Origin of the sequence: Aminobacter niigataensis, assembly GCF_014200015.1 — a bacterium.
Lineage (GTDB): Bacteria > Pseudomonadota > Alphaproteobacteria > Rhizobiales > Rhizobiaceae > Aminobacter > Aminobacter niigataensis.
Genome location: NZ_JACHOT010000001.1, coordinates 1 through 54429 on the forward strand (window position 1 = coordinate 1; position 54429 = coordinate 54429).

The 54429-nt window shown below is 64.0% G+C and carries 59 protein-coding genes; 21 read left to right on the forward strand and 38 right to left on the reverse strand.

Features of this window, described 5'->3' with window-relative positions; translation table 11 throughout:
- The 8 genes from GGQ99_RS00005 to GGQ99_RS00040 form a co-directional block, all read right to left on the reverse strand.
- Window positions 1–140 (reverse strand): formate--tetrahydrofolate ligase (locus GGQ99_RS00005; RefSeq protein ID WP_183259813.1); only part of this gene is annotated, 140 nt, incomplete at its 3' end.
- Between the two features lie 241 nt (window positions 141–381).
- Entirely contained in the window at window positions 382–1506 is a 1125-nt protein-coding gene (locus tag GGQ99_RS00010; protein ID WP_183259816.1) for a DUF2333 family protein, read from the reverse strand.
- An 11-nt stretch (window positions 1507–1517) separates the two neighbouring features.
- Window positions 1518–2804: a DUF6638 family protein gene (locus GGQ99_RS00015; RefSeq protein WP_183259817.1), complete on the reverse strand. Its 1287-nt coding sequence runs from the start codon at window positions 2802–2804 to the stop codon at window positions 1518–1520.
- A 124-nt stretch (window positions 2805–2928) separates the two neighbouring features.
- A complete protein-coding gene (locus GGQ99_RS00020; RefSeq protein ID WP_183259819.1) occupies window positions 2929–3342 on the reverse strand; it encodes an endonuclease domain-containing protein in 414 nt (137 codons plus the stop codon).
- 96 nt (window positions 3343–3438) lie between these two features.
- Window positions 3439–5349: an AAA family ATPase gene (locus GGQ99_RS00025; protein WP_183259820.1), complete on the reverse strand. Its 1911-nt coding sequence runs from the start codon at window positions 5347–5349 to the stop codon at window positions 3439–3441.
- A gap of 174 nt (window positions 5350–5523) precedes the next feature.
- Complete coding sequence (locus GGQ99_RS00030; protein ID WP_183259822.1) at window positions 5524–6669, reverse strand: hypothetical protein; 1146 nt, start codon at window positions 6667–6669, stop codon at window positions 5524–5526.
- 223 nt (window positions 6670–6892) lie between these two features.
- A complete protein-coding gene (locus tag GGQ99_RS00035) occupies window positions 6893–7981 on the reverse strand; it encodes a hypothetical protein (RefSeq protein ID WP_108607266.1) in 1089 nt (362 codons plus the stop codon).
- Window positions 7982–8086: 105 nt separating this feature from the next.
- Window positions 8087–8701 carry a thymidine kinase gene (locus GGQ99_RS00040; protein ID WP_183259824.1) on the reverse strand — a complete coding sequence of 205 codons (615 nt, stop codon included), beginning with the start codon at window positions 8699–8701 and terminating at the stop codon, window positions 8087–8089.
- A 215-nt stretch (window positions 8702–8916) separates the two neighbouring features.
- Between GGQ99_RS00040 and choX the strand changes: the two genes are divergently transcribed.
- From choX to choV, 3 genes are all read left to right on the forward strand, one after another.
- Window positions 8917–9852, forward strand: coding sequence for a choline ABC transporter substrate-binding protein (gene choX, locus GGQ99_RS00045; protein WP_108607268.1), 936 nt, complete (start codon window positions 8917–8919; stop codon window positions 9850–9852).
- Window positions 9853–9981: 129 nt separating this feature from the next.
- On the forward strand, window positions 9982–10836 hold the full coding sequence (choW, locus tag GGQ99_RS00050) for a choline ABC transporter permease subunit (protein ID WP_108607269.1): 855 nt from the start codon (window positions 9982–9984) through the stop codon (window positions 10834–10836).
- Window positions 10833–12014, forward strand: a complete 1182-nt coding sequence (choV, locus tag GGQ99_RS00055; protein ID WP_108607270.1) for a choline ABC transporter ATP-binding protein — start codon at window positions 10833–10835, stop codon at window positions 12012–12014. The genes choW and choV overlap by 4 nt, the downstream gene beginning before the upstream one ends.
- Before the next feature lie 189 nt (window positions 12015–12203).
- On the opposite strand, the gene GGQ99_RS00060 is transcribed toward choV, so the two are convergent.
- The 4 genes from GGQ99_RS00060 to GGQ99_RS00075 all read right to left on the reverse strand — a co-directional run bounded on the left by GGQ99_RS00060 (window position 12204) and on the right by GGQ99_RS00075 (window position 14767).
- Window positions 12204–12716, reverse strand: coding sequence for a hypothetical protein (locus GGQ99_RS00060; RefSeq protein WP_183259826.1), 513 nt, complete (start codon window positions 12714–12716; stop codon window positions 12204–12206).
- Window positions 12713–13072: a hypothetical protein gene (locus GGQ99_RS00065; RefSeq protein ID WP_183259828.1), complete on the reverse strand. Its 360-nt coding sequence runs from the start codon at window positions 13070–13072 to the stop codon at window positions 12713–12715. The genes GGQ99_RS00060 and GGQ99_RS00065 overlap by 4 nt, the downstream gene beginning before the upstream one ends.
- 234 nt (window positions 13073–13306) lie before the next feature.
- A complete protein-coding gene (locus GGQ99_RS00070; RefSeq protein WP_183259829.1) occupies window positions 13307–14260 on the reverse strand; it encodes a helix-turn-helix transcriptional regulator in 954 nt (317 codons plus the stop codon).
- 153 nt (window positions 14261–14413) lie between these two features.
- Entirely contained in the window at window positions 14414–14767 is a 354-nt protein-coding gene (locus GGQ99_RS00075; RefSeq protein ID WP_108607274.1) for a DUF1428 domain-containing protein, read from the reverse strand.
- 199 nt (window positions 14768–14966) lie between these two features.
- Here GGQ99_RS00075 and clpS point away from each other — a divergent pair, with 199 nt between their 5' ends.
- Window positions 14967–15272, forward strand: a complete 306-nt coding sequence (gene clpS / locus GGQ99_RS00080; protein ID WP_108607275.1) for an ATP-dependent Clp protease adapter ClpS — start codon at window positions 14967–14969, stop codon at window positions 15270–15272.
- Between the two features lie 117 nt (window positions 15273–15389).
- Here the strand turns inward: clpS and GGQ99_RS00085 are convergent, their stop codons facing one another.
- The 5 genes from GGQ99_RS00085 to GGQ99_RS00105 form a co-directional block, all read right to left on the reverse strand.
- Window positions 15390–15620: a hypothetical protein gene (locus GGQ99_RS00085; protein ID WP_183259831.1), complete on the reverse strand. Its 231-nt coding sequence runs from the start codon at window positions 15618–15620 to the stop codon at window positions 15390–15392.
- A gap of 55 nt (window positions 15621–15675) precedes the next feature.
- Entirely contained in the window at window positions 15676–15822 is a 147-nt protein-coding gene (locus tag GGQ99_RS00090) for a hypothetical protein (protein ID WP_159091624.1), read from the reverse strand.
- 27 nt (window positions 15823–15849) lie between these two features.
- Window positions 15850–16104, reverse strand: coding sequence for a hypothetical protein (locus tag GGQ99_RS00095; protein WP_183259833.1), 255 nt, complete (start codon window positions 16102–16104; stop codon window positions 15850–15852).
- The gene (locus tag GGQ99_RS00100) at window positions 16101–16367 is read right to left on the reverse strand and encodes a hypothetical protein (RefSeq protein ID WP_183259836.1); all 267 of its coding nucleotides are present in this window, start codon (window positions 16365–16367) and stop codon (window positions 16101–16103) included. Before GGQ99_RS00100 ends, GGQ99_RS00095 begins: the two co-directional genes overlap by 4 nt.
- 128 nt (window positions 16368–16495) lie before the next feature.
- Window positions 16496–16702, reverse strand: coding sequence for a cold-shock protein (locus GGQ99_RS00105; protein WP_108607279.1), 207 nt, complete (start codon window positions 16700–16702; stop codon window positions 16496–16498).
- Window positions 16703–17046: 344 nt separating this feature from the next.
- On the opposite strand from GGQ99_RS00105, the gene GGQ99_RS00110 reads away from it, so the two are divergent.
- Window positions 17047–17226 (forward strand): hypothetical protein, encoded by a 180-nt coding sequence (locus tag GGQ99_RS00110; protein ID WP_183259838.1) that lies wholly within the window; start codon window positions 17047–17049, stop codon window positions 17224–17226.
- Window positions 17227–17247: 21 nt separating this feature from the next.
- On the opposite strand, the gene GGQ99_RS00115 is transcribed toward GGQ99_RS00110, so the two are convergent.
- The 4 genes from GGQ99_RS00115 to GGQ99_RS00130 are packed head-to-tail and all read right to left on the reverse strand — an operon-like array spanning window position 17248 to window position 24071.
- On the reverse strand, window positions 17248–19329 hold the full coding sequence (locus GGQ99_RS00115) for a hypothetical protein (RefSeq protein WP_183259840.1): 2082 nt from the start codon (window positions 19327–19329) through the stop codon (window positions 17248–17250).
- A gap of 1 nt (window position 19330) precedes the next feature.
- A complete protein-coding gene (locus GGQ99_RS00120; RefSeq protein ID WP_183259842.1) occupies window positions 19331–22156 on the reverse strand; it encodes a DUF4159 domain-containing protein in 2826 nt (941 codons plus the stop codon).
- Window positions 22153–23067: a DUF58 domain-containing protein gene (locus tag GGQ99_RS00125; RefSeq protein ID WP_108607282.1), complete on the reverse strand. Its 915-nt coding sequence runs from the start codon at window positions 23065–23067 to the stop codon at window positions 22153–22155. The genes GGQ99_RS00120 and GGQ99_RS00125 overlap by 4 nt, the downstream gene beginning before the upstream one ends.
- The gene (locus tag GGQ99_RS00130) at window positions 23067–24071 is read right to left on the reverse strand and encodes an AAA family ATPase (RefSeq protein WP_108609792.1); all 1005 of its coding nucleotides are present in this window, start codon (window positions 24069–24071) and stop codon (window positions 23067–23069) included. The genes GGQ99_RS00125 and GGQ99_RS00130 overlap by 1 nt, the downstream gene beginning before the upstream one ends.
- A 318-nt stretch (window positions 24072–24389) precedes the next feature.
- Here GGQ99_RS00130 and GGQ99_RS00135 point away from each other — a divergent pair, with 318 nt between their 5' ends.
- The 3 genes from GGQ99_RS00135 to GGQ99_RS00145 are packed head-to-tail and all read left to right on the forward strand — an operon-like array spanning window position 24390 to window position 26919.
- Window positions 24390–25034, forward strand: coding sequence for a DUF1285 domain-containing protein (locus GGQ99_RS00135; protein WP_108609793.1), 645 nt, complete (start codon window positions 24390–24392; stop codon window positions 25032–25034).
- Window positions 25034–25666 carry a CoA pyrophosphatase gene (locus tag GGQ99_RS00140; RefSeq protein ID WP_108607283.1) on the forward strand — a complete coding sequence of 211 codons (633 nt, stop codon included), beginning with the start codon at window positions 25034–25036 and terminating at the stop codon, window positions 25664–25666. Before GGQ99_RS00135 ends, GGQ99_RS00140 begins: the two co-directional genes overlap by 1 nt.
- Window positions 25663–26919: a CCA tRNA nucleotidyltransferase gene (locus tag GGQ99_RS00145; protein ID WP_183259844.1), complete on the forward strand. Its 1257-nt coding sequence runs from the start codon at window positions 25663–25665 to the stop codon at window positions 26917–26919. The genes GGQ99_RS00140 and GGQ99_RS00145 overlap by 4 nt, the downstream gene beginning before the upstream one ends.
- Before the next feature lie 20 nt (window positions 26920–26939).
- On the opposite strand, the gene GGQ99_RS00150 is transcribed toward GGQ99_RS00145, so the two are convergent.
- From GGQ99_RS00150 to hemF, 6 genes are all read right to left on the reverse strand, one after another.
- Complete coding sequence (locus GGQ99_RS00150) at window positions 26940–27125, reverse strand: DUF1059 domain-containing protein (protein ID WP_055970520.1); 186 nt, start codon at window positions 27123–27125, stop codon at window positions 26940–26942.
- A gap of 245 nt (window positions 27126–27370) precedes the next feature.
- Window positions 27371–27631: a DUF1344 domain-containing protein gene (locus GGQ99_RS00155; protein WP_108607285.1), complete on the reverse strand. Its 261-nt coding sequence runs from the start codon at window positions 27629–27631 to the stop codon at window positions 27371–27373.
- Between the two features lie 261 nt (window positions 27632–27892).
- Window positions 27893–29728, reverse strand: a complete 1836-nt coding sequence (locus GGQ99_RS00160; protein WP_108607286.1) for a DEAD/DEAH box helicase — start codon at window positions 29726–29728, stop codon at window positions 27893–27895.
- 122 nt (window positions 29729–29850) lie between these two features.
- A complete protein-coding gene (locus GGQ99_RS00165) occupies window positions 29851–30114 on the reverse strand; it encodes a helix-turn-helix domain-containing protein (RefSeq protein WP_159091626.1) in 264 nt (87 codons plus the stop codon).
- A 79-nt stretch (window positions 30115–30193) separates the two neighbouring features.
- The gene (locus tag GGQ99_RS00170; RefSeq protein WP_210307716.1) at window positions 30194–30367 is read right to left on the reverse strand and encodes a BrnT family toxin; all 174 of its coding nucleotides are present in this window, start codon (window positions 30365–30367) and stop codon (window positions 30194–30196) included.
- A gap of 55 nt (window positions 30368–30422) precedes the next feature.
- On the reverse strand, window positions 30423–31334 hold the full coding sequence (gene hemF / locus GGQ99_RS00175) for an oxygen-dependent coproporphyrinogen oxidase (RefSeq protein ID WP_183259845.1): 912 nt from the start codon (window positions 31332–31334) through the stop codon (window positions 30423–30425).
- Window positions 31335–31412: 78 nt separating this feature from the next.
- Here hemF and GGQ99_RS00180 point away from each other — a divergent pair, with 78 nt between their 5' ends.
- Both GGQ99_RS00180 and GGQ99_RS00185 read left to right on the forward strand, forming a co-directional pair.
- A complete protein-coding gene (locus GGQ99_RS00180) occupies window positions 31413–31670 on the forward strand; it encodes a hypothetical protein (protein ID WP_108607290.1) in 258 nt (85 codons plus the stop codon).
- A 21-nt stretch (window positions 31671–31691) separates the two neighbouring features.
- On the forward strand, window positions 31692–32276 hold the full coding sequence (locus GGQ99_RS00185; RefSeq protein ID WP_183259847.1) for a carboxymuconolactone decarboxylase family protein: 585 nt from the start codon (window positions 31692–31694) through the stop codon (window positions 32274–32276).
- 31 nt (window positions 32277–32307) lie between these two features.
- Here the strand turns inward: GGQ99_RS00185 and soxR are convergent, their stop codons facing one another.
- On the reverse strand, window positions 32308–32751 hold the full coding sequence (gene soxR / locus GGQ99_RS00190) for a redox-sensitive transcriptional activator SoxR (protein WP_183259849.1): 444 nt from the start codon (window positions 32749–32751) through the stop codon (window positions 32308–32310).
- 163 nt (window positions 32752–32914) lie between these two features.
- Complete coding sequence (locus tag GGQ99_RS00195; RefSeq protein ID WP_183259851.1) at window positions 32915–33373, reverse strand: tRNA (cytidine(34)-2'-O)-methyltransferase; 459 nt, start codon at window positions 33371–33373, stop codon at window positions 32915–32917.
- Between the two features lie 345 nt (window positions 33374–33718).
- Here GGQ99_RS00195 and GGQ99_RS00200 point away from each other — a divergent pair, with 345 nt between their 5' ends.
- From GGQ99_RS00200 to GGQ99_RS00245, 10 genes are all read left to right on the forward strand, one after another.
- Entirely contained in the window at window positions 33719–33964 is a 246-nt protein-coding gene (locus tag GGQ99_RS00200) for a hypothetical protein (RefSeq protein ID WP_183259853.1), read from the forward strand.
- Window positions 33965–34114: 150 nt separating this feature from the next.
- Window positions 34115–35995 (forward strand): ABC transporter ATP-binding protein, encoded by a 1881-nt coding sequence (locus tag GGQ99_RS00205; protein ID WP_183259855.1) that lies wholly within the window; start codon window positions 34115–34117, stop codon window positions 35993–35995.
- Between the two features lie 321 nt (window positions 35996–36316).
- The gene (locus tag GGQ99_RS00210; RefSeq protein ID WP_183259858.1) at window positions 36317–38194 is read left to right on the forward strand and encodes an ABC transporter ATP-binding protein; all 1878 of its coding nucleotides are present in this window, start codon (window positions 36317–36319) and stop codon (window positions 38192–38194) included.
- 172 nt (window positions 38195–38366) lie between these two features.
- Window positions 38367–40235, forward strand: a complete 1869-nt coding sequence (locus GGQ99_RS00215; protein ID WP_183259860.1) for an ABC transporter ATP-binding protein — start codon at window positions 38367–38369, stop codon at window positions 40233–40235.
- Window positions 40236–40244: 9 nt separating this feature from the next.
- Entirely contained in the window at window positions 40245–40556 is a 312-nt protein-coding gene (locus GGQ99_RS00220; protein ID WP_183259862.1) for a DUF6665 family protein, read from the forward strand.
- Between the two features lie 321 nt (window positions 40557–40877).
- Entirely contained in the window at window positions 40878–41441 is a 564-nt protein-coding gene (gene petA, locus GGQ99_RS00225) for a ubiquinol-cytochrome c reductase iron-sulfur subunit (RefSeq protein ID WP_183259864.1), read from the forward strand.
- A 19-nt stretch (window positions 41442–41460) separates the two neighbouring features.
- The gene (locus GGQ99_RS00230; protein ID WP_183259865.1) at window positions 41461–42762 is read left to right on the forward strand and encodes a cytochrome b; all 1302 of its coding nucleotides are present in this window, start codon (window positions 41461–41463) and stop codon (window positions 42760–42762) included.
- A 29-nt stretch (window positions 42763–42791) separates the two neighbouring features.
- The gene (locus GGQ99_RS00235) at window positions 42792–43649 is read left to right on the forward strand and encodes a cytochrome c1 (RefSeq protein ID WP_183259867.1); all 858 of its coding nucleotides are present in this window, start codon (window positions 42792–42794) and stop codon (window positions 43647–43649) included.
- A gap of 98 nt (window positions 43650–43747) precedes the next feature.
- A complete protein-coding gene (locus GGQ99_RS00240) occupies window positions 43748–44293 on the forward strand; it encodes an adenine phosphoribosyltransferase (protein ID WP_183259869.1) in 546 nt (181 codons plus the stop codon).
- Between the two features lie 394 nt (window positions 44294–44687).
- Window positions 44688–46070: an FAD-binding oxidoreductase gene (locus tag GGQ99_RS00245; protein WP_183259871.1), complete on the forward strand. Its 1383-nt coding sequence runs from the start codon at window positions 44688–44690 to the stop codon at window positions 46068–46070.
- 198 nt (window positions 46071–46268) lie between these two features.
- On the opposite strand, the gene GGQ99_RS00250 is transcribed toward GGQ99_RS00245, so the two are convergent.
- The 3 genes from GGQ99_RS00250 to corA all read right to left on the reverse strand — a co-directional run bounded on the left by GGQ99_RS00250 (window position 46269) and on the right by corA (window position 48245).
- Complete coding sequence (locus GGQ99_RS00250; RefSeq protein ID WP_108607304.1) at window positions 46269–46727, reverse strand: MaoC family dehydratase; 459 nt, start codon at window positions 46725–46727, stop codon at window positions 46269–46271.
- Complete coding sequence (locus GGQ99_RS00255; protein ID WP_183259873.1) at window positions 46724–47188, reverse strand: MaoC family dehydratase; 465 nt, start codon at window positions 47186–47188, stop codon at window positions 46724–46726. The genes GGQ99_RS00250 and GGQ99_RS00255 overlap by 4 nt, the downstream gene beginning before the upstream one ends.
- 82 nt (window positions 47189–47270) lie before the next feature.
- Window positions 47271–48245, reverse strand: coding sequence for a magnesium/cobalt transporter CorA (gene corA / locus GGQ99_RS00260; RefSeq protein WP_108607306.1), 975 nt, complete (start codon window positions 48243–48245; stop codon window positions 47271–47273).
- Window positions 48246–48566: 321 nt separating this feature from the next.
- Between corA and GGQ99_RS00265 the strand changes: the two genes are divergently transcribed.
- Complete coding sequence (locus GGQ99_RS00265) at window positions 48567–49322, forward strand: outer membrane protein (RefSeq protein ID WP_108607307.1); 756 nt, start codon at window positions 48567–48569, stop codon at window positions 49320–49322.
- Window positions 49323–49397: 75 nt separating this feature from the next.
- Here the strand turns inward: GGQ99_RS00265 and GGQ99_RS00270 are convergent, their stop codons facing one another.
- The 6 genes from GGQ99_RS00270 to GGQ99_RS00295 form a co-directional block, all read right to left on the reverse strand.
- Window positions 49398–50192 (reverse strand): APH(3')-II family aminoglycoside O-phosphotransferase, encoded by a 795-nt coding sequence (locus GGQ99_RS00270; protein ID WP_183262305.1) that lies wholly within the window; start codon window positions 50190–50192, stop codon window positions 49398–49400.
- A gap of 363 nt (window positions 50193–50555) precedes the next feature.
- Window positions 50556–51659 carry a redox-regulated ATPase YchF gene (gene ychF, locus GGQ99_RS00275; RefSeq protein WP_108607308.1) on the reverse strand — a complete coding sequence of 368 codons (1104 nt, stop codon included), beginning with the start codon at window positions 51657–51659 and terminating at the stop codon, window positions 50556–50558.
- Window positions 51660–51733: 74 nt separating this feature from the next.
- The gene (locus tag GGQ99_RS00280; protein WP_183259874.1) at window positions 51734–52276 is read right to left on the reverse strand and encodes a dihydrofolate reductase family protein; all 543 of its coding nucleotides are present in this window, start codon (window positions 52274–52276) and stop codon (window positions 51734–51736) included.
- Between the two features lie 92 nt (window positions 52277–52368).
- On the reverse strand, window positions 52369–52776 hold the full coding sequence (locus tag GGQ99_RS00285) for a GFA family protein (protein ID WP_108607310.1): 408 nt from the start codon (window positions 52774–52776) through the stop codon (window positions 52369–52371).
- Window positions 52777–52864: 88 nt separating this feature from the next.
- Window positions 52865–53602 (reverse strand): aminoacyl-tRNA hydrolase, encoded by a 738-nt coding sequence (pth, locus tag GGQ99_RS00290; RefSeq protein ID WP_183259876.1) that lies wholly within the window; start codon window positions 53600–53602, stop codon window positions 52865–52867.
- A gap of 24 nt (window positions 53603–53626) precedes the next feature.
- Complete coding sequence (locus GGQ99_RS00295) at window positions 53627–54241, reverse strand: 50S ribosomal protein L25/general stress protein Ctc (RefSeq protein ID WP_108607312.1); 615 nt, start codon at window positions 54239–54241, stop codon at window positions 53627–53629.
- Window positions 54242–54429 lie beyond the last annotated feature (188 nt).

Below are 54429 nucleotides of genomic sequence, written 5' to 3' on the forward strand. Positions count from 1 at the left end.
AACTCGGCCGAGATCTTGGCCTTGTCGTGGCCGTAAGGCAGCAGATGCTCGGTCGGAATGCCGATCTTGGCGCCGATCTCCTGGATCTGTTTCTTGTTTGCCGCGCGGGCAATTTGGATGTCGGTCTTGTGCTCGGCCATGACGGCTCCTCCGGAATTCAGACTTTGCGTGAGCGGGCAGCAGCACCCATGCTCGTGGGCGCATAGAAACGCGACACTACTCCGTGCTGCCGTCTCAAAACAGCCGCCCAATGCACGGATTGCGACAGGGCAAGAGAGCGAATAGGGAGTAGGGAATAGCGAGCAGGGAAGGTGGCGGGCGCGCAGAGCGTGTTGCGTTACCGTACTACTCCCTATTCGCTACTCACTGTTCGCCATTCGCTTATCTGCTCAGCACGTTGCTGATCTCGACGAGGTTCGAACGCACGCGCAGGATGTAGAAGCCCATCGTGATCAGGTGCGAGGGCATGAACCAGCCATCCTCGGCGCCGTTGGAAATGATGAACGGCTGGATGTTGAGCGCCGAACGTGTCTGCTGCTCCATCGTGTCCCACAGATTGTCGAGGTTGCGGGTGCGCAGCACGTCCTCGAAATCGGCATGCGTCGCCTTCAGCAGGCCGTAATAGCCGTAGAGCTGGCCATAGGCGAACCAGAAGCGGTCGTCGGCGCGAGGATCGAACCAGCCGTTGTTGAAGTTCTCGGCCCGGTCCTTAAGGATTGCCGAGGTCGCACCGATGTCGTTGGAAATGCGGTCGATGAACTGGATCAGGTTGTCGGCGCGGGCGTCGAACACCGCTTCGCATTTCTCGAGGCGGCCGTTGAAATTGTTGAGGCTCTTGATCGCCGAACGGTAGTAGCTCGGGGTCGGCGTCTTCGGACCGAACGGGGTCAGGCCGAAATACCAGGTGTATTCGTCGAACTGCATGTTGCCGCGGGCGTCCTGCAGGTCGGAATCGACCTGGCTGGTACCGCGCACGCGGCCGAGATTGTCGGCCAGCTCCGTCGTCGTGCGCCGGATTGCCTGGTTGATGCCGCGCTGGAACGAGGCCTTGTTGTCGAGAAACGGCGTCTTGTCCCAGGACAGGCCGAACAAGCCTGTCTTGTAGAGGATCATCGACGAGATCCAGGCATTCTCGTTGACGTTGAAATTGGTCAGTTCGGCCGAGATGTCGGCGATGGCCGAACGGCCGCAGGTGCGCGCGGTGTCGGTGCCGCCGCCGGCGACGACCTGCTCGCCGGCCGAAACGTTGCGGTTCTCGAAATTATGCGCCGCGACATAGTCGGGGTTGAAGTTGGTCCAGACCTGCGTGTTCCAGACGAAGTAACCGTAGAGCGCCACCAGGCCGAGGATGGCCGCGCCGAGGCCGCTCTTGAGGATCCAGCCGCGCTGGACGTACCAGCGACCGAGCCAGATGAACGGCAAGAGCAGGATGCCGATGACGAAGCCGAGGCCGCGGCCGATCAACTGGAATATCCGGGTGAAGAAACTCACGATCGGATCAAGCATATGGAACCCCCTCAGTCGGTCAGGCCGTAAAGCTGTGCGCGGAACGCTGCCTTGTCTTTCAGATATGAGCTTTTCAACGTGTCCACAACATTGGATCGCCAGGTCTCGCTGAGCTCTTCATAGTCCTTGTAGAAGCCTTGCTTGTTGAAGACATAGCGCGACACGAAGTCGGACGGCACGAATTCCGAGATCAGCCGGTTGGTCAGCCAGGCGTCGGGATGATCGGGCTTGGCGCGCACCACCAGGAAGCGATGCAGCGGAAATACGTCTTCGAGCCTGAGCTGTCCGAGCTGGGAGATCTCGCGCTTGGCGCCGTTGAGGAAGGGGAAGGTGCCGTCGCTGTTGATCGCGTCGGCATGGCTGTGGATCCAGGTCTGCAGCCAGACTTTGTCGACCTTGCCCAGGTCGCGCTTCGGCTCGGCGGCGCGGATCAGCGCCCTGACCGCCATCTCGGCCCGGTGCTCGAGATAGCCGGAGCTTTCGATCCACGAAGCGCGCGGCAGGTCGAGGCGCCCGGTAGAGGCCAGGAACTTGAACACCTTGTCGGCGTCGCGGATCGACAGGTAGCTCACCTGCCATGGCCGCGAGCGGCGGAAGCCAGGTGCCGATGGATCGGAGATCACCGTCGTCACGTCGCGGTCGACGAAGACGTAGAGCCCGCCGAAATGGCTGGTCCAGAAGGCGTTGTGGCGGAAGATCACCTGGTCGGGCACCAGCGCGTTCTCGCGGATGTCGCCGCAGACCTTGGCGAGCTCGACCATGCGCGTGAGCATTTCGTCGTCGCGCCAGGCCTCGGGCTCCTGCTTCAGCTTGTCGACCAGCTTGCCGAGCTCGGCGGCCTTGCCGAGCACGTCCTCGGCCGACAGCACGCGGAACTCGACCTGGTTGATCGATAGAAGGTCCTCGATGTCTTCGACCTTGGACACCGAGTCCTCGATCTCGCCGTAGATCACGTCCTTGATCGTCAGCGCGTCGATGGCGCGCTGGTTCTTGGTCATGAACTCGAAGACCAGCTGCGAGGTGTTGGAAAACGCCGTGTGCACGACCGGCAGGTCGATCTGCGACGGCGTCAGGATGATGAAGCGGCGGTTGACCTCGTTGGGGTCGAGATACTGGTAGTCGCCCAGTTCCTCGGCGATCTCGGGCGAAAAGCCGGTGCGGTCGATCTCGAAGCTCTTGAGCTTGGTCGGTTTCAGCCCGAAGGCGGTCAGCGCCTTGTTGTAGCGGTCGATCAGATGCGGTTCGTCGACCGGCAACAGCCGGCCGTAGATGAGTTCGTTGTCGCGCAGGAGGTCCATTAGGATTGCCCCTCACCCTTACCCTCTCCCCGTGAAGGACGGGGAGAGGGGGGCGTGAACGTTGACGACTCCCTCTCCCCGTCCTTCACGGGGAGAGGGTAAGGGTGAGGGGCGGCTGCGGCCTTCAAGATACGGTCTCCCGATAGTCCGCTGCGGGCATGAAGCGCAACTCCCACGTCTCAGTGGCGTCGAGCCGTTGTTCCAGGGCCGCAAGTATAGTGTCGACCACCTTGTCTACTTCACGCAGCGCATCAACGTTCCAAAAACGCAGGACTGACCAGCCGTGCTCCAGCATGAATTGATCACGGCTGCGATCATAGACGCTTTCCGCATGGTGGCTGCCGTCTAGTTCAACAACAAGATGTTCTTCCCGGCACGCGAAGTCGGCAAAGTAAGAGCCAATTGGCAGCTGCCGGGTGAACTTCGCGCCACCGAGTTGCCGATTCTTGATAGCCAGCCAGAGTGCCTTCTCGGCATCGTTGTCGGCCTTACGAAGCGAACGCGCTCTGTTGGTTCTGGCAGGTTGTGGGCCACGCATCAGATCGCCCCTCACCCTTACCCTCTCCCCGTGAAGAACGGGGAGAGGGGGGCGTCAGCGTTGCGCACCGACTCCGTGAACGGGGAGAAGGAAAGATCACGCATTCCACAGCCCCTTCGCCTTCAGCTCTTCCATCTCCTTCGCCGCGCGTTCGCGCAGCCGCGCATCGCGGAGCAGCTTGGATACCGCCGCATCGTCCGACTTGTCGGAGTAGCGGAATTCCGAGTCGGCGTAGCGGTTGATCTCCTGCATCACCATGTCCATCGAGAACGGTCCGCGCAGCTCCTCGATCATCGCCTTCTTCTCGTCGTAGCCCTTGTGCATGAAGGCTTCCGGCTTTTCGAACCAGTCCTCCGGCAGCTCGATGTCCATGGCGCGCATTTTGATCGCGTCGGTGACGTTCTTGATGGCGCGGCCAGTGAAGCGCGGTTCGGCTTCCTTGATCATGTGCAAGTAGGTGCCGACGTCAGCTAGCGACTTGGGCGCGCCATTGTCCTTCATGAAGCGGTCGTAGACCTTTTCCAGCCCATCTTCCTGCGGCCTGGCATGCTCTTCATAGGCCTCGGTCACGGCGCGCTGGATCTGCTGCGCGGCATAGAGCTCGTGCTCGCCGAGCGGGATCTTGTGGTTCTTGCCGGCGAGCAGCACGAAGATGTCGATGTAGTCGTCGCGGGTCTGCGGGCCGTCGACCAGCCAGCGGGCGCCGGCGCGCTGGCGCAGCGCGTCATCGACATTTTCGGGATAGTTGGAGAACATGCCGAAGGAGCAGTTGCCGCGCACGACGGTGCCGGCGCCTGCGAAGGCGTCCATCAGAACGCCGGTGATTTCCTGCTGGCCGGCAGACGCCCGATCATCGGAGCGCTTGGCCGCCACCTGGTCGATGTCGTCGATGGTGCCAAAGCCGATGGCGCGCGGGTTGAGCACGTTGTTGATGAACTGGCGGCAGTTCTGGCCCGACTTGCCCTGGTAAGACGAGATCTGGTCGACGCCGAAATTCTCGTAGGCGAAGGGGTAGCCGGCGACCTGGCAGTAGTTGTTGACCAGGCCGGCGATCATCTGGATCAGCGTCGTCTTGCCGGTGCCGGGCGCGCCGTCGCCGATGAAGGTGAACAGGAAACCGCCAAGCTCGACGAACGGGTTCAGCTCGCGGTCGAAATCATAGGCCATCAGCATCTTGGCCAGCCTGACCGACTGGAACTTGGCGATGTGGTTGCCGACGACCTCCTGCGGCTTCTTGAAGGTCATCACCAGCGGCTTCGACTTCTTGCCCGGTGCGACGTCGAAGCCGTCGAGGGTGAAGTCGTCGGCGTCGATGCGGATATGGGCGTTCTCGAAGGCGCCGAGCCCGTCGAAGCGGCCCTTGCGCTGCAAAAGGCCCTCGATCGCGACACGAGCGAAGGCGCGGCCGCGCGTCAGAAGATCGGCATCGTCCTTGGCGCCCGAAAGCGCGCGGTCGAGGCCCGAGACGATCGATTTCACCGCATCCTGCGGCGTGTCGAACAGGAAGTCAGGTTCGGTGACATCGTTGGGCGCTTCGCCGTCGCTGTCGATCAGCTGGGCGAGATAGGAGGCAAGTGTGAAGGCTGCGACATAGGCCGAGGCCGACAGCAGCTTCTTGAAATGGCTGGCTTCGTCGCCTTCCAGCGGCGTCCGCGCATTCTTGGCCTGCAGCGCCTCGAGATCGGTCGAGCGCGAGAACACGTCGGAGACGGCCAGCGCCACCGCAATGCCGCGGCGGGCGCGGAACAGCAGGGTGTGCTGGGGGATCGACATCAGCTGGTCGTCGGGGCGGATGGCTGCGACGGTCTTCTGCAGCTCGACCTCGCGCGTCTTGCGGATCGAGCCGGTCGACACAGTGGAGACAAAGCGCCGGTTGGTGCCGGCCAGTGCCGTACCCGACTGGCCGGAGGAATCCTCCAGCACGACGATGCGGGTGATGAAGCTCTGCGCGGTGGCGCGGTGCTTTTCGATGTCGGCTTCCGAAATCGCAGTCAGGCCGGTGTCCATTGAACCCTCGCTCGTTCAGGGGAGCGTTGGCGCTGCCCCTCATCCCCTGCCGGACCTTCTCCCCGTGAGGACGGGGAGAAGGAGGCTGACCGCGCCGTCGACGCCTCCCTCTCCCCGTTCTTCACGGGGAGAGGGTAAGGGTGAGGGGCCGAGCCAACCCAAGCCGGTCGCGCGCTACACATCGCTAATCACCTGTCCCTTCGACAGGATGTGCACCTTGTACCCGCCAAAGATCTTCTCGGCTTCGCCGGCGGCATAGAGCGCCTGGTAGGCCTCGTGCGGGATTAGCGCGTGCTTCTCGTAGCTCGACACCCCCTGGCGCGCGGCTTCGAGATCGTCGGTGTTGATGAAGAATTCCTCGCTCGCCGGCTCGCTCGACCACAGGCCCTTGCGCCCCGGCTTCTCGGCCTTGGAATAGACCTCCTGGATGGTCCAGGTCAGCAGCCAGGCGTTTTCGGCCTTGCGCACCTTGGACAGCACTTCGGCCACCGCCGAATTGTGCTCGGTGATGCCGGCCGAATAGAACGGGCCGAGCACCAGCCGCCTGAGCTGCTTGGGGTGCAGTTCGGGGAAATCCTTGTCGAGATTGGTAGCAATCGTCAGCGGCGACAGCGAGTAGGCCGAGTTCTTCTCGGTGAAGTCGTCGAAACGGTGGGCCAGGTCGGGATTGAGCAGGCCGTCGACGGGCAGGGGAATGTCGATCTTCTCGTTGAGCTTGCCGTTGTTGTCGACCAGTTGCTCGACCATCGCCTCGGATGAATCCTCGACCGTGGCCATATAGATCATCGGCAGGTTGGCGCTGCCGTCGAAGCTGCCCCAATGGACGAGATAATAGGGCCGCATCGACTTCGGGTTGACCGACACCTTGGCCGTCTGCGCCAGGATGAACGGGCTGAAGGTCACGCCGTCCTTGACGTCCTCGAGATACAGCCGCTCGGCCATCGAGCGTTGCAGCGCCTCGGGGAATTCCTTGTGGCGCAGGATGAAGTCGGCCATCTCCTCGCGCAGCTCGCCGGGCGGGGGGATGCTGGCCAGACGCTGCGCCGCCGTCTTGCGGTCGTTTTCCAGTTCCAGCACGTTCTGGAACACCGGAAAACCGCTTTCGGCGCGCGAAATCTTGAAGGTCTCCATGAAGCCCAGCCGGTTGCGCCAGCAAGCGAACGACCGCTCCAGCCGCGAGATGTACTCGGCCGCGATCTTCGCCACGATGCCGTGCCTGTAGAGCGGCGAGCGGTCGTCGCGCATGAAGATTTCCAGCCCGCTCAGCGCCGCCTTGATCGCATCGAAATAGCGGACGGCCGGGTCGTCGGTGGGGGTCATGGGTGAAATCTCGAATGCATGGGCTCGACGTTGCCCCCCTCTGTCCTGCCGGACATCTCCACCACAAGGGGGGAGATCAGCCGCCATCTGCGCCTTTGCCCCACTTTCAACGCCGAAGATTGGCGAAGTCTGAGCTGCTGCCTGATCTCCCCCCTTGTGGGGGAGATGGCCGGCAGGCCAGAGGGGGGCGCGACGGAGCGCAGGGCTCTCATCTGAATAGTCGTTACGACTGCACGTAGTCCGAAGCGTTGTGCTTCTTCAGCACGTCGTCGAAGCGGCGGGCAAAGGCGTCGTCGGCCAGCTTCTTGCGGCGCTGGATGTCGGCAGTCGCTACCATGTTCTTCTCGTGCATTTCGAGCAGGTCGCCGATGTGCTTCTGGGCGGCCGCACCGATGCCGGCCATCGTCTCCTCGGCGGTGTTGTCGACCTTGGAACCCAGCGTGTTGATCTTGTGGGCGACGTCCTGCTGGGCCGCGGTCTTCAGCGAGTCCTCCAGCGCCTTGTAGAGCACGATGCGCTGTTCGGTATCGATGGTCAGCTTGTTGATCAGCGTGTTCTGCGCCGCGATCTGGTTGTTCAGCGAATCGACGAAGGTCTGGAACATCGAGGTATAGCGCTCGAGCGTCTGGCTCTCGGCCAGAAGTTCCTGCTCCTTGGCCTGCTTCTCGTTGTATTCGGTGGCGAGCTTGGAGCGTTCGGATTCGAGGTCGGTGCGCTCCTTCTGGCTGGTCGACGCCGCGATCTTGTTTTCGATGTCGAGGAGAAGCGGATTCAACTCCTCGATGCGCTTCTGGACCGCCTCAAGATTGGACATCGTCGACTTGCGGCGCTCGATCACCTGGGACAGGCTGGTCTCCGAGGTCTTGTAGCGCGCGTCGAGCACGTCCTTCTGCGCCTTCAGGATGCCGACGATGGTGTCGGACTTGACCAGGAGCTCCTGCAGGTTGCCGGCCAGCGACATGTTGCGCACACGGTCGGTGCGCATGCGCTGCTTGCTCGAATCGGAGAAGATGCCGACGAAGGTTTCCCAGCCGGTGAAGCTCTTCATACTCTCGAATTCGGAGCCGAACACGTTGGTGGCGTCTTCAAGGCCGATGATCAGGTCGGCGATGTTGCCTTCCATCACCTTCTGCTGCTTGAGAACGTCCTGGATGCGCGCATTCTCGATGTCGAAATCGCTGGCGCCGATCTTCTCGTCAGTCTTGGCGATGGTGTCGAGCACGGTGCCCGATTTTTCGATCTTGGTCCGCATTTCTTCCACGACCTGCTTGGTCTTGGCGATTTCGGCATCGAAATTCTGCAGCGTTGCCATACGTTCCTCCGGTGTCGAATGCGGGACAGTGGCGCCGAATATATGTGCCGCATCTATCGATTGAAAGACGCAAGCGCCCGGCGAAAACATTTAAGGCGAAGCTACTTAGCTCCGCGATGCAAATCCGATGAAATCATCTGGCTGGGCGCGGCCCATCTCTTCTTCCCAGTGGCGCCGGCACAAGGAGACATAGACATCCTTGCCGATTGCCACCTGCTCGCCCTGGCGCGCCACCTTGCCGTCGGGGCCGAGGCGGACCACCATAGTCGCCTTGCGGCCGCAACGGCAGATGGTGCGCACCTCGCGTAAATCGTCGGCGATGGCGAGCAAAGCGCGCGAACCGCTGAACAAATTGCCCTGGAAATCGGTGCGCAGGCCGTAGCACATGACCGGGATATTCAGCCGGTCGGCAACCCGCGCCAGTTGCCAGACCTGTTCTTCTTCAAGGAACTGCGCCTCGTCGACGAAGATGCAATGCACTGTCGTATGATCGTGGTGCTCGGCGATACGGGCGAGCAGGTCGTCGCCGTGGCGGAACATTTCGGCGCCGGCCTCGAGGCCGATGCGCGACGAGATGTAGCCGGTGTCGCCCTTGCTGTAGTGGCCGGCGACGAACAGCATCGTCGTCATGCCGCGCTCGCGGTAGTTGTAGGACGCCTGCAGAAGCATGGTCGTCTTGCCGGCGTTCATCGTGGCATAGTGGAAGTAGAGCTTGGCCATGTGCTTCCTTAAGCCCAAGCTGGCGGGCGCGGGGAGAGGGCAGCTTCGCCATCCACCGCAAAAAACCTTCGCGATGTCGCTGATGGATCAGCCCGCGGCGTGTGTCGCTGCGTCATGTCACTTGAATCCAAAGGAAAATGGTGTTTGGCTCGCGACAAAGACGAACAACAACACTATCGCGTTGCCGTTAAAAATACGAATGGGAGAATCTACATATGTCGCGCATGATAACACTCGCCGCCGCCATCGGCGTGTCGGCGGTCATGACTGCCGGTGCCGCTTACGCGGGGGACGCCGAGAGCTGCAAGAAAGTGCGCCTGTCCGATGTCGGCTGGACCGACATCCAGGCCACCACCGGCGTTGCCTCGGTGCTGCTGACCGCAATGGGCTATGAGCCGGAGGTCATCCAGCTTTCGGTGCCGGTTACCTACGCCTCGCTCAAGAACAACGACCTCGACGTCTTCCTCGGCAACTGGATGCCGTCGATGACCAGCGACATCAAGGATTACACCGCCGAAGGTTCGGTAGAGACCGTCAGCAAGAACCTCGACGGCGCCGGCTACGGCCTTGTCGTCCCAACCTATGTCGCTGAAGGCGGCGTCAAGACGCTGACCGACCTCGGCAAGTTCAAGGACAAGTTCGGCGGCAAGATCTACGGCATCGAAGCGGGCAATGACGGCAACCGCATCATCCTCGAAATGCTGGGCAAGGCGGAGAACAATCTCGCCGGCTTCGAGCTGGTCGAATCGTCCGAAGCCGGCATGCTGACGCAGGCCGAGCAGGCGATGAAGGACAATCAGTGGATCGTCTTCCTCGGCTGGACGCCGCATCCTGTCATGGGCGAGATGAAGATCGCCTATCTCGACGGCATGGGCGACTCGGGCTTCGGCGCTGCCACCGTGCACACCAACGTGCGCAAGGGCTACGTCGCCGAGTGCCCGAATGTCGGCAAGTTCATCACCAACCTGTCGTTCGACCTGTCGATGGAAAACACCATGATGGACGCGATCCTGAAAGGCGGCAATGCCAATGACGTCGCCAAGGAGTGGCTCAAGGCAAATCCCGACGCGGCCACCAAGTGGCTCGACGGCGTCACCACCTTCGATGGCGGCGATGCTTCGGCTGCGGTGAAGGCGGCGCTGGCAAGCTAAGCCTGCGTCCTTGCCGACAAAATGACATGATGAAGGGCAGCGAAGCGAGACAGCTGCCCTTTTTCGTATCAAGTTAAGCGAGAAGCGCCGGCGCGACCGGTGCCTGCGAAAGCAATAGAGAGGGGACAGATGGATCCGGTATCGAGCTTGCTGGCCGCCTACAAGATTCCGATCGGCCTTTGGGGTAAGGCATTCTTCACTTTCCTCACCGACAACTTCAACGCCATCTTCCGCGGCTTTTCCAACGGCCTCAACCTGCTGCTCGATGGGCTGGTCGATGCGCTGCTGCTGTTGCCGCCGGTCGCGCTGGTCGCGCTCATCGCGCTGCTGGCCTGGTATCTCCAGCGCTCGCGGGCGCTGGCGATCGGCGTCGCACTGGGGCTGTTGTTCATCATCAACCAGGGCCTCTGGAAGCAAACGGTGGAAACGCTGGTGCTGGTCGTCGCCGCAGCCGCAGCCTCGATGCTGATCGGCGTGCCGCTCGGCATCTGGGCCGCGCACAAGCCCAAGGTCTACCGCGTCATGCTGCCGGTGCTCGACCTGATGCAGACGCTGCCGACCTTCGTCTACCTGATCCCGGTGCTCACTTTGTTCGGCCTCGGCAACGCGCCCGGCCTGATCGTCACCATCATCTTCGTCATCCCGACGGCGGTGCGTCTCACCCACCTCGGCGTCGTTTCGGTGCCAAAGGCCATCATCGAGGCCGGCGAGGCGTTCGGCGCCACCAAGCGGCAGCTGTTGTGGAAGGTCGAGTTGCCGGCGGCGCTGCCCACCATCATGGCGGGGCTGACGCAGTGCATCATGCTGTCGCTGTCGATGGTGGTGTTCGCCGCCCTCATCGGCGCCGGAGGCCTCGGAACGGAAATCAACCGCGCGCTCGGCTCACGCAAGATCGACCTCGGGCTTGAGGCGGGGCTGGCAATCGTGGTTCTCGCCATCGTGCTCGACCGGATGACGCGTATCGGCGTGGGAGGCAAGAAATGAACATTGCCGTCGATTTCAAGAATGTCGACATCGTCTTCGGTAACGACACCAAAGGCTCGCTCAATCTGATCGACAGCGGCGCCAGCCGCGCCGAGATCCTCGAAAAGACCGGCAACGTGCTCGGCTGCGCGGGTGCCAATCTCACCGTCAACGAGGGCGAGATCTCGGTGCTGATGGGCTTGTCCGGTTCGGGCAAGTCGACGCTGCTGCGTGCCGTCAACCGCCTCAACATCGTCTCGCGCGGCCAGGTCATGGTCAAAGACGGCGACAAGATGGTCGACGTCGTCTCCTGCGACGAGGCCACGCTGCGGCGGCTGCGCCAGCATCAGGTCGCCATGGTGTTCCAGCAGTTCGGCCTGCTGCCCTGGCGCACGGTCGAGGAGAATGTCGGCCTCGGCCTCGAACTTGCCGGCATGCCGGAAGCCGAGCGCAAGCAGAAGGTCGGCAAGCAGCTCGACCTCGTCAACCTGACGCCCTGGGCGAAGAAATACGCCCATGAGCTTTCGGGCGGCATGCAGCAGCGCGTCGGCCTAGCGCGTGCCTTCGCCACCGAGGCGCCGATCCTTCTGATGGACGAGCCGTTTTCGGCGCTCGATCCGCTGATCCGCACCAAGCTGCAGGACGAGCTGCTGCAGCTGCAGAAGACGCTGAAGAAGACGATCATCTTCGTCAGCCACGATCTCGAGGAAGCGCTGAAGATCGGCAACACCATCACCATCATGGAAGGCGGGCGCATCGTCCAGTCCGGACCGCCCGAGGACATCGTGCTGCGTCCGGCCAACGACTATGTCCGCGACTTCATCGCCAATGTGAACCCGCTGTCGGTGCTGACGGCATGGAACGTCATGCGCGACCGCCGCGATCTCGAAGATGCGGGGAAGGGCTGGGTCTGGCTCGACCGGCGCAAGACGACACGCTTCAAGATCGACGCGCAGGGTCTTGTCGCCGCCGCCGAGCGCAACGGCCAGCCGGCCGTATGGGTGTCCGTCGACGACATCGAAAAATCGTCCGACGAGGCCTCGCACGTGTTCTGGGCCAAGCCCGGAACCTCGCTCAAGTTGGTGATGCTCGCCATGCACCGCTCGCAGACGTCGCCTGTGGCGCTGTTCGACGACCAGTCGCGCTTCGTCGGCGCCATCGGTATCCGCGATGTGCTATCGGCGGTGCTCAGGCGGTAGCGATCTTTTCCTTCTCCCCTTGTGGGAGAAGGTGGATCGGCGCGCAGCGCCGAGACGGATGAGGGGTGTTGGCCGGAGTGCTACCACCCCTCAGCGCGGGGTGTCATGCGTCGCGCTTCGTCCAACACCCCTCATCCGCCTTCACTCCGTTCAGGCACCTTCTCCCACAGGGGGAGAAGGTAAGAAGCCTCACTCTTCCTGGTCGCCCAACAACTCGTTCAGCCTGGCCGCATAAGGCTGCACGGCGTCGACATATTTCTCGCCTTCGGCGCGCAGTGCCCGTGTCTCGGCGATCTTGGTCTCGACGAAGCTGCGCATCTCGGCCTTCTGCTCGTCATTCAGATCGCTGGCATCGACTCTTTCCGTCAGGCCCGAGAATGTGGCTTCGAACCTTTCGGTGGCGATTGTCGCGAGATAACCCCGGAAGGTGGCGTCGAGCGCCTGCTTCCAGGTTTCGCGGCTGAAACCGGCCTTGGCGATGCGGCCCTCGAGGCCGGCATCGTCGTCGAACCATTGGTCGGCCTCCTCTTCGTCATAGGCGAGGCGGCCGAGTTCCGGCTCCAACTCGGTGAGCAGCTGCACCACCTTGCCGACCTCATCGAACGTCAATGCCCGAGCCGGCAGCACGAACGCGCCGAGGGCTAGGCTTGCCGCCAGCAGACTGCCGGCGAGATGGCGCTTGAGCAGGGAAAGCCCGGTCATCCCATGCACTCCGCTTCCAGTGCCTTGCCGGCATCGTCCTGGGCCTTGGCCTGCATCAGCGAACCGCCGACAGACGCGGCCTGCGCGGCGATCGCGCCGCCGCGACCAAGGCCGCCGAAGCCGCCGACCATCGAAAGCGCGCCGCCGAGCATGGCGGCGTTGGTCTGCGCCTTGGTCGCCTTGCGCATGGCTTCCTCGCAGCGCTGTTCGGCCGTCATCTTCCCGGCTTTGCCTTTGGGCGCGACCTGGGCCGCCGCCTCAGGCGCTCCGGCTGTTGTCGTCGTGCTGGTTGTCGAGGTCGTCTGGCTGCAGGCGGCGAGCACGCCGCACAACATCAATGCAATCGCTGTTTTCATGGATCTCTCGATTTCGCTGGAGATGGCGCGAACTCCGTGGAGACGGCCCATGCGCGGACCGCCGACTCTGCCCAGTCGGCGGTCCGGCGATGGCCGGCCACGCATGCGTTCGAAGAGCGCCCCCGCCCGTCGGATGCATCGGTCCGCCACGGCACTGCTCTACGACGGCGCGGCTGGCGCGGTCTTGGCTGGGGACGAACAGATGCGGACTGGTGCGAACCGGAAAGGCCCGAACTACTGGCGGCGGCGCAGGGCTGCGGCCTTGATCTCCTTCGGCGTCGTGCCGAAGCGCTGCCTAAAGGCACGGTTGAAATAGGACAGGTCGCCAAAGCCGGCGTCGAAGGCAATGGCCGAGATCGTGGCTGCGCCGCCATTGCCGAGCGAACGGACGGCGAGGTCGAGCCGGGCATCGCGCAGGAACTCGGAGAAGGTCGAGCCTTCCTGCTCGAACAGCCGCTGGATATAGCGCGGGGTCACGCCCTGACGCCGGGCTATTACGCTGACGTTCAGTTCGGGATCGGTCAGGTAGCGTAGCACCTCGGCCTTGACCAGTTCCAGCCGCGCGGCACCCAGGCTGGCGCGCACCGGTTCGGCGGCGGCGTTCGTCGCGCCTTGCACGACGAGGGCCGCGAGGTCGTAGAGATGATTGCCGGCAAGCGTACGACCGGCTTCGCCGTCGGGTGCTGCGGCGCGCAGCAGGTCGGCATATCCAGTCAGCAGCGCGGCACCCCCGGCTTGCGCCGGAATGTGGTGAAACGCTTGCATGCGGACACGGGGCGCTATCGCTGCAAGCCGCGCCTCGTTCAGGGCCACGACCTTGAGCAGCGTGTTCGGCAAGGCGAAAGCCATGGCCGTGGCCTCGTTGACCAGGGTGATGTCGCCGGCCCTGATCGACAGCGGCGGCTTGCCGGCGATTGCGACCTCATAATCCGTGGTATGGATGGTCATCAGATAGTCTTGGCGGCCGTCTGCGGCCATCAGGTCCCTGGGGCGTTCACCGAGCACAGCCGAATAGCACGCGGTTCCGATCGTCGTGCCGGCGTCGAGGAAGTAGGCGGAGACGTCGAACGCAAAGCTGTCGGCATCGGCTGGCCGGAAGCGCAGGCCCGCGACATGGCGGGCGACGAAATCGTGCAGGTAGGACAGGCGGTCTCGTGCGGGAACGTCAAAAGTCGTAAGGCGCTGCATCGAACGGTTCCATCTCAGCGTGCATGATCTACCTATGCGCGAAACGAATTGCGCATTCAGCCTATGCGGGTTGCTGTTATTGACGGAACGTCTGATGCGGTCAAGCGGGCGGCCGCCGGCTGCTGCCGGCAACCGCCATTGCTTCGGGCGCCTTCAGCTTTCGATGAACGGCTTGAAGCCGCCATAGATCATGCGCTTGCCGTCGAACGGCCATGACGCCGGATCGCCCTGCAAGCGCGGGTCGGCCATCACCTTCTTCATGATCTCGTCGCGTTCCTCGCGCGAGCGGTAGACGATCCATGAGAAGACGACAATCTCGTCGTCCGTGGCCTGCACCGCGCGGGGAAACGAGGTGACTTCGCCATAGGGCACGTCGTCGGCCAGGCACTCGACATAGGCGATTGCGCCGTGGTCCTTCCAGACCTCGCTCCCGGTGCGCGCCATCTCCTTGTAGGCCTCGATCTTGCCTTTCGGCACGGCGAGCAGGAACCCATCGACATAGGACATGCTTCTTCTCCTCGTGTTGTGACATTGCAAGGACGAACGGCCGGTGCCCTTTCCGACATCCGTGTCCAACTTTTTTCGTCGGGCCTGCCTCTCAATGGCCGGGTACGGCGATGGTTCCGGCCGCAGGGCTGGGTGCGGCGTTGCGGAGCGGGTCGATCGATCCCATACTGTGGAAGCCCGCGCATGAGGCTCGCTTGCCATGCCCGAAATCACCACTGCTCCCCACACCAAGGTCAGCCCGAAGACCGAGCGACCGAAGCTACACAAGGTCATCCTGCTCAACGACGACTTCACGCCGCGCGACTTTGTCGTCACGGTGCTGAAGGGCGAGTTCCACATGTCGGAGGACCAAGCGCATCGGGTGATGATCACCGCCCATCAGCGTGGCGTCTGCGTCGTCGCGGTGTTCACCCGGGACGTCGCCGAGACCAAGGCGACGCGGGCGACCGAGGCTGGAAAGGCCAAGGGCTACCCGCTGCAATTCACCACCGAACCGGAGGAATGAGAGGCACCCGCAAGGCCGGGCCGACGATATTTGGCTTATCGAGCGTCGAACGCCTGCAGGGCAGGGGACCATGGCGCCGAAACTGGAGGTAAGGGCGACCGCCCTATCGGCGATCAGTCACGGCCAGATTGGCTCTTCGCCGGAAACCGGTCCGGCATAGAGCTCACGGCCGGACCAGTCGCAGACGCGGACGTGGTCCGGGATCTGCGGCATGGCGAGTGTGTGGAAAAGCGAGCCGGCGATGTCGATTGCCGATTCCAGGTTCGCCGCTTCGAGCGGAACCCGGTCGAGGGTGGCGTGCGCGCCGTCTTCTTCGCGCAGGCGATAAAATTCGATGACGAAGTTCACATTCGCCTCCAGCCGCCTGATCCCGGAGATCGCAGACGATTTTCGGGGCCGTGCGTCAGCCTTTCGGCTTGCCCTTGTAGGGGGCGGTTTCTGCCTGTTTGACCTGGGAGCCGAATGGGGCAGCCGCCTTCACGGCGACCTTTTCCTTCTTGGGTTTTCTGGTTTCGCGGTTGCTGCGTTGTTGGCCCTTGGCCATGATCATTTCCTCCTTGCCAGTGAAACGTCGCGCCTATCCGGCCGCCGCTTCGACCCCCTCGAGATTGTCTTCCGTGGTGACCCGCTCGTGGCTCTCGCTGTCGCTGCGGATCCGGTATTGCGGCGAGCCGTCCTTGGCCGGCAATGTCGCCTTGACGTGGAAGGTCTCCGCGTCCTTCACCGCGATGCCGACCCGGCTCCTGATCCGGACCATCTGGCCGACCGCGAAGCGATGCGACGGCTTTTCCACGCGCGGGGCTGTAGCCGGTCCCTTTGTGAACCTGATCATGCGAGCTGTTCCTGGTCCTGCCGCAGCGCGGCTTCGAGTTCGGCGTGGTCGATGGCCAGAACCTGGCTGGTGAGCAGATTGGAAGACCGGGCGGGCAGGTGGATGTAGGTGGCAACGCGCCGGTAGGCGATCCAGGATATGCCGTCGATCATTTCCTCATCCTCGTCGATATCGTAGTCGCCCGCCGGCTGGATTTCTTCCAATCCACGCAAGGCGAACGGCTTGTCGAAATGGACGGTCGAGTGCTTGGTGCGCCCGGTCATGACAGCAACTCCGTTAATGGACGAAAAGCGGAGCAATGCCCCGCTTTCCTCACTTCAGCCGTGCTCGGAAGCGAACCGAGAGAGACGCTGCCAGTACATCCGTGGTCAGCGTCCTTCGATCCGATCAATCAGAGCAGCTGAAGATTGGTGGCCGACTCGCGGCCCTTGGTGTCGCGCTCGAGCTCGAAATTGAGCTTCTGGCCTTCGGCGAGGCCGGAGAAGCCTGCACGTTCAAGCGCGCTGACATGGACGAACACGTCCTTGCCGCCGTCAGCCTGTTCGATGAAGCCAAAGCCCTTCTGGCCGTTGTAGAACTTTACGGTTCCAGTGTTCATTAGATTGTCTTTCGAATGAGAAAAGTCGTCGTGCAGCAAGTAATGCCGCACATCAAAGGATCGACGATTTGGAGTGAGTTCGGCGGGTCGAGAGCCTCTGACGCCGCGATAGCCAAGCTTGGCCCAAAAAACGATAATTTACTTATAGCTGTTAATTGAGGTTTATGTAAGGAGTTTTTTCCGGAGCCGCTTTTATTTGCGAGTTTATTTTAGCAGTACGGCTTCTATCATGGGCGCCGGAATGCTGTTACGCTTCGGCAACTAGCAGAAAATCAGCACTTGCATTCCTGTCGGGTCGCTTGACCCTTGGCGGCGGGATGCATTTCCCCATGCGAGGACAAACCATGTTTTTCACGAAACGACCAACCGTTCCTGCGCCCTTATTGGCCATGTCCGTGCCTGTCGCCAAGGCAGCCAGTCGCCTGACGGTGCGCAAGGACGAGGCCGCGCGGCGACGCCTTGCCGACACCGACGGCGCGCGGCGGCGCCAGCTTCAGCTCGTTGAAGACAATCGCCTGCGCTGACGGACTCCATGGCGAGGGCGGTCAGCGTCCCTCGCGGTACCACATCGCGCCGAGCGCCAGCAGCAGCAGTCCCAGACCGAGGAAGCCGCCGAACAAAGGCACACGCGACACCGACTTGAGCACGCTGTCGTCGGTGGTGCGGAAGCCGAGCCAATCGCGGCCCGAGGCTTCAGCCGTGCCGCGCACCGGCACGACGTTCGGCACGGAGATGCCTCTCGAAATGGCCGAAATGCCCGTTGCCGCCAACCGGCGCACGTCGCCGCCGGTCGCATCGACCGCCGGCTTGAGCACGTTCTCGGTCGAAACGACGTCGGCGAATTCCTGCGCATTGACCGGCCCGACATGGGCAAGGGCGGTCAGGTCGCCATTGCCGACCTGGTAGAGGCCGATTTCGCTGGTCTCGACGCTGCCCAGGAAGATGCCCGGATCGCTCTTGGTCAACGGCACGTCCAGCGTCTTGCCCGAAGGCGTGATGACACGTGCCGAGCCTGCTTCGTCGCGCATGGTCTGGCGGCGGATGTCGAGCACCATGCCGCGTCCATCGGCGGTCAGGCGCTCTTCCTCGAGTTCCGGCTCCTTCATCAGCCAGTGGGCGATGCGTCGGTAGAGCGAGACGTGCGGGCCGCCGCCCTCATAGCCGCGCGCCCACAGCCAACCCTGGTCCGACAGGAACATGCCGACCCGGCCTTCGCCCTTGCGGTCGAGCAGCAGCAGGGGGCGATCGTCGGCGCCCTTCATCACCACTTCGCCGTCCGGCCGCTCGATGCCGATCTGGCGGAACCAGCGGCTCCAGCGCGGCGGCTCCTGGCCTGAGCCTTCAAGGCCCCGGGTCACCGGGTGGCGCTGGCCGAGTTCGGTCAGGCGGGGGTAGAACGCCTTTTCGATGACGTCGCCATTGGGCATGGCCGGCAGGGCCGAGATCAGCGGCGTGTTGGCGATGGACTGGTCGCCGGCATATTCGGGTCCTGCGGCGATCAGCAGCGCACCGCCCTTTTCGACATATTCGGCAATGTAGTCGTAGTAGAGGATCGGCAGCACGTCGCGGTGCTGGTAGCGGTCGAATATGATCAGGTCGAAGTCGTTGATGCGCTCGACAAACAGCTCGCGCGTCGGAAACGCGATCAGCGACAGCTCGTTGATCGGCGTGCCGTCCTGCTTTTCCGGCGGCCGCAGGATGGTGAAATGCACGAGGTCGACGGAAGCGTCGGACTTGAGCAGGTTGCGCCAGGTACGCTCGCCGGCATGCGGCTCGCCCGAGACCAGCAGCACGCGCAGGTTCTCGCGGATGCCGTCGACCAGCGCGATCGTGCGGTTGTTGGTGTCGGTCAACTCGCCGTCGACGCGTTCGATCGACAGTTCGACGATGTTGCGGCCGGCACTCGGTATGGTGATCTGCAGCGGCATTTGCTGGCCGACGAAGGCGCGCTGGACCGAAACCTGCACTCCGTTGATCGACACGCGCACGTCGACAGCACCGGCTTCGCCGCCGGTGTCGATCACCCGGTAGGTCATGTCGAGCGGCTTGCCGACGATGCCGAAGCGTGGCGCGTTCTCGAAGCGGATGCGGCGGTCGCGCTCGTTCTCCTCGCCGGTGATCAGCGCATGCAGCGGGGCGTTGATCGCCGGCGCGCCCGGCACGTCGTGCACCTGGCCGTCCGTCACCATGACGGCGCCGCCGATGCGCGACGGCGGCACGTCGCGGAACGCACTTTCGAGCGCTGCAAACAGGCGTGTCTCGGTGCGGTCGTCGGCCGCATCGGCGCGCCCGGCCTCGACCACGCGCACCTCGAACTGACGGAAGCGCGCCAGGCGCTCCTTGAGGCCCTCGACCGCGGCATCGGTCTGGACGGTGCGCTCGCCGATCTGCTGGCTCTGGCTGCGGTCGACGACGATGGCGACGACGCTCTTCAGCGGTTCGCGTTCCTCGTCGAGGATCACGGGGTTGGCCAGCGCCAGGCCGAGTGCGCCAAGCGCAAGCAACCTCAGCCATCCGCCGCGCTGGCGGAACCACAGGCCGACGAGCGCCAGCAGCGCCAGCGGCACGAGCAGGGCGGCCAAGACGGGCCACGACAAAAGGGGTTCGAAGGCGACGGACCAGTTCATGTCACTGCCCCAGCCGTTCGAGCAGTACGGGCACGTGCACCTGGTCGGATTTGTAGTTGCCGGTCAGCATGTACATCATGACGTTGACGCCGGCGCGCAGGGCATAGACGCGCTGCATCGGGTCGGACGGCACGGTCGGCAGCATCGGTTCGCCGTTCTCGTCGACGGCCCAGGCGCCGGCGAAATCGTTGGCGGTGATCATGATCGGGGTCACCCCGTCGCCGGTGCGCACCGGCCGGCCTTCGGCATTGGATGCCTCCAGCGACGCCTCGACCCAGAGCGGGCTGCCGTTGAAGCGGCCCGGAAACTCGGGAAGGATGAAGAACGCCTTGGTCAGCACGTGGTCGGCCGGCACCGGCTCCAGCGGCGGCACATTGAGATTGGCCAGGATGTCGCGCAGCCGCTCGGTGGCAGGGCTTGCCGAATCCGCGCCGATGCCGTTGGCAAACTGGTCGCGCGTGTCGAACAATACCGTGCCGCCCTGTTTCATATAGGCGTCGACGCGGGCGATGGCCGCCTCGCTCGGCATCGGGGCTGCCGGATCGATCGGCCAGTAGATCAGCGGGTAGAAGGCAAGCTCGTCCTTGGCGATGTCGACGCCGGCCGGCTCGCCCGGCTCCAGCGCTGTCTTTTCGACGAGGAATTTTGTCAGGCCGGTAATGCCGGCCCGGCTGATCGCGTCGACCGAGGCTTCGCCCGTCAGGACGTAGGCAATGCGGGTGCGCGAGATCGCTTCCACGGCTTCGAGGTCGCCGGGCTTGGTGTCGTCGGCACGCGCGACGTCGGGCTGCGCAAGCAGCGCACCCAGGCAAAGCAGGACCGCAGCCGCAGTTCCGGCCGTTCGTGCGCGCCGGGTGCCACGGCGCGAGAACATCCCGCCCATCCACAGGACGGCCAGCGTGTCGAGCGCCATCAATGCCAGGGCTGCTGCCACGAGCGGGCCTTTCAAGTCGCGCGATTCGTCGAAAGCGTAACGTATTTCGGTCACCGGCGCCGAGAATTGCGGCCGGACGATCGGCACAAGCGCTGCGTCGGCCTTGAGCAGGTTGTGGGCGAGCACGCCTTCTTCGCTGCCATAGAGGCCGGGTGGATTTTCGAGCGTCACCGGCAGGGTGCCTGAACCGGCGAGCAACGGGCGGGCGTCCGGCGGCGGCGGCACGATACGCCCTTCTGCCGATATCATCCGGTAAGGTGCCAGCGATGCCGGCTTGTCTTCGGCACCGGCCGTCGCCGTGCCCTGGTTGCGCGACAGCTGCACGATGCGGCGCAGCATCTCGACGAAACTGCCCGAGATCGGCAGGTTCGACCATGTCGCTTGCGGCGCGATGTGGAACAGCACCAGCGTGCCCTTGCCGCGCCGCGCGCCGGTCACCAGCGGCGTGCCGTCGGCGAGGTTGGCCCAGGTGCTTTGCGCGAGATCGGGTGTCGGCTCGGCCAGCACCTGCCGGCTCACCGTCACCTCGTTGGGCGGAGAAAGATCGCCGAAGGGGCCGCTGCCGGGAAAGTCGCTCACCGGCTGCGGTGCCGTCCACGACAGGGCGCCGCCGAGCGAACGTTCGCCGAGCCTCAGCCTGACCGGCAGCAGTTCCTCGTCATTGCCGGCGGCCGCCAGCCGCGAACCGGCGAAGCGCACCAGCGTGCCGCCGTCGTTGAGCCACTTGAGCAGCCTTTCACGTGCCTGCGGCGGAATCGTGCCGACATCGGCCATGACGATCATCGCCGGCTTCTGGTCGATCAGCTGCGGGATCGCTTCGGCAAGGTCGGAGCTTGTCGGCTCGCTCAGGTCGGCAAAGGGTTCAAGCGCGCGGCGAATGTAATAGAGCGGCGCCAGCAGCGGCTGCGAATCGTCGGCATCCGACTGCGACAGCAGGCCGACGCGGCGGCGCTTGGAGCTGTCGTCGAGCACCCGCACCGCGCCCGCCTGGGCCTGGCCGTCGAGCGCGATCGAGGCGAAATCGTTGCGCAGCTCGAAGGGCACGGTCATCGTGCCGGTCGCCACCGTCTCGCCCGGTGCAAAGGTCAGCGTGGCGTCGGCGATGCGGCGGCCCTTGTCGTCGAAGGCGCCGGCGGTCACGGCACCAGGCGCCGGATCGCCAGGCGCGCGGATCGCGGTCAGGGCAAATCCGTCCATCTCGTTTTCGGCCGATGTCAGGCCCTTGGCGTCTAGCCGTTCCGGCGATGCCCACAGCACGTTCGGCGGGTTTTGGCCGAGCAGCGTGGCGAACGCCTGTTCGTCGCCTGCACTTGCCAGCCCGTCGTCGAGGACAGCGATGCTGGCGCCGGGCAGTGTGGCCAGCACCGTCGCGACACGGGCGTAGACCGGGCCGCGGTCGGTCGGCACCGGTCGAGGCTCGGCGGCGCGCAGCCGGTCGAGTGCGGCCTGGGCGTCGAAGGGGCCGATCTCGGCATTCGGTTTTTCGGCGGTGAAGGCCAGCACGACCGGCTGGCCTGCGGCCCCGGCATCGGCGATCAGCCGTTCGGCGGTCGCGGTGCGGCGTTTCCAGTCCGGCGCGCTCGCCCAGCCATTGTCGACCACCAGCGCCAGCGCCGTCCCGCCCGTCGGCAGTTTTTCGCGCGGGTTGAAGATCGGCTCGGCTAGAGCCAGCACGACAAGCGCTGCCATCAGCAGCCTCAGCAGCGTCAGCCACCACGGGCTCTGGTGCGGCGTTTCTTCCTTTCTGAACACCCGCGCCAGGATCTTCAGCGGCGGGAACACTTCGGCCTGCGGCTTAGGCGGCGTCAATCTGAGCAGCCACCAGATGACCGGCAGCGCCAGCAGGCCCCACAGGACCGCGGGCGCACCGAAGGACAGCGGCAGCCAGCTCATCGGCGGCCTCCCGGTCCGTGGCCTTCGGCGGTCAGCGCCATGTGCACATGCACTAGCGCGTCCGAGGCAAGGCGGTCGGTGTGATTGACAGTGTAGCTCCAGCCCAGCCGCTTGCACCAGGCGGCAAGCTCCTGGCGGCGCGCCGAATAGAGGTTGCGATAAGCCTCGGCCAGTTGTTCGGCACGTCCGGCGGTCAGCTTGTCGCCCGTTTCAGGGTCGGTGAACTCGGTCCGGCCGGCATAGGGGAAACTTTCTTCCGCCGGATCTACAACTTCGATCAGATGGGCGCGGGCGCCGTGGCGGGCCAGCGTATCGAGCCAGGCCATGGTCTCTTCGACCGGGTCGAGGAAGTCGCCGATGATGACGATGTCGGAAAAGCGGCGGATGCCGGAAAGGTCGGGCTTCGCCGGCAGCGACATGGCTTGCGCCAGATGGGAGGCCAGCCGCTCGGCACCGCTGCGGGCGCTGAACGGGTCCGTCAGCCCCGGCCAGGCGATGCGTTCGCCGCTGCGCGACAGAAGCTCGGCCAGCGCGAAGACCAGCACCAGGGCCCGCGATTCCTTCGACACCGTAGCCGCCTTCGACTTGTACAGCATCGACGGCGACAGGTCGGCCCACAGCCAGACGGTGTGGGCGGCTTCCCATTCGCGGTCGCGGACATAGGTGTGGTCGTCGCGGGCCGAGCGGCGCCAGTCGATGCGGGCCATCGCCTCGCCCTGTACATAAGGCCGGAACTGCCAGAAATTCTCGCCGATGCCGCGCTTCTTGCGGCCGTGCCAGCCGGCAATCACGGTGTTGACGATGCGGCGGGCCTCGACCAGCAGGTCAGGCACCAGCGACGCGCGCAGCCTGCCGCGGGCAAGCGCATCGCTGGTCGCAACCGGTGCCGATGACTCGCCGATGCGCGCCATCAGATGTCCTTGACCAGCCGCGCCACCACGTCGCGGACCGTCATGCCTTCGGCGCGGGCGGCGAAGGTCAGTGCCATACGGTGCTGAAGGACAGGCTCGGCCAGCGCGCGGATGTCGTCGATCGACGGCGCGAGGCGTCCGTCATAAAGCGCGCGCGCCCTGGCGCACAGCGTCAGCGCCTGGCTGGCGCGGGGGCCGGGACCCCACGACACGTGTTTGTCAGTCTCGGTATTGCCCTGGCCCGGACGGGCCGAGCGCACCAGCTTGAGGATCGCCTCGACCACGCTTTCGGGCACCGGCATGCGGCGGATCAGATGCTGGATGTCCTTCAGCCGCTGCGGATCGAGCACGTTCTGGGCCTTGGCGTCCTCGATGCCGGTGGTTTCCAGAAGGATGCGGCGCTCGGCCTCGAGCTCGGGATAGAGGATGTCGACCTGCATCAGGAAGCGGTCGAGTTGGGCTTCCGGCAGCGGATAGGTGCCTTCCTGCTCCAGCGGGTTCTGGGTTGCCAGCACATGGAAAGGGGCGGGCAGGTCGTGGCGCTCGCCGGCGACCGTCACGTGATACTCCTGCATCGCCTGCAGCAACGCGGACTGGGTGCGCGGGCTGGCGCGGTTGATCTCGTCGGCCATCAGCAATTGCGCGAAGATCGGCCCGGAAATGAAGCGGAAGGAGCGTTTGCCCTGGTCGTCCTGCTCCATCACCTCGGAGCCGAGGATGTCGGACGGCATCAGGTCGGGCGTGAACTGGATACGGCGCGAGTCGAGGCCGAGCACGATGCCGAGTGTTTCGACCAGCTTGGTCTTGGCGAGCCCAGGCACGCCGACCAGCAGCGCGTGGCCGCCGGCCAGGAGCGCAACCAGCGTGCGTTCGACCACACTTTCCTGGCCGAAGATGACGCGGCCGACGCCGGCGCGGATCTTGGCGATGTCGGCAAGCGCACGTTCGGCTGCGGCGATCATCTCGCTCTCGCTCATCGCCGTTTCCTTGATCATCACGCTCATGCGGGCCGGATCCTTCTTCTGGCGCGGGGCCCTGAAATCGAAACCGATTCCCGGACCGCCGATGCGCTCACTCAAAATGCTACAGCGTGCCTCTCTCGTCCATCCGAACGCGATGCCGCTTCGTAAATCTACCTGGATTATTTGCCCCTTGGTCCGGTGCGTCGTCCGTGTGGACGTCGTGCCTGCCGCCCAATCCCCAGAGGTCAAACGATCCCGGGCGTCGCGATCTCCATGCCCGCACCTTGGCGAGGCCATGGCATTGAACTTAAATCACTTGCCTATGCTGACAAGCGCAACAACAGTGACTATTTCGTGACCATGACTGGCGACCTTGACCATAGCCGCGAGGCGACGACTGACCCTGGGCTGACCCGCGCCGGCGACGCGGCCGGCCTCGAGGCGCTGATCTCACGCGCCGCCCGCGCCGGCAAAGGGCTGCCGCCGGTCGAGCGCTGGAATCCCGATTTCTGCGGCGATCTCGACATGGAAATTAGGCCCGACGGCACCTGGTTCTATTTGGGCACGCCGATCGGCCGCATGCCACTGGTGCAGCTGTTTTCGACCGTGCTGCGCAAGGACGAGGACGGCAAGACCTACCTCGTCACCCCGGTGGAAAGAGTCGGCATCCGCGTCGTCGACGCCCATTTCGTTGCCGTCGAGATGAACGTCACGGGCGAGGGCGCCGACCAGGTGCTGACCTTCCGCACCAATGTCGGCGATGTCGTCGAGGCCGGGCCGGAGCATCGGCTGCGCTTCGTCGACGAGCCCGAGACCGGAGGCCTCAAGCCCTATCTGCTGGTGCGCGGTCGTCTGGAGGCGCTGGTCGCGCGTCCTGTCATGTACGAGCTCGTCGAACATGGCGAGCGCATCGAGATCGACGGCAACGACATGTTCGCCGTGCGTTCGAAGGGCGAGGTCTATCCTGTGATGCCCTGGGACAGGCTGGAGCGGCTGAGCGCGTGATGGTCCGTTCCCCGGCAGCACATTATTCGGCGCAGGATTTCCGCCAGCGTGCGGCGCAGGAGCATCTCAACGATGCCGTCGCCGACTATGGCGACCATTTGCTCAACCCCGACATGCGTGAGCTGTTCGTGCACGACCGGTTGCGCGATGCGGCCGTGCTGATCCCGGTGGTGGACCATGGCGACGCCTCGACCGTCATCCTCACCAAGCGGGCGGAGAAGCTGAAGAGCCACTCCGGCCAGATCGCCTTTCCCGGCGGCCGCATCGATCCGGGCGACGTCTCGCCGGAGGCGGCAGCGCTGCGCGAGACATCAGAGGAAATCGGGCTAACGTCAGACTATATCGACATAATCGGCCGCTTGCCGGACTATGTCACCGGCAGCGGCTATCGCATCGCGCCGGTGCTCGGCGTCGTCCGCCCCGGCTTCCAGTTCACCGTCAATCCGGATGAAGTCGACGACATCTTCGAGGTGCCGCTCGGCTTCCTGATGGACCCCGCCAACCACAACCGCGCCAGCCGCACCTGGCAGGACAAGGAGCGTTTTTTCTACGCCATGCCCTACGAGGAGCGCTACATCTGGGGCGTCACCGCCGGCATCATCCGCGCGCTCTATGAAAGGCTCTACACATGAGCGCAACGATCACCGGAGCCTCTTGGCTGAACGATCCGCAGTTGCAGAAACTGCTCGCAGTCCTCAATGCCGATGGCGAAGAAGCGCGCATCGCCGGGGGGGCTGTGCGCAACGCACTGCTCGGCGAACCCGTCGCCGATGTCGACATCGCCACCACCAATTTGCCGGAAGAGACCGTTCGCCGTGCCGAGGCAGCCGGCTTCAAGACCGTGCCCACCGGCGCCGAGCACGGCACGATCACGGTCATATCAGGCGGCAGGCCGTTCGAGGTCACCACGCTGCGTGCCGATGTCGAGACCGATGGCCGCCGCGCCAAGGTCGTCTTCGGCCGCGACTGGAAGCGCGACGCCGAGCGGCGCGACTTCACCATCAATGCGCTTTACGCCAAGGCCGACGGCACGGTGGTCGATCTGGTCGGCGGGCTCGCCGATCTCGAAAGCCGCATCCTGCGTTTCATCGGCGACGCCGAATCGCGCATCCGCGAGGACTATCTGCGCATTCTGCGCTTCTTCCGCTTCTTCGCCTGGTACGGCAAGGGCCGCCCTGATGCCGAAGGGCTGAAGGCCTGCGCGCGGCTCAAGGACGGGCTTTCCCGGCTGTCCGCCGAGCGCGTCTGGTCGGAGTTGAAGCGGCTGCTTGCGGCCCCCGATCCGTCGCGCGCGCTGTTGTGGATGCGCCAGGCCGGCGTGCTGACGGCAGCGCTGCCGGAAAGCGAGAAATGGGGCATCGACGCCATCCATGCGCTCGTCAGGGCGGAAAACGATCTCGGCTGGGCTGCCGATCCGCTGCTGCGCCTGGCATCGATCGTGCCGCCGGATGCGGTGCGCATGAAGACGCTTGGCGAGCGGCTCCGGCTGTCCAATTCCGAGACCGACAGGCTGGTGCAGTGGGCGGCGACAGCGAAGGTGGAAGCGGCTGTCTCCGAAGGCGAACTGGCCAAGCGGCTTTATCGCGGCAATGTCGAAGGTTTCAGGGACCGCCTGCGTCTCGATCTCGCCGCGGCGCGGGGCCGCGCCGAGCAGGACGACAAGGCGTTGATCGAAGCCGGCGGTTATTTCCGGCTGCTCACCTTTGCGGACAAATGGCGGAAGCCTGATTTCCCGCTGCGCGGCGGCGATCTGTCAGAGCTTGGCGTCGAGGGTGCTGCCCTTGGCGCGCTGCTCAAGCATCTGGAAACGGAGTGGGTCGACAGCGGCTTTTCGCTGGGGCGCGACGCGCTGCTCGGGCGCGCCGCTGCAAGGCTCAAGGCCTGAAACCTCGGGCCTGAAGTCCGTCAGGCCGCGTCGCGGACCTTTTCGATGCGCGAGCGGATCGCCTCGATCATCGTCTCGCGGATGATGGTTTCGCCATGCGTCTCGCGCAGGTGCTCGGCGACGCGGCGCATGATTTCAGCTTCGTCCTCGTGGCGCGTGTGCCACTGGCAGCCGGGGACAAGTGACCCGCATTGAAATTCCTTCATCGGATGTCTCCTTCCTCGTCCGGTTCGGGGGTGAACTATAACATGCAATCCGGCGATTGGTTGCGCGGGACTTGAGCCAGCGCGAAATTCGGCTGATGCAGCGCCCGGCCAGGGACGGAAAGCGGAGCCATTGCAAAAGCTTGGGCCGGCTTGCTGCGAAACGGAATCCGCATGGTGCAGGCCGAAATGAAAGGAAGGGCGAAACCTGCGTTCCGCCCTTCCGGAAATTCAATCGCAAAAACGCGCTACTTCAGGATCTTGATGGCTTCGGCGACCTTGTTCTTGCCGCTCATGTCCCAGGAGATCGATACCTTCTCGCCTGCCTTCAGGCCGGGGTCCTTGAACTTCTTGGGCAGCACGAAGGACGAGCCGTCGGCCAAGGTCAGGCTCATCGCCTTGGCGTCGAACGTCTTGATCGTCCCGTCCGTATGCTGGACGGCGGCGAAGGCTACGGCAGATGTTGCGAGAATGGCAGCTGCGGCTGCCGGAACAAGAAGCTTGCGCATGGCATGCTCTCCGACGAATGCGGGCGCCCGATGGGCTAACCCACCTTGTGAAGGGCCGTCCGGTCACGTCGCGTCGCGGTTCGAACCGCCGGCGTTTCCCGGCCCCGGCGATAGAAATAGACCTGTCTTGTCAGGGGAATATTAGACGAAAAACATATTTTGAAACGGTGACTTAGCCACAATCGACGCCAGATTTTCGCTTTGTGGCATCGATTGTGGCGAAGGCTGATGCAGCCAAAAGCCGCAGGCTATCGGACCGCCTTACTCGCCGAACTTCTTCTTCGGCTTGTACTTCTTGGGCGCACCGGTGCCCGCCGGCTTGTCGTAGGCGGGCTTGTCGCCTGCACGGTTTTCGTACGGTTTCTTTTCGTACGGCTTCTTCTCGTAGGGCTTCTTTTCAAAAGCCTTCTTCTTGAAGGGCGGCTTGTCGGAAGGATCGTACTGGCCCTTGCGGTGCTGCTTCTTCGGCTTGGCGCCATGGTCGCCGCCGCCAGGTGCACCTTCGAGCCGCTTGATGTCGACGCCCTTTTCGCCGGTGCCGTTCTGTTCGACGGTCCTGGCGTAGTTGTCGGCGCGGTTGGCCACCACTTCGAAATGCGATTCGGTGTCGAAGATGCGGATCGAGCCGATTTCGTTCTTGGTCACATGGCCCGCCTTGCACAGCAGCGGCAGCAGCCAGCGCGGTTCGGCACGCTGCTTGCGGCCGACCGAGACGGAGAACCAGACACCATCGGTAAAGCGGTTGTCCGGACGCTCGGCCCTGGCGGCATCGAAGGCCGGGATCGGGCGGTCGGAAAGCTCTTCAGCCGCGGGGCGCAAAGCCATCTGCTGGCGCAGCCAGGCGAGAGCCAGCGTCTCAGGCGAATGCGCGGCCAGGACCTCGGCGATGATCGCCGCCTCATCCTCGCCAGCGGCCTCGATGTCGTTGAGCTCGGCCAGCATGCGCTCGCGGTTGCGGGCGTCGATCTCGGCCGGTCCCGGTGCCGACTGCGTCGTCGCTTCGAGTTTTGCCAGTTTGAGCAGGCGTGCAGCGCTGCCGCGGCGGTGGAACGGCACGATCAGCACGCAGACGCCCTTGCGGCCGGCGCGACCGGTACGGCCCGAACGGTGCAGCAGGGTGTCCGGGTTGGTCGGCAGGTCGGCGTGGATGACGAGATCCAGGTTCGGCAGGTCGATGCCGCGGGCGGCGACGTCGGTCGCCACGCAAACACGGGCGCGGCCGTCGCGCATGGCCTGCAGCGCGTTGTTACGCTCGGCCTGGCTCAGTTCGCCCGACAGCGCCACGACGGCAAAGCCGCGGTTGGCAAGGCGGGCCGAGAAATGCTTGACCGCTTCGCGCGTCGCGCAGAACACCATGGTGCTGCGCGCGTCGAAGTAGAGCAGCGTGTTGATGATGGCGTTCTCGCGCTCGGGCGGCGCCACGAGCACGGAGCGGTATTCGATGTCGTCGTGCTGGCGGCTCTCGCCGGCGGCGGTGATGCGCAGGGCGTTGCGCTGGAAGCGCTTCGCCATCTGGGCGATCTGCGGCGGTACGGTTGCCGAGAACAGCAGCGTGCGGCGCTCCTGCGGCGCTGCCGCCAGGATGAACTCCAGGTCTTCGCGAAAGCCGAGGTCGAGCATCTCGTCGGCCTCGTCGAGCACGACGGCGCGCAGGCCGGAGATGTCGAGCGATCCGCGGGTGATGTGGTCGCGCAGGCGGCCCGGCGTGCCGACGACGATGTCAGCACCTTCGTCAAGCGCGCGACGTTCCTTGCGCATGTCCATGCCGCCGACGCAGGAGGCGATGCGGGCGCCGGTCGCGGCATAGAGCCATTCGAACTCGCGGCGCACCTGGATGGCGAGCTCGCGGGTCGGGGCGATGATCACCGCACTTGGGGCACCGGCACGGTCGAAGCGCTCGCGGCCGTCAAGCAGGGTGGGGGCGATGGCAATGCCGAAGGCTACAGTCTTGCCGGAGCCGGTCTGCGCCGAGACCAGAAGGTCGACGCCGTCGGCCTCGGGGGCCAGCACGGACGTTTGCACCGGGGTCAGCGTTTCGTAGCCACGCGCGGTGAGCGCCCCGGCCAGCGCCGGAACCATGTTGTCGAAAATCGTCACAAAAATCTTCCAATGAGAGCGAGGCCCGTCACAGCGGGACGAGGGCCAAGGAAAGCGGGCTCTCTAAAGGTTTGCCGCCCGCACGTCAATGCGACGGCGGGCAGGGCAGCCATGCATAGGGCTCAAGCCGCGTTGCGCCGCATCATGCGCGTCCGCATCTCTTTGGGATCGTCATAGATCAGGTCGATCAGGGTCCTTGCGACGGCATCCGGTTCGGTACGCCGCTGTTCCCAGTTTTGGAGCGTGGTGACGGGTATGCCGAGCAAGGCGGCAAATTCGCCCTGGCTCATTTCCAGCAGGCCGCGCGTCAGCTTCAGCTTGGCGCTCGCATCGAGCGCCCGCGTCTTTTCCTCGGTCCAGTCGTGGCTGTCGGCATCATCGACCATATCTGGCAATCTCCCGGTCGTTGGCCTTCCGCACCGAAATGATGTGAAAGACCGTGTCTCGCATCGTGAACACGCAGACTTAGAGCCGTAAGTCGACATACCCGAAGGCGACGAAGCGATCCTCACCATAGTCGCGCCGGTCGTCCAGCAGGGTGGCGATCCTGTTGCGGATCACGTCCGCCCCGAGTGCCAGCGAGAAACCTCGCTCGGCCCTGGTCCATTCGTCCTTGCCCAGATCGAACGAGATCTTCATGCGGCATCCGTCAGCTGCCGCAATTATACGCTATCAGCGTAGAGTTCGCAATCGCTTACGGCCACCTGACCTCTGGCGGCATGCTGGACAGGATCGAGGCGATGTTGCCGCCGGTCTTGAGGCCGAAGATCGTGCCGCGATCGTAGAGCAGGTTGAATTCGACATAACGGCCACGGCGGACGAGCTGCTCGTCGCGGTCGCCGTCGGTCCAGTTGGTGTTGAAGTTCTGGCGGACGAGATGCTGGTAGGCGACGAGAAACGCGCGGCCGACATCCTGCACGAAGCGGAAGTCGGCATCCCAGCCACCCTTCTCCTCCGGTGAATGCTGCCAGTCGAAGAAGATGCCGCCGGTGCCGCGCGGCTCGTTGCGATGCGGCAGGAAGAAATACTCGTCGCACCAGTCCTTGTACTTCTGGTGGTCGGCGACGGGGTGTTTGGCGCAGGCGAACTGCATCGCCTTGTGGAAGGCAACCGTGTCGGCGTCTTCCTGCGTGCGCCGGCGATCGAGCACCGGCGTCAGGTCGGCGCCGCCGCCGAACCACCAGCGTGAGGTCGCAACCATCCGCGTGTTCATGTGCACGGCCGGCACGTTCGGGTTCTGCGGATGGGCGATCAGCGAAATGCCGGAGGCCCAGAAGCGCGGGTCTTCCTCGGCACCGGGCATCTGCTTGCGGAACTCGGGCGAGAACTCGCCATGCACGGTCGAGGTGTGCACGCCGACCTTCTCGAACACCCGGCCATGCATCATCGACATGATGCCGCCGCCGCCACGTCCCTCGTCGCGCTGCCACGGCGTGCGCTCGAAGCGACCCGGCGCCCACGAGGCCAGCGGTCCCTCAACCTGGTCCTCTAGCGACTCGAAGGCGAGGCAGATGCGATCGCGCAATTCCTCGAACCAGGCGCGGGCGCGCGTCTTCCTGTCTTCGATGTCGGCCGGCAGTCCGGCCGGTATTTCGGGACGCTGCAATTTAGGCTCCGCACAAATGACTCGTAATTGTCCGGCGCGATCCCTAATCTCCTTCTCGTATGGGTCAAGGAGTTCTTTATGGGCACCCCGACCAGACCGCCGCTGGACGACCTCAGAAAAAGGCTCCACCGCAGCCGGGCCGAACGTGAACTCAAGCCGCGCGACGGGTTCCTGCGCGAGACCTTCGTTTTGCCGCGCAACGATGCACGGCTGAAGGCGCAGGAGTGGTTCTCGCGCTGGCCCAAGCAGGCCTACTGGACCGAGATCGAGAGCTGGTTCGAGCGCCCCGGCGACGTCATCGAGTTCACCATCCGCCGCCTGCCGACATCCGACTGATTCTCAAGCGCGGGTGCAAAGATGTTCCTGAAGACGATCGCCGAGGATGAGGCGAAGGGCCGCGTCGCCGAGATCTACGACAAGGCACGAGCGCAACTGGGCTTCGTCATGGAAGCGACCCAATGCTTCACGGCGCGTCCCGACTTGCTGCCGATATATACCGACTTCAACGACCAGATGCGCGCCGGCTTCTCGCTCGGCATGCGCGAATGGCGGCTGATCACGCTGGTTGCCGCCAAGCAGGTCCCGTCGACCTACTGCTCCCATGTCTATGGCAAGCATCTGATCGCCGATCTCGGCTCGAAGGAGGCGGTGCTGGCCCTCCAGCAGGATTTCCGAAATGCGGGGCTGACTGAACGCGACGTTGCGATGCTGGCCTATGCCGAGCAGATCGCCATCGATGCCTCGCAGGTGAGGCAAGCCGACATCGACCGTCTGCGCACCACAGGCTTCAGCGACCAGCAAATCTGCGACATCGCCCTTTGTGCGTCCTTCCGCTGTTTCGTCAGCCGCTTCTTCGATGCGGCCGGTGCCGGGCCGGAGGCAATTTTCATCGACAGCGACGAGGCGTTTCGCGCGGCGATGACGGTCGGCCGGAGCTACTGACGGACCCGGCAACCACGCCGCCCAGATTTCCCTATTCCGCCGGGACGATCAGCCGCCGCGGTCCCGGGCCCTGGCGCGCCAGCCGGTCCTCGCGGTTGCGCAGCGGGCACTTGTCGATCGACATGCAGCCGCAGCCGATGCAGTCGGTCAGCCCGTCGCGCAGTTTCTTCAGCTGTTCGATGCGGTGGTCGAGGTCGTGGCGCCAACCCGTTGATAGCAGACTCCAATCCTCGCGCGTCGGCGTGCGCCCGTCCGGCAGCGCGGCAAAGGCGGCGGCAATGTCGGCGAGCGAGATGCCGACGTCCTGCGCGATCCTGATCACCGCCACCCGCCGCAGCACGTCGCGCGCATAGCGCCGCTGGTTGCCCGAGGTGCGGTGGCTTTGGATCAGCCCGCGCGCCTCGTAGAAATGCAGGGCCGAAACGGCCACGCCGCTGCGCTTCGCCACCTCGCCGACGGTCAGTTCGCTTGCCATGGAGATTCCTGCTTGACCTCAAGGTTGGTTGAGGTTGTACGAGGGTATCCTTCACGATGCAAGGAAGGATCAGGACATGGCGTGCAATCCGAAAATGAACCGAAGCACCAACCCGCCGGGCCGGAGGTTTGCTGCCGTGTTCATGGAGCTGGCAGACGCATGGTCAGCCGATCTGGCGCAGTGCCTCTCCGGCAACCATCGCGGAACTCAGCGCGACGTTGAGGCTGCGGCCGCCGCCGGGCATCGGGATCAACAGCCGCTCGAAGGCGAGATCGTGGACGTGATCCGGCACCCCAGCCGATTCGCGGCCCAGCATGACGATATCGCCGGCCTGGAAGCGGAAATCGGTATAGGGCAGGGCGGCCTTGGTCGACATCAGCACCAGGCGGCGGCCTTCGTCCTGCCGCCAGTCCTCGAAGCGGTCGAAATCGACGTGCCGGGTCAGGGCCGCCATTTCGAGATAATCCATGCCGGCGCGTTTGAGCGCCCGGTCGGAAATGTCGAAGCCGGCGGGCTCGATCAGGTCGACGGCGAGGCCGAGGCAGGCGGCCATGCGCAGGATCGTGCCGGTGTTGCCGGCGATATCCGGCTGGTAGAGCGCGATGCGCAGTTTTTCGTCCATTTTGAGTTCCTAATCTGTGGCGGCAAGGCAACAGCAAGACGAGCCAAAGCAAAAAATGAAGACGAGGCCGTGGCATTCCGCCGCGAATGGGCGTATACGGCCGGCATTGTCAACTCGGACCGATGGAGGGGTACATGATGCATCTTGATATTCACCGCCCCACCTGTGGGCGACGAACTGCCTGACGGCGGACCGGTTCGACGACTTTCCTGACATTTCCAGGCATTTTCGCATCGTGGTCCGCAGAAGCCCTTATCCGGTTTTCGAAGGACAATTCCGATGTTTGCCAACATCCCACACGGGCCCGACGCTCGTAACGAACCCGACTCTGCAAATTCCCTGGGGTTGAGCCAACTCGCCGAAGCGAGGCGCAAGGCCTGGGCGCTGTCGATCGGCGCAAGCCCGCAAGCCTCGGGCCCGCCGAGAAAGCTGCATCGCGGCATGTTGCCCGATGTCGACATGAGCAATGTCGTGCCCGACCCCAACCACCGGCCGTTCTTCGGCCGCGTCTTCGCCCTGATCGGCCGGCTTGCCGGCCGGTCGGGTCAGGCCCGGCCTGCTGCCAGAACGATGTCAGGAGGCAACCGCTGAGGATTCGCCGAATCCTCAGCGGTCACCTACATTCCTGAGGCCCCCGTCGCATCCCACACAGGATCCGGCGAACAATGGCCGTGCCAGTGGCCCTCCAAGACACGTCCACGCGGAATTCGCTGCGTGTCACATACCGATTGAGAGACTGATATGTTCCGCTGGTTTGAAAACAGACTGAATCCGTTCCCCGTGGAGGAACCGGTCGAGCCGCCGAGGACGCTGGTGGCGTTCTGCCTGCACTACACCAAGGGTGCCTGGCCCTACATCATCGTGGCAGCCGTGCTCACCTCGCTGATCGCGCTCGCCGAAGTGTGGATGTTCGGCTTCCTCGGCAACATCGTCGACTGGCTGTCGAACCAGAACCGCGAGACCTTCCTTGAGAACGAGGGCTGGAAGCTCGCCGGCATGGCGTTCATCGTCATGGTCATCCTGCCGAGCATGGTGGTGCTGCAGTCGCTGGTCAACCAGCAGACGCTGATGGGCAACTATCCCATGCGCATCCGCTGGCAGGTCCATCGCTACCTGCTCAAGCAGTCGATGAGCTTCTACCAGGATGAGTTCGCCGGCCGCATCGCCACCAAGCTGATGCAGACCGCGCTCGCCGTGCGCGAATGCGTGGTCAAGCTCATCGACGTGCTCAACTACGTCATCGTCTATTTCCTCGGCGTGCTGTTCATCGTCGGCTCGGCCGACCTGCGCCTCGCCGCGCCGCTGATCGTCTGGCTCTTCTGCTACGTGCTGTTGCTGCGCTATTTCGTGCCGCGCCTCGGCAAGCTTGCCGAAGAGCAGGCCGACGCGCGCTCGACCATGACCGGCCGGGTCGTCGACAGCTACACCAATATCCAGACGGTCAAGCTGTTCTCGCATTCGCGCCGCGAGGCGTCGTTCGCAAAAGAAGGCATGTCGCTGTTCATGGACACGGTCTACCGGTCGATGCGGCTGGTGACTTCGCTCTACGGCGTGCTCTATCTGCTCAACTCGACGCTGCTCCTGTCGGTCGGCGCGTTGTCGATCTGGCTGTGGCTCGGCGGTGTCGTCACCATCGGCGCGGTCGCCGTCGTGCTCGGCCTGGTGCTGCGCCTGTGGGGCATGTCGCAATGGATCATGTGGGAGGTCTCGGGCCTGTTCGAGAGCATCGGCACCGTCCAGGACGGCATCACCTCGATCTCGATGCCGCGCCTGGTCGAAGACAAGCCCGGTGCTAGGGAGATCGTCGTCGACAAGGGCGAAATCTTGTTCGACAACGTGCGCTTCCACTACGGCAAGAAAAAAGGCGTCATCGAGGATCTCACCCTCAATGTCCGTCCGGGCGAGAAGGTTGGCATTGTCGGCCGTTCCGGCGCGGGCAAGTCGACGCTGGTCAACCTGCTGCTGCGCTTCTACGACATTGAGGGCGGCCGCATCGTCATCGACGGGCAGGACATTTCGACCGTGCAGCAGGACAGCCTGCGCGCGCATATCGGCATGGTCACGCAGGACACGTCGCTGCTGCATCGCTCGGTGGCCGACAACATCCTCTATGGCCGTCCCGATGCCACCGAAGCGATGATGGTCGAGGCGGCCCGTCGGGCCGAAGCTCTGGATTTCGTCTCCACCCTGTCCGATCCCAAGGGCCGCAAGGGCTTCGAGGCGCATGTCGGCGAACGCGGCGTCAAGCTGTCCGGCGGCCAGCGCCAGCGCATCGCCATCGCCCGCGTCATGCTCAAGGATGCGCCGATCCTGATCCTCGACGAGGCGACCTCTGCACTCGATTCCGAGGTCGAGGCGGCGATCCAGGAAAACCTCTACCGGCTGATGGAAGGCAAGACCGTCATTGCCATCGCGCATAGGCTCTCCACCATAGCGGCAATGGACCGGCTGGTGGTGATGGACAAGGGCCGCATCGTCGAGCAGGGCAGCCATGACGAACTGGTCGCCAGGGGCGAGCTCTACGCCTCGCTGTGGCAGCGCCAGTCGGGCGGGTTCCTGCTGGACGACGTAGCAAGCGAGGCGGCCAACGACGCCGAGGCCAAGGGCCAGGCGGCGGAGTAGCTGCCGCGGCATGTGCTGCAAATCTTGATCGAGGCCTCCCGAGTGGGAGGCCTTTTTCATTTCGGGACTGGAGCGTCCTGCCATTTGCCGGCAAGGACGGTCCAGACATGGCACCGACAAAAGCCCCACCAGCTGGCCACGACAGCCGGTAAAGAAAGCCGTGATCAAAAGGTCGGCCTGCTCCTCCTCATCGTAATGTGAACACACCGCCCCGCAATCGCCCGGGTTGACGGCACGTTTCTCCTGCCATGCAGCGGTTGCCTCGTGCATCGGTTGGGCCGAAAATAGCGAGTCGTTGCCGCGGGATAGCCCAGAGTGCTCATGAACAGAATCTACAAATGGTTCGAAAGTTGGGTCTATCCCTTCCGCGAGCCTGACAGCCTTCGGCCTCCCGCCACCGTCTGGGGTTTCCTCTGGCACTATGTCGGCCAGGCAAAATTCGCCTTCTTCGCCATGCTGGTCATCGGCGGCATCGCACCGCTCGTCGAGGCGGGGCTTTTCTACTTCGTCGGCCGCCTCGTCGACATCCTCGACGGGCTACCCACCGACCGCAGCTGGGCTGCCCTTTGGGACGTCGCCGGCGCCGAAGTGCTGTTCATGGCAGTCGTAGTGCTTGTCGTTCGCACGCTGATCGTCGGCCTGTCGGCGCTTGTCGACGAGCAGACGATCACGCCGGGCTTCTACAATCTCGTGCGCTGGCAGGCGCATCGCCACGTCTCGCGCCAATCCTATTCCTTCTTCCAGAACGACTTCGCCGGCCGTATCGCCACAAAGGTCTGGCAGGCGGGGCAGGCGACCGGCGACCTGATGGAAAGCTTCATCGAGGTCGTGTGGTTCATGCTTGTCTACACCATCACCACGCTTGCCGTGGTCGCGGGTCTCGACTGGCGGCTCGCCGCACTCGTCGTCATCTGGATCGTCGCCTTCGGCTTCCTCGCCAACCATTACCTGCCGTCGATCCGCAAGCATGCCGAGGCCACCGCCGAAGCCGGCTCGATGATCAACGGGCGCATCGTCGATTCCTATTCCAACGTGCAGACGCTGAAGTTGTTCGCTGCCGATGGCGACGACCGCTACATCCGTTCGGGCTTCGATATCTATCTCGATGCGCTGCGCCCGTTCACGCGCCGCCTCACCGGTGTGCGCTTGGCGCTGACGGCGCTGTCGGGCGTCATGATCACCGCGATTGCCTGGTACTCGATCCATCTGTGGATCGAGGGCGCCATCTCGGTCGGCGCGGTCGCCTTCACGCTCAGCCTGGTTTTGCGGCTCAACATGCTGCTCGGCCGGTTGATGATGCAGCTCAACGGTATTCTCCGGAACCTCGGCGTGCTGGAAAACTCCAAGGCGCTGATCAGCCAGCCGCTCGGGCTGACCGACAGGCCGGGCGCTCGCCAACTCGAGGTGACGGGCGGCGAGATTCATGTCGACAAGGTGGTGTTCCATTATGGCAAGGGCGGTGGCGTGCTCGACAGCATCGACCTTGTCGTCAAGCCGGGCGAAAAGGTCGGCATCGTCGGTCCTTCAGGTGCGGGCAAGACGACGCTCGCCAATCTCATCCTGCGTCTCTACGATCTCGAAGGCGGCCGTATCCTGATCGACGGGCAGGACATCGCGACCGTCACCCAGAATTCTTTGCGGGCCTCCATCGGGGTCGTCAGCCAGGATACCGCATTGTTCCACCGTTCGCTGCGCGACAACATCAAGCTCGGCAAGCCCGACGCCACCGACGACGAGGTCATCGCCGCGGCGCGCAAGGCCGAGGCGCACCAGTTCATCGGCACGCTCGAGGACAATCGCGGCCGCAGGGGCTACGACGCCTTCGTCGGCGAGCGCGGCGTCAAGCTGTCGGGCGGCCAGCGCCAGCGCGTGGCGATTGCGCGGGTGTTCCTCAAGGATGCGCCGATCCTGATCCTCGACGAGGCGACCTCGGCGCTCGATTCAGACATCGAGGCGGCGATCCAGGAGAACCTGCAGGCGCTGATGCAGAACAAGACCGTGCTCGCCATCGCGCACCGCCTGTCGACCATCGCGGCCCTCGACCGGCTGATCGTGCTCGACCAGGGCGGCATTGCCGAACAAGGCACCCATGACGAGCTGCTTGCGCTCGACGGGCTCTATGCCCGGCTGTGGAAGCGCCAGTCCGGCGGTTTCCTGTTTCACGAAGACAGCGTGCTCGACGAATCGAGGCCGGCGTGATGGCGCTGTTCATGGCCCCCTCATCCGGCCCTTCGGGCCACCTTCTCCCCGCTGGGGAGAAGAGGAAGGCTGAGGCACCGACAATCTCCTCTCCCCGGTGGGGAGAGGGTGGCCGAGCGAAGCGGAGGCCGGGTGAGGGGGCCTTGTTCGCAATGAGGAAGGCTTTCGCCACATGACTCCCGAGCCTTTCCGCGAAAAGCTCTGGCGTCGCTTCGAAGGCGCCATCGACCCGTTCCAGGACACCGATCGCGAGGTGCTGCCCGAAAGCGCATGGGCCTTCATCCTCTATTTCGCCCGGCAGGCGAGAGGGCCGTTCACGCTGCTGCTGATCAGCGGCTTCCTGGCCGGTGCGATCGACGCGGCGCTCTACTGGTCGGTCGGCTGGCTCATCGACCTGCTCGACTCCACCAGCCCGCAGCGGCTGTTCGCCGAGCACTGGCCCGAGCTCGTGGGCCTGCTGGTGCTGATCCTGGTCGTCCGCGCCGTCATCATCATCGGCTCGGCCATCGTCGAGCAGCAGATCGTCGTGCCCGGCTTCTTCTCGATGGTGCGCTGGCAGGCGTTCCGGCGCGTCATCGAGCAGCCTTACGATTTCTACCAGAACGATTTCGCCGGCCGCATCGCGACCAAGATCGTGCAGGGTGGCGAAGCCGTCGGCGACTTCATCGTCAATGTGCTGCAGACGATGTGGAGTTTCCTCACCTTCATGCTGCTGTCGCTGACCATCCTGGTCTCGCTCGACCCGCTGATGGGGGCGGTGGTGATGCTGTGGTTCGCCGGCTATGCCGCGATCATCTATTTCCTGCTGCCCGAGATGCGTCAGGCCGGCCGCGCCACCGCCGACCAGCGCTCGATCTTCAACGGGCGCCTCGTCGATGCCTTCACCAACATCATGGCGGTCAAGCTGTTCGACAGTGGGCGGCGCGAGCACGCCTATGTGCGCGACGGGCTCGAGAGCTATCTCGGCGCCGTCGTCCGGCTGACCCGCTCCATCACCACCGTGCGTGCGGCAGTCGCCGTCATCAATGGCGCGATGATGGCGGCAGTCGCCGCCATCTGCATCGTCAGCTGGACCCGCGGCGACATCTCGACCGGGGCGATTGCCGCTGCACTCGGCCTCGTCTTCCGGCTCAACCAGATGTCCGGCTGGATGATGTTCAACATCAACGGGCTGGTGCGCAACTATGCCACCGTGCAGGACGCCACGCGCACCATCTCGGTGCGCCCGACGATCCGCGATGTCGAGAACGCGGCCGTGCTGCCGCGCGCGACCGGCGACATCGTCTTCGACAACGTGTCGTTCCACTACGGCAAGGGCAGCGGTGTCATCGACAAGCTCAGCCTGCACATCAAGCCGGGCGAGCGTGTCGCGCTGGTCGGGCCCTCCGGCGCGGGCAAGACGACGCTGGTCAACCTCGCGCTGCGCCTGTTCGACGTGGAGGAGGGCCGCATCCTGATCGACGGCCGCGACGTGCGCGACATCACCCAGGCGTCGCTGCGCGCCCAGTTCGGCGTCGTCAGCCAGGAGGCGATGCTGATGCACCGCTCGATCACGGACAATATCGGCTACGGCCGGGCAGGGGCCTCGCAGGCCGAGATCGTCGATGCCGCCCGGCGCGCCGCCGCCCACGACTTCATCGTCGATGTCGCCGATCCGCGTGGCCGGCGCGGATATGACGCCCATGTCGGCGAGCGCGGTGTCAAGCTGTCAGGCGGACAGCGCCAGCGCGTGGCGATCGCCCGGATGATGCTCAAGGATGCGCCGATCCTGATCCTCGACGAGGCGACCTCGGCGCTCGACAGCGAGGTCGAGGCGGCGATCCAGGACAATCTCTACAAGCTGATGGAGGGCAAGACGGTCATCGCCATCGCCCACCGGCTGTCGACCATCGCCGCGCTCGACCGGCTGATCGTGCTCGACGAGGGCCGCGTCGTCGAGGAGGGCAGCCACGATGCGCTGATCGCCAGGGACGGGCTCTATGCGCAATTGTGGAAGCGCCAGTCCGGCGGCTTTCTGGCCGACCGGCTCGCGGCGGAGTAGGATCGCGTCATGTCTTCTGTCCGTCCGCCTTCCATCCTGTCCAACCGTTCCGAGCAGACGCTCAACGTGCTCGAATACGAGTTCCTCGCCGAAAAGGCGGCAGCGCTCGGCCGCGCCGGCGACCGGGTCGGCGAGGCGCTCGGCAAGCTCGCTGCGCATCAAGGCGACGGCGACGAACGGCGGGTCTTGCTCAAGGCGGCGGCTGACGCAGTCTACGCCTATTTCATCCAGCGCGAGCTCTGCGGCCTGCGCAAGCATGACGACGCCATTCGCGACTATGGCATCCCGCGCGAGGTGCTGGTGCGACTCGGCGCCGCCTGATCGGCCCACGGTCGTTTCCCGGCGCAAGTTTGGCCTCGCCGGGGCGAGCCCGGCCTCCCTGGTGTTGCAGGCATGCCCGGTGTCGCAAAATCCGCTGATTTCCGCCATTTCCAGCCAGTTTTCCACCGCCTTGCGTTGTCCCCGCGACAATCTGCCCATGTGCCCTGTCGCGTCTGGACAAAAAGAGGCTTCACGCATAAACCGAAGTCCAAATGCCGGAGGAATTCGCTAGCCTGGTTGCCATGCGCCGTCGGGCTGGCATTGTTGAGCGGGGACAAGTGCTCAGCCTTCGGTGGTATTGAGGCAGAAGGATCAGGTCCCTTGAGCGCAACCGATACGAGCGAGCCCAATCGCCGCGATTTTCTCTATGTGGCCACCGGCATGGCCGGCGTGGTCGGCGCAGGCGCCATCGCCTGGCCTTTCATCGACCAGATGCGCCCGGACGCGTCGACGCTGGCCGCGTCCTCGATCGAGGTTGACGTCACGTCGCTGACGCCCGGCATGTCGCTGACGGTGAAATGGCGCGGCAAGCCGGTGTTCATTCGCAACCGCACGCCCGAAGAGATCAAGGCAGCGCAGGACGTGCCGCTCGCCGACCTCAAGGATACGGTCGCCCGCAACGCCAACATCGCTGCCGACGCCCAGGCGACGGACATCGACCGCACGGCCGGCAAGGACAAGGAAAACTGGCTGGTCATGGTCGGCGTCTGCACCCATCTGGGTTGCGTGCCGCTCGGCCAGCAGGGTGATTTCGGCGGCTGGTTCTGCCCTTGCCACGGCTCGCACTACGACACGGCTGGCCGCATCCGCAAAGGCCCGGCGCCCGAGAACCTTCATATTCCGACATTCCAGTTCGTTTCCGACACCATGATCCGGATAGGCTGAGGCAGGGGGACTTAATTCCATGAGCGGTGGACACTCGACCTATTCGCCCAAAACCGGCATCGGCCGCTGGATCGATGCGCGCATGCCGCTGCCGCGGCTGGTGCACGATTCATTCGTCTCCTACCCGGTGCCGCGTAATCTGAATTACGCCTACACCTTCGGTGGCATCCTTTCGATCATGCTCGTTGCGCAGATCCTGACCGGCGTCGTGCTGGCCATGCATTACGCCAACGACACGACGCTGGCCTTCCAGTCGGTCGAAAAGATCATGCGCGACGTCAATTCCGGCTGGCTCTTGCGCTACATGCACTCCAACGGTGCGTCGTTCTTCTTCATCGCCGTCTACATCCACATCATGCGCGGTCTCTACTACGGCTCCTACAAGGCGCCGCGTGAGCTGCTGTGGATCCTCGGCTGCATCATCTACCTGCTGATGATGGCAACCGGCTTCATGGGCTACGTCCTGCCCTGGGGTCAGATGTCCTTCTGGGGTGCTACCGTCATCACCGGCTTCTTCACCGCCATTCCGGTGGTCGGCGAATGGGTCCAGCAGCTGCTGCTCGGTGGCTTTGCCGTCGACAACCCGACGCTGAACCGCTTCTTTGCGCTGCACTACCTGCTGCCGTTCATGATCGCCGGCGTCGTCGTCCTGCACGTCTGGGCGCTGCATGTCGTAGGCCAGACCAACCCGACCGGCATCGAAGTCAAGTCGAAGACCGACACCGTCGCCTTCACGCCCTATGCGACCATCAAGGATGGTTTCGCCATGGTCGTGTTCCTGGCCGTGTTCGCCTACTTCATCTTCTACATCCCGAACTTCCTCGGCCACCCCGACAACTACATCATGGCCGACTCGCTGAAGACGCCGGCGCACATCGTTCCGGAATGGTACTACCTGCCATTCTACGCGATCCTGCGCGCGATCACCTTCAACATCGGCCCGATCGACTCCAAGCTCGGCGGCGTGCTGGCGATGTTCGGCTCGATCGCGGTGCTGTTCATCGTGCCGTGGCTCGACACCTCGAAGGTCCGTTCGGCTGTCTACCGCCCGTGGTACAAGCTGTTTTTCTGGATCTTCGTCATCAACGCGATCTTCCTGGGCTGGCTCGGTTCCCGCCCCGCGGAAGGCGCCTACGTGATCATGTCGCAGCTGGGCACGCTCTACTACTTCGCGTTCTTCCTGGTCATCATGCCGGTTCTCGGCCTGATCGAGACGCCGCGCCGCTTGCCCAACTCGATCACCGAAGCGGTGCTCGAGAAGAACAAGGGCGGCTCCGCTCATCCGGCAGGTGCGACCGCTGCACCCGAGACCCGCGGCTGAACCAAAGAGAATCTGAGAGGGATTTTGGAATGAAAAAGGTTCTCAATGGTCTGGCTGCCATCGGCTTCGTGCTCGCCGGCACGGCCGGCGTGGCGCTGGCTCAGGAAGCGCACAATGCGGCCGAGCCGACGCACTTCCCGATCCACAAGCCGAAGGAAATGGACTGGACCTTCGCCGGCCCGTTCGGCACCTACGACAAGGGCCAGCTCCAGCGCGGCCTGAAGATCTACAAGGAAGTGTGCTCGGCCTGTCACTCGATGGACCTGGTGGCGTTCCGCACGCTCGAGGACCTCGGTTACTCAGAAGCGCAGGTCAAGGCCTTCGCTGCCGAGTACGAAGTGCAGGACGGCCCGAACGGCGATGGCGAGATGTTCACCCGCAAGGCTCTGCCTGGCGATCATTTCCCGTCGCCCTTCCCGAACGCGATCGCGGCTGCCGCGGCCAATAACGGCGCTGCCCCGCCCGACTTCTCGCTGATCGCCAAGGCGCGCGGCGTCGAGCGTGGTTTCCCGACCTTCGTGTTCGACATATTCACCATGTACGCGTCGAACGGCCCGGACTATATCCACGCGCTTCTGACCGGCTACGACGAACAGCCGCCGGCCGGCATGGAAGTTCCCGAGGGCACGCACTACAACCCGTTCTTCATCGCCGGCAAGTCGCTGGCCATGGCCAAGCCGCTTTCCGACGGCCAGGTGACCTACGAGGACGGTTCGCCCGAGACGGTCGAACAGTACTCCAGGGACATCTCGGCGTTCCTGATGTGGGCTGCCGAGCCGCACCTTGAGGCGCGCAAGCAGACCGGCTTTGCCGTCATGATCTTCTTGGTGCTGTTTGCCGGCCTGATCTACGCCACCAAGCGCAAGGTCTGGGCCAACGCCCACTGATCCGGGCTGGCCGACATGAAATCGAAGGGCGCTCGCAAGGCGCCCTTTTCTTTTGCCGCCTGAGCCGTCAAAACTGTCGGGTAACGGAGCCCCCACCGATGAATACCTCGCTTGAACAGACGCTGCTCGGCGCCATCAGGACCATTCCGGACTACCCGCGCCCCGGCGTGATGTTCCGCGACATCACCACGCTGCTCGGCAATGCGCGCGCTTTCCGGCGCACCATCGACGAACTGGTCCATCCCTATGCCGGCGCCAAGATCGACCAGGTGGCCGGTATCGAGGCGCGGGGCTTCATCCTGGGTGGCGCCATAGCGCACCAGATGTCGGCCGGCTTCGTGCCGATCCGCAAGAAGGGCAAGCTGCCCCACGAGACCGTGCGCATCGCCTACAGCCTCGAATACGGGCTCGACGAGATGGAGATGCACAAGGATGCGGTCAAGACGGGCGAGAAGGTCATCCTTGTCGACGACCTGATCGCCACCGGCGGCACTGCGGAAGCCGCGGTCAAGCTGCTGCGCCAGATCGGCGCCGATATCGTCGCCGCCTGTTTCATCGTCGACCTGCCCGAACTCGGCGGCCGCAAGAAACTCGAAGCGCTCGGCGTTGACGTGCGCACGCTGGTCTCCTTCGACGGGCACTGAGGGACCTACGGGTCTCGCAGCGTGGATACGTTCTCCACGCTTGGCGCTTTTCCCATCATTTTTCGCGCGACTTGCCGGGGCGCTGTAGCGCGGCCCTGAGGTCGCTTGTTCGGCGATCTCCAGCCGCGGACCCGGCAACGGCGCCGTTGCCGTTCGAATTCATGCCAGCGCGATTCCTCGGCCCGACGGCCGCCGCCATGCGGACGTGCCGCTGAAACAAACGAAACACTCCCGAGCTCTTGCAGAAAAACGCCTGAAATGACGGCGGCGTAGGACAGGACGTGCCGCGCGTGCGGCAGGTTCAACCGGCGATACGCACATCCCCGCTGCCAGGATCCAAGACTTCCTGGCCGAGGTGCCGACGCGTCTTGCTCCGAAACACGAGTGTTCCAAAATGCTGAAGTCAACTGCTTCGCAAGATTTTCCCGCACGGCTCCGCGCGAGCCTCATCGGCCAGGACCATCCGGACTATGAGGCGTCGCGCGCGCTTTACAACGCCATGATCGACAAGCGGCCGCGCTGGATCGTTCCTTGCACCGAGGTCGCTGACGTGGTCGCGGCCGTCAATCATGCCCGCGACAAGCAACTGCTTGTTGCCATTCGCGGCGGCGGTCACAACGGACCGGGCTTCGGCAGCTGCGACGGCGGCATGGTCATCGACATGTCGCCGATGAAGCGGGTCGACATCGATCCCGCCACGCGCACGGTCCGTGTCGAGGCCGGCTGCACCCAAAGCGAGGTCGACCGGGCTACCAGCGTTCATGGGCTGGCGGTGCCGGCCGGCATCGTCTCCACCACCGGCATTGCCGGGCTGACGCTGGGCGGCGGCACCGGCTATCTCACGCGCAAGCATGGCCTGACCATCGACAATTTGCTCGCAGCCGAGGTCGTGCTGGCCGATGGCCGCATTGTCACGGCAAGCGCGGACGTACACCCGGAGCTGTTCTGGGCGTTGCGCGGCGGCGGCGGCAATTTCGGCGTGGTGACGCGCTTCACCTTCCGGGCGCATCCGGCGAAGGATGTTTATGCCGGGCCGATCTTCTACGACATCGCGCATGCCGCAGAGATCATGCGCTGGTACCGTGGCTTCCTGCCGACGGCGCCGCGCGAGCTCGGCATGTTCTTCGGCATCAAGACGGTGCCATCCTGCGATCCGTTCCCGCGCGAAATCTGGGGCAAGCGCATCTGTGCGCTGATCAGCTGCTACAACGGCACCGAGAAAGACGGCATGCGGGCGATGCAGCCCGCGCGGGATGCGCTTCCCAAGCCGCTGATGGACGGCATGATGCAGTTACCGTTCGCCGATCTGCAAGGCCTGTTCGATCCGCTGCTGCCGAAGGGGCTGCAGTGGTACTGGAAGGGCGACTATGTCGACGAGTTGTCCGATGCGGCCATCGCCGCCCATGTCGAGCACGGCTCGAAGACCCCGAGCGAGCTGTCGCTGATGCATCTCTATCCCATCGACGGAGCGGTCCACGACGTGGCTCCCGAGGCCACTGCCTGGGGCGCCCGGCGCGCGCGCTGGTCCATGGTCATCGCCGGCATCGATCCCGACCCGGCCAAGGCGCCGGAGCTCAGGCGCTGGGCAAGCGCCTACTGGGCGGCGGTGCACAAGCACAATGCGCATGGCGGCGCCTACATCAACTTCATGATGGACGATGAGGGCGAGGCGCGCGTACGTGCCGCCTATGGCCCCAATTACGAGCGGCTGGTCGCGGTCAAGCGCCAATACGACCCGGCAAACCTCTTCCGGGTCAACCAGAACATCCGGCCGTAGGTCTCCGCTCTGGATGAAGCGCGGACTCACCTTCTCCCCTCGTGGGAGAAGGTGGATTGGCGTGCAGCGCCAAGACGGATGAGGGGTGCTGGAAGGAATGAGCGGGTTCAGGTGAAGCCGCACTCCGTCCAGCCCCCCTCATCCGACCTCGCTTCGCTCGGCCACCTTCTCCCACGAGGGGAGAAGGGGAAGACCCCGCTATCCCACCTTCACCAGCACGGCGCTGTCGAACTCGACGACCTTGTCGCCGGTCGAGTCGAAGCCTTCGGAATGCAGCGTCATCATGCGCCAGCCGGGGCGCGAGGCGAGCGGGCGGTGGTCGATGCCGCGCCGCGTGTAGGTCACCGTTTCGCCGGCAAACACCGGCTTCAGCCATTTCAGGTTCTTGAAGCCGGGCGAGGGGCCGAATTCGGGCTTCGGTCCGGGGCCGTCCCAGGGGCGGCCGCGATGCGCCAGGTTGAGCTTCATCCACACCGCCGTGGTGTGCCAGCCCGAGGCGCAGAGGCCGCCGAAGACGCTCTTCTTGGCCGTTTCCTCGTCGGTATGAAACGGCTGCGGATCGTATTTGCGGGCAAAGTCCTTGATCGCCTCGGCGCTGAAGTGATGGCTGCCGAGCGTGATGGTGACACCGATGCCGAGATAGTCGTCGAGGGTCATTGCGCGGCCTCGCGGGTCAGGAACATGCAGGTATTGACCAGTTCGAAGACCGGCTCGCCCTTCTGGTTGACCAGTTCCGCACGCCAGCTGACGAAGCCAAGCCCCGGCTTGGAACGCGACAGGCGGCTGGACAGGATGGTCAGCTTGCCGCCCAGCGTGTCGCCGGCCAGTACCGGCTTCTTCCACTTGGCATAGTCGATGCCCGGCGCGCCTTGCGAGGTCGAGTCGAGCAGCAGTGCGTCGCACAGCATGCGCATGAACATCGAGCAGGTGTGCCAGCCCGACGCCGACAGTCCGCCGAGAATGCTCGCCTTGCCGGCCTCCTCGTCAAGGTGGAAGGGCTGGGCGTCGAACTCCGAGGCGAATTCGATGATCTCCCGGGCGAGGACGGCCTTGCTGCCGAGGTCGATGACGACGCCTTCGGCGAGGTCCTCATACGCCCATGTCTTGTTGCTGCTCATCGGCAATCCTGTTCAAGCTTGTACGATAACCTTGGACCGGCCCTGCGGGTCGCGCAAGGCCGGCTTGGGGCAACTCGTTGGCTCAGAGCCAGCCGCGGCGGCGGAACCACCAGAACGGCAGGATGGCGGAGACGACCATCAGCCCAAGCGCAAACGGGTAGCCGAGCGCCCATTTGAGCTCGGGCATCAAGTCGAAGTTCATGCCGTAGATCGAGGCGACCAGCGTCGGCGGCAGGAACACCACCGCCGCCACCGAGACGATCTTGATGATGCCGTTCTGCTCGATGTTGATCATGCCCAAGGTGGCGTCGAGCAGGAAGGTGATCTTCTGCGACAGGAACGAGGCGTGGTCGGTCAGCGACGCCACGTCGCGCGACAGCGTCTTCACCCGCGCCTTGGCGTCCTTGCCGTTCTTGGCCTGCCCGGTGGCGCTGGCGAGGAAGCCCGCCAGGCGCTGCAGCGAGGTCAGGCTGTCGCGCATGTTGGACGTCAGCGACTCCTTGCGGCCGATGCCCTTGAGGATCACCTGGAAGTCGCGGTCGCGCTTCGAGGCCTTGGTCGCCGTCGGGTTGAAGATGTCCTTCGACAACAGCTCGACCTCGCGCGAAACGCGCTCCAGTACGTCGGCGAGCCGGTCGACGATCGCCTCCAGCAGGCCGACGAGGATCGTCTCGCCCGTGGTGCAGCCGATCGCCGCCTTCTCGGCCCGCAGCGGAAAGGACAGGAACGCCTTGGGCTCGTGGTAGCGGATGGTGACCAGCAGGTTGCGGCGCAGCACGAAGGTGACCGGCGACATCACGGGAAAGTCGCTGTCGGCCTGCGAGGGCAAGGTGGCGGTCATGAAGTAGGCGCCGTCCTCGACATAGAGGCGGGACGAGATCTCGATCTCCTCCATCTCCTCGCGTGTCGGAACCCCGACGCCGAGCCACTGCTCGACCTCGGCCTCTTCTTCCCTCGTCGGATTGAGCAGGTCGGCCCAGACGATCTTGTCCTTTTCGGCCGCAATGCTGTCTGCAAGGCGCAGACGATCGTTTTCCACGACGAATGCCTTGATCATCGCCGGTCTCCCATACTGGAGCTGATATCGTGCCCGATCGCGGGCCGGGTTGCTGGATTGCGCCGGCGGGGTCACGAAGGACTGGGCCAGCGCCTAGGCGCGATAGACCCGGGTGGCTGCGACGTCAAGTTGCAAATCGGCAAGGTGGCGGGATGTAGCGGGTCTAGGTGCGGCCAGCGCCACGGGGCGCATGTCGTCTTGAAGTAGATATATAGTGTTCGTATAGGATATTCGGTGAGAGATAATGCGTTGTAAGTTGTTTTAAGTTTTCATAGCGGAGATGGTTGTGCTACGAGGCGATTCTTAGTGTGGGGACTTAGCATGAGAAAGATTATGGTATTTTCCGCTGCATTCTTTGCAGCGGCAAGTGGCGCTATCGCTGCCGATAACGTCGTTGGTGACTCCGTGCCGGAAGCACCTGTGGCATCGTTCTATGATTGGTCCGGCGGCTACGTCGGCGCGTTTGGCGGCTGGGCGCGCGGCAAGACGACTGCCACCGACATTGAGGGCGAAGAGTACGGTGGTGCGACTCCCGGGGCGACGATGAGCCTGTCAGACGACGGTTTTGTCGGCGGTGTGACGGCAGGTTACAATTTTCAGCATGGTTCATGGGTCTTTGGCCCTGAACTGGAGCTGGGCTGGGCCTCAATCAAGAAGACCCACATTGACCCTAATGACAACGAAGACGGCCTGTTTGCGCAATACGGATTTTATGGGACCGCCACAGGTCGGTTGGGCTATGCTGCCGATCGTACCCTCTTTTATGGCAAGGGCGGCCTGGCCTTTGCTCGCATCAAGAGCGCCGGTGGCGAGTTCGATGGCGTCGGCGAGGAGAATGACGACGGCTATTGGGGCTTTGACGGCAACGAGGCCGGCTTTGGCAACAAGACGCGGCTTGGCTGGACGATCGGTGCCGGCGTTGAGCATGCGCTGTCCGAAAAGTGGACCGTCAAGGCCGAGTACCTCTACGCTGATTTTGGCAGTAGCACGTACAACAATCTTGAAGATCCAGACAGCCCCTTCAAGTTCAGGGACAAGCTCCACGCCGTCAAGTTCGGCGTGAACTATCAGTTTTGATGGAAATCTGCAGGATGAAAAGAAGCCCCGCCTTGAGCGGGGCTTTTTTGTCGACTCGTGCCGGCGCGCAACCGTTCAGAAGAACTCGTCGAGCAACTGGTAGTACGAGAGCCTCGCCGGATCGGCATCGGGCAGGCCGTAGAGCTCGAGGAATGGCGCAACCCATTCCGGGCCGAGATTGAGATGGATGCTCCAGCACAGGATGCCGAGATCCTGGTAGCGGTCGGCGACACCGAGGCGGCTGCAGTCGATGAAGCCCGTGAAGCGGCCGCCCTCGGCGATGAAGTTCGGCATCGAGGCGTCACCATGCGTCACGACCAGTTCCTCGCTGGCAGGCCGCCGCGCGAGCACTTGCTCGAACACGGTCTCGGCCGATTGGCCGAGCCACTCGTCGTCGAAGTCCTCGACATCGACCACGCCCGTCTCCATGCGTGCCCTGGCGAGAGGGATGCGTCTGGAAAGACGGTGGTCGAAGGGGCATGAGGCGATGTCGAGCGCATGCAGCCGGCGCAACGCGTCGGCTATGATGGCAATCGCCTCGGCAGCAGGAACCTGCTGCGTGACGAGGTCGCCGCCCGGCAGCGCCGTCATCAGCAGCCAGTGAAGCCCGGCATGGGTCTCGAAGACGATGACTTCGGGGCAGGGTACGCCCTGCCCACCCAGCCAGCGCAGCCGGGCCACCTCGTCGGACAGCTCGGCAAAGTCGCCTGTTTCTTCGGTCTTGAGGAACAAGGTAGACTTGCCCGATGCCTCAAGCCTGAAGACGCTGGCACCTGAGGCGCCGATCGTCTGCTGCTGCCAGTCGTAACCGGCGAGCGCTTCACGCAACGTAGAGGGAAGATCGATCTCGACAGTTGAATGCTGGGTCATCTGCTCCCTGGCGGACATGAAGTAGGCTCCGCAGCTGACATGGAGGTGCTGATAGATCTCAGTCTTCTCGCGTGTCCTGCAAAGTCGAACTGCGTAAAAGCAAAAAAGGCCGGGGTTACCCCGACCTTTCTCTAGCGTCTCGACATCCGATGCCAGTACATCCGTGGTCAAAGGTGGAGACGATCTGCAAATCTCCCGGCGACCGTAGCCAAGGTTGGTTAGCAAAAGGTTAACGCTGCGGGATGAGGAGTTGGTCGAAAGCGCGTATGCAAAAGGCGGGCGACTGACTGTCTCATCGCACCGCGCCAAAAGGAAAAGCCCCGCGATGCGGGGCTTTTCGTATGCGGATGCGACGGCCAGGGGCTAGGTGTTGAACTTGAACAGCATCACGTCGCCGTCCTGGACGACGTATTCCTTGCCCTCGTCGCGCGCCTTGCCGGCTTCCTTGGCGGGAACTTCGCCGCCGAGCGTGACGAAGTCGTTAAAGGCAATGGTCTGGGCGCGGATGAAGCCGCGCTCGAAGTCGGTGTGAATGACGCCGGCCGCCTGCGGCGCCTTGGCGCCCTTGTGCACGGTCCAGGCGCGCGTCTCCTTGGGGCCGACGGTGAAGTAGGTGATCAGGTGCAGGAGCTCGTAGCCGGCGCGGATGAGCTTATCCAGGCCGGGCTCCTCGAGGCCGAGATCGGCTAGGAATTCCTGCGCCTCCTCGTCGGGCAGTTGCGCCACTTCGGCCTCGATGGCGGCGGAGATGACAACGACGCCGGCGCCCTGCGCCGTAGCCATTTTCTCGACAGCCTGGGTGTGCTCGTTGCCGGTGGCAGCGTCGCTTTCGGCGACGTTGCAGACATAGAGCACCGGATGCGAGGTCAGAAGGTTGAGCCCCTGCAGGATTTCGAGGTCCTCGGCAGCGATGCCCTTGAGCAGCAGCCGCACCGGCTTGCCGTCCTGCAGCAGCGTCAGGGACTGCTCCATCATCGGCAGGACGGTGGTCGCTTCCTTGTCCTTGCTGGCGGCGCGCTTGCGGAACTGCACGATGCGGCGCTCGAGGCTTTCGAGGTCGGCGAGCATCAGCTCGGTCTCGACGGTCTCGGCGTCGGCGACGGGATCGATGCGGCCTTCGACATGGGTGATGTCGTCGTCCTCGAAACAGCGCAGCACGTGCACGATGGCGTCGACCTCGCGGATGTTGGCGAGGAACTGGTTGCCGAGGCCTTCACCCTTCGAGGCGCCGCGCACGAGGCCGGCGATGTCGACGAAGGAAATGCGGGTCGGGATGATCTCCTTCGACTTGGCGATCGAAGCGAGCTGCTTGAGGCGCGGATCGGGAACCGCGACCTCGCCGGTGTTAGGCTCAATGGTGCAGAACGGATAGTTCGCCGCCTGCGCGGCAGCCGTGCGCGTCAGCGCGTTGAAAAGCGTCGATTTGCCAACGTTGGGCAGGCCGACGATGCCGCATTTGAAACCCATGGTCTTTTGGTCCTATCGGGAAATCGGAATTTGCTCAGGGCTATGGGCGATAGGGCCTAAGATCGTCAAGTCTTTCAGCGTCGCACGCGGTATTGCGTATGCACCGCGCCATTGGCCAAGGGCTTGGCAAAGGCGAGATCGAGCCAGCGATCGGCCTGTTTGCCGCCGAAAGCCCGGATGCCCGAGCCGAGGATTATGGGGATGGTGCCGATCTCGATCATGTCGAGCAGGCCGGCGTCCATGAACTGACGGGCCAAGTCGCCGCCGCCGAGAAGCCAGATTCGGCCTTTGGCGCCGCGCGCGCGAAGATTGGCAAGCATTTCGGCTGGCGTGCCGGCCATTGCTTCGGCGTTTTCGGGTAGGTTGTCGAGCGGGCGCGAGGTGGCAACCAGGCAAGGGTATTGGGCGTAGGCCCATTCCGGTTCGAGGCGGACGACATCATAGGTGGCGCGGCCCATGACGATGCCGCTCAGTGACGCCATGAAGCCGGAAAAGTCGTAATCGTCATCAGGTGGAAAGTTGTCGAGCCAGTCAAACGTACCGTCCTCGCGGGCAATGAAGCCGTCAAGCGACATCGCGAACATGTAGATGACGTCGTCAATGCCCGAAGAGACCATCGGAACCGTTCCTTGTTGCCAAAGAGTGTTTCCTACCATGGGATCTGTCGGAGTTATGTCAGGAGCCCTCAGCGAGCGCACGGGGCATTGGGTCAGTCCGGATCCTTGTCGTAGGCCTTGGTTCCCGGAGGCAGGACAACCCATGGATGACGGCGGCAGTCGTAGACGGAATCCTCGGGAGGCGGAAAATGCGGATCGGCGAATGCGCCGACTGCCACTGCCACAAACGCACTCTCGGCGCCGGCTTCGGTGTGGAACAGGTTCGTGCCGCAGACCGGACAAAACCTGAAGGTGTAGCGCGAGCCTCTGTCGCCGAGGCGCAGGTATTCGGTTGCCGTGCCCGTTACCTTGTAGGGCGGAGCGAAGGCGGCCAGGGCGGCAAAGACACTGCCGGTGCGGCGCTGGCAGGCGAGGCAATGGCAGATGCCGACGCCGAGCGGTGCGCCGTCGACCTCAATGCTCAGCTGCCCGCAGGAGCAGGACGCAGTTCGGGCTTGCACGATGACACCTCGCCTGACGGTTGCATCGGATCAAAGGGCATTGCGCGCCCTTATCGCATGAACGGAGGCGAATGTCTTCGCAGGCCCCTCAGTCCTTGCCGAGCAGCTTCTTCAGCATTGCGGCCATCGGCCCGGTCTCGGGAACCTTGATGGCAGGCTGGTTCGGGCGGGCCTGGCGGATATGGCTCTGGGCCTTGGGCGCCTGCGGCTTGGGGGCTTTCGGCGGCGGGGTGTCATCAGTACCGGTCGGCTGAAGCTTGTCGCGCAGCCCGACAGTGACCTTGTTCATGAAGCCGTTGTCGTCGCCCTTTGCCAGCAGGTCGGTGCTGTCGGCCACGAGGTCGAGCAGCACTTCCAGCCATTCCTTGTCGGCCTTGGCGAAGTCGCCAAGGACATGGCCGTGCACCATCTCCTTGACGCCGGGATGACCGATGCCGATGCGGACGCGGCGATAATCCTTGCTGATATGCTGGTCGATCGAGCGGATGCCATTGTGGCCGCCGGCGCCGCCCCCAACCTTGACGCGCACCTTGCCGGAGACGAGGTCGAGCTCATCGTAGAAGACGGTCAGCGCCGAAGGCTCGAGCTTGTAGAAGCGCAGGGCCTCGCCGACCGACTGGCCGGACAGGTTCATGAAGGTCTGCGGCTTGATCAGGATGATCTTTTCGCCGGCGATGTTGCCTTCGGCGATCAGTCCCTTGAACTTCTTCGTCCAGGGCGAAAACGAATGGCGGCGGGCAATTGCGTCCGCCGCCATGAAGCCGACATTGTGCCGGTTGTTCTGGTATTGCGCACCCGGATTGCCGAGACCTGCAAAGAGCAGCATGTTCGGGTCCTCCGGAGGCAAAGGCTATTCTGCCTCGGCAGCAGCCTCGGTCGTGGCTTCTTCCGACTTCGATGCCGAGGTGCCGGCGATCGTGGCGATGGTGAAGTCGCGGTCGGAGATGACGGGCTTCACGCCCTTGGGCAGCTTGACGGCCGAGATGTGGATCGAGTCGCCGATGTCGGTGCCGTCGAGGTCGACGGTGATGGACTCGGGGATCGCGTTGGCCGGGCAGTGGAGCTCGACCTCGTGACGGACGATGTTCAGCGTGCCGCCGCGCTTGATGCCGGGCGACTTCTCTTCATTGATGAAGTGAACCGGAACCTGGACGTTGACTTCGGTGTTTGCGCCAACGCGCAGGAAGTCGACATGCATCGGGAAGTCACGAACCGGATCGAGCTGGAAGTCCTTGGGCAGGACCTTGATCTTCTTGCCGTCGACGTCGATCGTTGCCACGGTGGTCAGGAAGCCGCCGCCATGGATCTTGTAGAAGACGTCCTTGTAGGACAGGGCGATGGCCAGGGGAGGCTGCTTGTCGCCGTAAATAACTGCAGGCACTTTACCGTTGCGACGAACTTCACGGGCGGACCCCTTACCGACCAGTTCGCGTGCTTCGGCCTTGAGCTCGTATGTTTCGCTCATGGCATTTCCTTTCGGTTGTATGGAGCGCCTACGGCTGGCATGAAGCCTGATCCGTAAACGTCGAAAGCCGCCGGGTGAGGCGGCCTTCCGCCGCGTTGCCTCCAAGGGTGTCTACGCGGGTGGCGGCTCTATATCCGAAGGTGGCCAAAAGTGCAACCGCCGGGGCTCCCGGGCGCTGGCTCGGTCGT

Excerpts from the sequence above, each read along its gene's own strand:
- GGQ99_RS00010 (WP_183259816.1), bottom strand. The coding sequence starts at position 1,506 with ATGCTTGATCCGATCGTGAGTTTCTTCACCCGGATATTCCAGTTGATC.
- GGQ99_RS00015 (WP_183259817.1), bottom strand. The coding sequence starts at position 2,804 with ATGGACCTCCTGCGCGACAACGAACTCATCTACGGCCGGCTGTTGCCG.
- GGQ99_RS00020 (WP_183259819.1), bottom strand. The coding sequence starts at position 3,342 with ATGCGTGGCCCACAACCTGCCAGAACCAACAGAGCGCGTTCGCTTCGT.
- GGQ99_RS00025 (WP_183259820.1), bottom strand. The coding sequence starts at position 5,349 with ATGGACACCGGCCTGACTGCGATTTCGGAAGCCGACATCGAAAAGCAC.
- GGQ99_RS00030 (WP_183259822.1), bottom strand. The coding sequence starts at position 6,669 with ATGACCCCCACCGACGACCCGGCCGTCCGCTATTTCGATGCGATCAAG.
- GGQ99_RS00035 (WP_108607266.1), bottom strand. The coding sequence starts at position 7,981 with ATGGCAACGCTGCAGAATTTCGATGCCGAAATCGCCAAGACCAAGCAG.
- GGQ99_RS00040 (WP_183259824.1), bottom strand. The coding sequence starts at position 8,701 with ATGGCCAAGCTCTACTTCCACTATGCCACGATGAACGCCGGCAAGACG.
- choX (WP_108607268.1), top strand. The coding sequence starts at position 8,917 with ATGTCGCGCATGATAACACTCGCCGCCGCCATCGGCGTGTCGGCGGTC.
- choW (WP_108607269.1), top strand. The coding sequence starts at position 9,982 with ATGGATCCGGTATCGAGCTTGCTGGCCGCCTACAAGATTCCGATCGGC.
- choV (WP_108607270.1), top strand. The coding sequence starts at position 10,833 with ATGAACATTGCCGTCGATTTCAAGAATGTCGACATCGTCTTCGGTAAC.
- GGQ99_RS00060 (WP_183259826.1), bottom strand. The coding sequence starts at position 12,716 with ATGACCGGGCTTTCCCTGCTCAAGCGCCATCTCGCCGGCAGTCTGCTG.
- GGQ99_RS00065 (WP_183259828.1), bottom strand. The coding sequence starts at position 13,072 with ATGAAAACAGCGATTGCATTGATGTTGTGCGGCGTGCTCGCCGCCTGC.
- GGQ99_RS00070 (WP_183259829.1), bottom strand. The coding sequence starts at position 14,260 with ATGCAGCGCCTTACGACTTTTGACGTTCCCGCACGAGACCGCCTGTCC.
- GGQ99_RS00075 (WP_108607274.1), bottom strand. The coding sequence starts at position 14,767 with ATGTCCTATGTCGATGGGTTCCTGCTCGCCGTGCCGAAAGGCAAGATC.
- clpS (WP_108607275.1), top strand. The coding sequence starts at position 14,967 with ATGCCCGAAATCACCACTGCTCCCCACACCAAGGTCAGCCCGAAGACC.
- GGQ99_RS00090 (WP_159091624.1), bottom strand. The coding sequence starts at position 15,822 with ATGATCATGGCCAAGGGCCAACAACGCAGCAACCGCGAAACCAGAAAA.
- GGQ99_RS00095 (WP_183259833.1), bottom strand. The coding sequence starts at position 16,104 with ATGATCAGGTTCACAAAGGGACCGGCTACAGCCCCGCGCGTGGAAAAG.
- GGQ99_RS00100 (WP_183259836.1), bottom strand. The coding sequence starts at position 16,367 with ATGACCGGGCGCACCAAGCACTCGACCGTCCATTTCGACAAGCCGTTC.
- GGQ99_RS00105 (WP_108607279.1), bottom strand. The coding sequence starts at position 16,702 with ATGAACACTGGAACCGTAAAGTTCTACAACGGCCAGAAGGGCTTTGGC.
- GGQ99_RS00110 (WP_183259838.1), top strand. The coding sequence starts at position 17,047 with ATGTTTTTCACGAAACGACCAACCGTTCCTGCGCCCTTATTGGCCATG.
- GGQ99_RS00115 (WP_183259840.1), bottom strand. The coding sequence starts at position 19,329 with ATGAACTGGTCCGTCGCCTTCGAACCCCTTTTGTCGTGGCCCGTCTTG.
- GGQ99_RS00120 (WP_183259842.1), bottom strand. The coding sequence starts at position 22,156 with ATGAGCTGGCTGCCGCTGTCCTTCGGTGCGCCCGCGGTCCTGTGGGGC.
- GGQ99_RS00125 (WP_108607282.1), bottom strand. The coding sequence starts at position 23,067 with ATGGCGCGCATCGGCGAGTCATCGGCACCGGTTGCGACCAGCGATGCG.
- GGQ99_RS00130 (WP_108609792.1), bottom strand. The coding sequence starts at position 24,071 with ATGAGCGTGATGATCAAGGAAACGGCGATGAGCGAGAGCGAGATGATC.
- GGQ99_RS00135 (WP_108609793.1), top strand. The coding sequence starts at position 24,390 with ATGACTGGCGACCTTGACCATAGCCGCGAGGCGACGACTGACCCTGGG.
- GGQ99_RS00140 (WP_108607283.1), top strand. The coding sequence starts at position 25,034 with ATGGTCCGTTCCCCGGCAGCACATTATTCGGCGCAGGATTTCCGCCAG.
- GGQ99_RS00145 (WP_183259844.1), top strand. The coding sequence starts at position 25,663 with ATGAGCGCAACGATCACCGGAGCCTCTTGGCTGAACGATCCGCAGTTG.
- GGQ99_RS00150 (WP_055970520.1), bottom strand. The coding sequence starts at position 27,125 with ATGAAGGAATTTCAATGCGGGTCACTTGTCCCCGGCTGCCAGTGGCAC.
- GGQ99_RS00155 (WP_108607285.1), bottom strand. The coding sequence starts at position 27,631 with ATGCGCAAGCTTCTTGTTCCGGCAGCCGCAGCTGCCATTCTCGCAACA.
- GGQ99_RS00165 (WP_159091626.1), bottom strand. The coding sequence starts at position 30,114 with ATGGTCGATGATGCCGACAGCCACGACTGGACCGAGGAAAAGACGCGG.
- GGQ99_RS00170 (WP_210307716.1), bottom strand. The coding sequence starts at position 30,367 with ATGAAGATCTCGTTCGATCTGGGCAAGGACGAATGGACCAGGGCCGAG.
- GGQ99_RS00180 (WP_108607290.1), top strand. The coding sequence starts at position 31,413 with ATGGGCACCCCGACCAGACCGCCGCTGGACGACCTCAGAAAAAGGCTC.
- GGQ99_RS00185 (WP_183259847.1), top strand. The coding sequence starts at position 31,692 with ATGTTCCTGAAGACGATCGCCGAGGATGAGGCGAAGGGCCGCGTCGCC.
- soxR (WP_183259849.1), bottom strand. The coding sequence starts at position 32,751 with ATGGCAAGCGAACTGACCGTCGGCGAGGTGGCGAAGCGCAGCGGCGTG.
- GGQ99_RS00195 (WP_183259851.1), bottom strand. The coding sequence starts at position 33,373 with ATGGACGAAAAACTGCGCATCGCGCTCTACCAGCCGGATATCGCCGGC.
- GGQ99_RS00205 (WP_183259855.1), top strand. The coding sequence starts at position 34,115 with ATGTTCCGCTGGTTTGAAAACAGACTGAATCCGTTCCCCGTGGAGGAA.
- GGQ99_RS00210 (WP_183259858.1), top strand. The coding sequence starts at position 36,317 with ATGAACAGAATCTACAAATGGTTCGAAAGTTGGGTCTATCCCTTCCGC.
- GGQ99_RS00215 (WP_183259860.1), top strand. The coding sequence starts at position 38,367 with ATGACTCCCGAGCCTTTCCGCGAAAAGCTCTGGCGTCGCTTCGAAGGC.
- GGQ99_RS00220 (WP_183259862.1), top strand. The coding sequence starts at position 40,245 with ATGTCTTCTGTCCGTCCGCCTTCCATCCTGTCCAACCGTTCCGAGCAG.
- GGQ99_RS00230 (WP_183259865.1), top strand. The coding sequence starts at position 41,461 with ATGAGCGGTGGACACTCGACCTATTCGCCCAAAACCGGCATCGGCCGC.
- GGQ99_RS00235 (WP_183259867.1), top strand. The coding sequence starts at position 42,792 with ATGAAAAAGGTTCTCAATGGTCTGGCTGCCATCGGCTTCGTGCTCGCC.
- GGQ99_RS00240 (WP_183259869.1), top strand. The coding sequence starts at position 43,748 with ATGAATACCTCGCTTGAACAGACGCTGCTCGGCGCCATCAGGACCATT.
- GGQ99_RS00245 (WP_183259871.1), top strand. The coding sequence starts at position 44,688 with ATGCTGAAGTCAACTGCTTCGCAAGATTTTCCCGCACGGCTCCGCGCG.
- GGQ99_RS00250 (WP_108607304.1), bottom strand. The coding sequence starts at position 46,727 with ATGACCCTCGACGACTATCTCGGCATCGGTGTCACCATCACGCTCGGC.
- GGQ99_RS00255 (WP_183259873.1), bottom strand. The coding sequence starts at position 47,188 with ATGAGCAGCAACAAGACATGGGCGTATGAGGACCTCGCCGAAGGCGTC.
- corA (WP_108607306.1), bottom strand. The coding sequence starts at position 48,245 with ATGATCAAGGCATTCGTCGTGGAAAACGATCGTCTGCGCCTTGCAGAC.
- GGQ99_RS00265 (WP_108607307.1), top strand. The coding sequence starts at position 48,567 with ATGAGAAAGATTATGGTATTTTCCGCTGCATTCTTTGCAGCGGCAAGT.
- GGQ99_RS00270 (WP_183262305.1), bottom strand. The coding sequence starts at position 50,192 with ATGACCCAGCATTCAACTGTCGAGATCGATCTTCCCTCTACGTTGCGT.
- ychF (WP_108607308.1), bottom strand. The coding sequence starts at position 51,659 with ATGGGTTTCAAATGCGGCATCGTCGGCCTGCCCAACGTTGGCAAATCG.
- GGQ99_RS00280 (WP_183259874.1), bottom strand. The coding sequence starts at position 52,276 with ATGGTCTCTTCGGGCATTGACGACGTCATCTACATGTTCGCGATGTCG.
- pth (WP_183259876.1), bottom strand. The coding sequence starts at position 53,602 with ATGCTGCTCTTTGCAGGTCTCGGCAATCCGGGTGCGCAATACCAGAAC.
- GGQ99_RS00295 (WP_108607312.1), bottom strand. The coding sequence starts at position 54,241 with ATGAGCGAAACATACGAGCTCAAGGCCGAAGCACGCGAACTGGTCGGT.